51 protein-coding genes (1 of these 51 cut by a window edge) are annotated in these 57,671 nt (G+C 60.5%); 11 read left to right on the top strand and 40 right to left on the bottom strand.

Annotated elements, in window-relative coordinates:
* The 3 genes from DM813_RS25285 to DM813_RS25275 all read left to right on the top strand — a co-directional run.
* Positions 1 to 158, top strand: the final stretch of a protein-coding gene (locus DM813_RS25285; protein WP_128326130.1) for a deoxyguanosinetriphosphate triphosphohydrolase. Its footprint begins 1,174 nt before the window's first position; the window shows 158 of its 1,332 coding nt (coding positions 1,175–1,332); its start codon lies off the left edge, out of view; the stop codon is at positions 156 to 158.
* A gap of 303 nt (positions 159 to 461) precedes the next feature.
* Positions 462 to 1,088 (top strand): response regulator transcription factor, encoded by a 627-nt coding sequence (locus tag DM813_RS25280; protein ID WP_128326129.1) that lies wholly within the window; start codon positions 462 to 464, stop codon positions 1,086 to 1,088.
* Between the two features lie 8 nt (positions 1,089 to 1,096).
* A complete protein-coding gene (locus tag DM813_RS25275) occupies positions 1,097 to 4,756 on the top strand; it encodes a transporter substrate-binding domain-containing protein (RefSeq protein WP_128326128.1) in 3,660 nt (1,219 codons plus the stop codon).
* 40 nt (positions 4,757 to 4,796) lie between these two features.
* Here DM813_RS25275 and DM813_RS25270 read toward each other — a convergent pair whose 3' ends face one another.
* Complete coding sequence (locus DM813_RS25270) at positions 4,797 to 5,141, bottom strand: YggL family protein (protein ID WP_128326127.1); 345 nt, start codon at positions 5,139 to 5,141, stop codon at positions 4,797 to 4,799.
* A 204-nt stretch (positions 5,142 to 5,345) separates the two neighbouring features.
* On the opposite strand from DM813_RS25270, the gene dacB reads away from it, so the two are divergent.
* Complete coding sequence (gene dacB, locus DM813_RS25265) at positions 5,346 to 6,809, top strand: D-alanyl-D-alanine carboxypeptidase/D-alanyl-D-alanine endopeptidase (protein ID WP_128326126.1); 1,464 nt, start codon at positions 5,346 to 5,348, stop codon at positions 6,807 to 6,809.
* A gap of 4 nt (positions 6,810 to 6,813) precedes the next feature.
* On the opposite strand, the gene DM813_RS25260 is transcribed toward dacB, so the two are convergent.
* Positions 6,814 to 9,210 (bottom strand): sensor domain-containing diguanylate cyclase, encoded by a 2,397-nt coding sequence (locus DM813_RS25260; protein ID WP_128326125.1) that lies wholly within the window; start codon positions 9,208 to 9,210, stop codon positions 6,814 to 6,816.
* A gap of 102 nt (positions 9,211 to 9,312) precedes the next feature.
* On the bottom strand, positions 9,313 to 11,514 hold the full coding sequence (rlmKL, locus tag DM813_RS25255) for a bifunctional 23S rRNA (guanine(2069)-N(7))-methyltransferase RlmK/23S rRNA (guanine(2445)-N(2))-methyltransferase RlmL (RefSeq protein ID WP_128326124.1): 2,202 nt from the start codon (positions 11,512 to 11,514) through the stop codon (positions 9,313 to 9,315).
* 544 nt (positions 11,515 to 12,058) lie between these two features.
* Between rlmKL and rmf the strand changes: the two genes are divergently transcribed.
* Entirely contained in the window at positions 12,059 to 12,274 is a 216-nt protein-coding gene (gene rmf / locus DM813_RS25250) for a ribosome modulation factor (protein WP_128326123.1), read from the top strand.
* A gap of 82 nt (positions 12,275 to 12,356) precedes the next feature.
* Here the strand turns inward: rmf and DM813_RS25245 are convergent, their stop codons facing one another.
* The 27 genes from DM813_RS25245 to DM813_RS25115 form a co-directional block, all read right to left on the bottom strand.
* On the bottom strand, positions 12,357 to 13,391 hold the full coding sequence (locus DM813_RS25245) for a quinone-dependent dihydroorotate dehydrogenase (RefSeq protein ID WP_128326431.1): 1,035 nt from the start codon (positions 13,389 to 13,391) through the stop codon (positions 12,357 to 12,359).
* 44 nt (positions 13,392 to 13,435) lie between these two features.
* Positions 13,436 to 14,752, bottom strand: a complete 1,317-nt coding sequence (locus DM813_RS25240; RefSeq protein ID WP_128326122.1) for a hypothetical protein — start codon at positions 14,750 to 14,752, stop codon at positions 13,436 to 13,438.
* A 31-nt stretch (positions 14,753 to 14,783) separates the two neighbouring features.
* Positions 14,784 to 15,185 (bottom strand): hypothetical protein, encoded by a 402-nt coding sequence (locus tag DM813_RS25235; RefSeq protein ID WP_164897293.1) that lies wholly within the window; start codon positions 15,183 to 15,185, stop codon positions 14,784 to 14,786.
* On the bottom strand, positions 15,175 to 15,879 hold the full coding sequence (locus DM813_RS25230) for a hypothetical protein (RefSeq protein ID WP_128326120.1): 705 nt from the start codon (positions 15,877 to 15,879) through the stop codon (positions 15,175 to 15,177). Before DM813_RS25230 ends, DM813_RS25235 begins: the two co-directional genes overlap by 11 nt.
* Positions 15,857 to 16,420, bottom strand: a complete 564-nt coding sequence (locus DM813_RS25225; RefSeq protein WP_128326119.1) for a hypothetical protein — start codon at positions 16,418 to 16,420, stop codon at positions 15,857 to 15,859. The genes DM813_RS25230 and DM813_RS25225 overlap by 23 nt, the downstream gene beginning before the upstream one ends.
* The gene (locus DM813_RS25220; RefSeq protein ID WP_128326118.1) at positions 16,404 to 17,123 is read right to left on the bottom strand and encodes an EscJ/YscJ/HrcJ family type III secretion inner membrane ring protein; all 720 of its coding nucleotides are present in this window, start codon (positions 17,121 to 17,123) and stop codon (positions 16,404 to 16,406) included. The genes DM813_RS25225 and DM813_RS25220 overlap by 17 nt, the downstream gene beginning before the upstream one ends.
* Positions 17,120 to 17,425: a type III secretion system inner rod subunit SctI gene (gene sctI / locus DM813_RS25215; RefSeq protein ID WP_128326117.1), complete on the bottom strand. Its 306-nt coding sequence runs from the start codon at positions 17,423 to 17,425 to the stop codon at positions 17,120 to 17,122. The genes DM813_RS25220 and sctI overlap by 4 nt, the downstream gene beginning before the upstream one ends.
* Before the next feature lie 41 nt (positions 17,426 to 17,466).
* On the bottom strand, positions 17,467 to 17,727 hold the full coding sequence (gene sctF / locus DM813_RS25210) for a type III secretion system needle filament subunit SctF (RefSeq protein ID WP_128326116.1): 261 nt from the start codon (positions 17,725 to 17,727) through the stop codon (positions 17,467 to 17,469).
* A gap of 3 nt (positions 17,728 to 17,730) precedes the next feature.
* The gene (locus DM813_RS25205) at positions 17,731 to 18,873 is read right to left on the bottom strand and encodes a PrgH/EprH family type III secretion apparatus protein (RefSeq protein ID WP_128326115.1); all 1,143 of its coding nucleotides are present in this window, start codon (positions 18,871 to 18,873) and stop codon (positions 17,731 to 17,733) included.
* Between the two features lie 60 nt (positions 18,874 to 18,933).
* Entirely contained in the window at positions 18,934 to 19,617 is a 684-nt protein-coding gene (locus DM813_RS25200; protein ID WP_128326114.1) for a winged helix-turn-helix domain-containing protein, read from the bottom strand.
* A 220-nt stretch (positions 19,618 to 19,837) separates the two neighbouring features.
* Positions 19,838 to 20,092, bottom strand: a complete 255-nt coding sequence (locus tag DM813_RS25195; protein WP_128326113.1) for an acyl carrier protein — start codon at positions 20,090 to 20,092, stop codon at positions 19,838 to 19,840.
* Complete coding sequence (locus DM813_RS25190; RefSeq protein WP_128326112.1) at positions 20,089 to 20,919, bottom strand: IpaD/SipD/SspD family type III secretion system needle tip protein; 831 nt, start codon at positions 20,917 to 20,919, stop codon at positions 20,089 to 20,091. The genes DM813_RS25195 and DM813_RS25190 overlap by 4 nt, the downstream gene beginning before the upstream one ends.
* Entirely contained in the window at positions 20,920 to 21,972 is a 1,053-nt protein-coding gene (locus DM813_RS25185) for an IpaC/SipC family type III secretion system effector (RefSeq protein ID WP_128326111.1), read from the bottom strand.
* A 10-nt stretch (positions 21,973 to 21,982) separates the two neighbouring features.
* The gene (sctE, locus tag DM813_RS25180; protein WP_128326110.1) at positions 21,983 to 23,725 is read right to left on the bottom strand and encodes a type III secretion system translocon subunit SctE; all 1,743 of its coding nucleotides are present in this window, start codon (positions 23,723 to 23,725) and stop codon (positions 21,983 to 21,985) included.
* A 6-nt stretch (positions 23,726 to 23,731) separates the two neighbouring features.
* A complete protein-coding gene (locus tag DM813_RS25175) occupies positions 23,732 to 24,211 on the bottom strand; it encodes a SycD/LcrH family type III secretion system chaperone (RefSeq protein WP_128326109.1) in 480 nt (159 codons plus the stop codon).
* A gap of 79 nt (positions 24,212 to 24,290) precedes the next feature.
* On the bottom strand, positions 24,291 to 25,325 hold the full coding sequence (locus DM813_RS25170) for an EscU/YscU/HrcU family type III secretion system export apparatus switch protein (protein WP_128326108.1): 1,035 nt from the start codon (positions 25,323 to 25,325) through the stop codon (positions 24,291 to 24,293).
* Entirely contained in the window at positions 25,325 to 26,104 is a 780-nt protein-coding gene (gene sctT, locus DM813_RS25165; protein WP_128326107.1) for a type III secretion system export apparatus subunit SctT, read from the bottom strand. The genes DM813_RS25170 and sctT overlap by 1 nt, the downstream gene beginning before the upstream one ends.
* Positions 26,104 to 26,358, bottom strand: a complete 255-nt coding sequence (locus DM813_RS25160; RefSeq protein WP_128326106.1) for an EscS/YscS/HrcS family type III secretion system export apparatus protein — start codon at positions 26,356 to 26,358, stop codon at positions 26,104 to 26,106. The genes sctT and DM813_RS25160 overlap by 1 nt, the downstream gene beginning before the upstream one ends.
* The gene (locus tag DM813_RS25155; protein WP_128326105.1) at positions 26,351 to 27,022 is read right to left on the bottom strand and encodes an EscR/YscR/HrcR family type III secretion system export apparatus protein; all 672 of its coding nucleotides are present in this window, start codon (positions 27,020 to 27,022) and stop codon (positions 26,351 to 26,353) included. Before DM813_RS25155 ends, DM813_RS25160 begins: the two co-directional genes overlap by 8 nt.
* The gene (locus tag DM813_RS25150) at positions 27,015 to 27,902 is read right to left on the bottom strand and encodes a FliM/FliN family flagellar motor switch protein (RefSeq protein WP_128326104.1); all 888 of its coding nucleotides are present in this window, start codon (positions 27,900 to 27,902) and stop codon (positions 27,015 to 27,017) included. The genes DM813_RS25155 and DM813_RS25150 overlap by 8 nt, the downstream gene beginning before the upstream one ends.
* Complete coding sequence (locus DM813_RS25145) at positions 27,899 to 28,981, bottom strand: hypothetical protein (protein WP_164897292.1); 1,083 nt, start codon at positions 28,979 to 28,981, stop codon at positions 27,899 to 27,901. The genes DM813_RS25150 and DM813_RS25145 overlap by 4 nt, the downstream gene beginning before the upstream one ends.
* Positions 28,978 to 29,439: a hypothetical protein gene (locus DM813_RS25140; protein ID WP_164897291.1), complete on the bottom strand. Its 462-nt coding sequence runs from the start codon at positions 29,437 to 29,439 to the stop codon at positions 28,978 to 28,980. The genes DM813_RS25145 and DM813_RS25140 overlap by 4 nt, the downstream gene beginning before the upstream one ends.
* On the bottom strand, positions 29,423 to 30,712 hold the full coding sequence (gene sctN, locus DM813_RS25135) for a type III secretion system ATPase SctN (protein ID WP_128326101.1): 1,290 nt from the start codon (positions 30,710 to 30,712) through the stop codon (positions 29,423 to 29,425). The genes DM813_RS25140 and sctN overlap by 17 nt, the downstream gene beginning before the upstream one ends.
* A 40-nt stretch (positions 30,713 to 30,752) precedes the next feature.
* Positions 30,753 to 32,798, bottom strand: coding sequence for an EscV/YscV/HrcV family type III secretion system export apparatus protein (locus tag DM813_RS25130; RefSeq protein ID WP_128326100.1), 2,046 nt, complete (start codon positions 32,796 to 32,798; stop codon positions 30,753 to 30,755).
* A gap of 4 nt (positions 32,799 to 32,802) precedes the next feature.
* Positions 32,803 to 33,903, bottom strand: a complete 1,101-nt coding sequence (sctW, locus tag DM813_RS25125; RefSeq protein WP_128326099.1) for a type III secretion system gatekeeper subunit SctW — start codon at positions 33,901 to 33,903, stop codon at positions 32,803 to 32,805.
* On the bottom strand, positions 33,900 to 35,528 hold the full coding sequence (sctC, locus tag DM813_RS25120) for a type III secretion system outer membrane ring subunit SctC (RefSeq protein WP_128326098.1): 1,629 nt from the start codon (positions 35,526 to 35,528) through the stop codon (positions 33,900 to 33,902). The genes sctW and sctC overlap by 4 nt, the downstream gene beginning before the upstream one ends.
* Positions 35,525 to 36,250 carry a helix-turn-helix domain-containing protein gene (locus DM813_RS25115; RefSeq protein WP_241653241.1) on the bottom strand — a complete coding sequence of 242 codons (726 nt, stop codon included), beginning with the start codon at positions 36,248 to 36,250 and terminating at the stop codon, positions 35,525 to 35,527. The genes sctC and DM813_RS25115 overlap by 4 nt, the downstream gene beginning before the upstream one ends.
* A 141-nt stretch (positions 36,251 to 36,391) precedes the next feature.
* Here DM813_RS25115 and DM813_RS25110 point away from each other — a divergent pair, with 141 nt between their 5' ends.
* Together DM813_RS25110 and DM813_RS25105 are read left to right on the top strand one after the other, a co-directional pair.
* Positions 36,392 to 37,597, top strand: coding sequence for a CmpA/NrtA family ABC transporter substrate-binding protein (locus DM813_RS25110; RefSeq protein WP_128326097.1), 1,206 nt, complete (start codon positions 36,392 to 36,394; stop codon positions 37,595 to 37,597).
* A gap of 14 nt (positions 37,598 to 37,611) precedes the next feature.
* Positions 37,612 to 38,187 carry an ANTAR domain-containing response regulator gene (locus DM813_RS25105; RefSeq protein WP_128326096.1) on the top strand — a complete coding sequence of 192 codons (576 nt, stop codon included), beginning with the start codon at positions 37,612 to 37,614 and terminating at the stop codon, positions 38,185 to 38,187.
* Here DM813_RS25105 and DM813_RS25100 read toward each other — a convergent pair.
* Positions 38,159 to 39,583, bottom strand: a complete 1,425-nt coding sequence (locus DM813_RS25100) for a hypothetical protein (protein ID WP_128326095.1) — start codon at positions 39,581 to 39,583, stop codon at positions 38,159 to 38,161. The genes DM813_RS25105 and DM813_RS25100 overlap by 29 nt on opposite strands.
* Before the next feature lie 253 nt (positions 39,584 to 39,836).
* Here DM813_RS25100 and DM813_RS25095 point away from each other — a divergent pair, with 253 nt between their 5' ends.
* The 3 genes from DM813_RS25095 to cobA are packed head-to-tail and all read left to right on the top strand — an operon-like array spanning position 39,837 to position 43,491.
* A complete protein-coding gene (locus DM813_RS25095) occupies positions 39,837 to 41,048 on the top strand; it encodes a nitrate/nitrite transporter (protein ID WP_128326094.1) in 1,212 nt (403 codons plus the stop codon).
* 9 nt (positions 41,049 to 41,057) lie between these two features.
* Positions 41,058 to 42,728 (top strand): bifunctional protein-serine/threonine kinase/phosphatase, encoded by a 1,671-nt coding sequence (locus DM813_RS25090; RefSeq protein ID WP_128326093.1) that lies wholly within the window; start codon positions 41,058 to 41,060, stop codon positions 42,726 to 42,728.
* A gap of 25 nt (positions 42,729 to 42,753) precedes the next feature.
* A complete protein-coding gene (cobA, locus tag DM813_RS25085; RefSeq protein WP_128326092.1) occupies positions 42,754 to 43,491 on the top strand; it encodes a uroporphyrinogen-III C-methyltransferase in 738 nt (245 codons plus the stop codon).
* Positions 43,492 to 43,548: 57 nt separating this feature from the next.
* Here the strand turns inward: cobA and DM813_RS25080 are convergent, their stop codons facing one another.
* The 8 genes from DM813_RS25080 to ppsA all read right to left on the bottom strand — a co-directional run bounded on the left by DM813_RS25080 (position 43,549) and on the right by ppsA (position 51,749).
* Positions 43,549 to 44,583: an OmpA family protein gene (locus DM813_RS25080; protein ID WP_128326091.1), complete on the bottom strand. Its 1,035-nt coding sequence runs from the start codon at positions 44,581 to 44,583 to the stop codon at positions 43,549 to 43,551.
* A 110-nt stretch (positions 44,584 to 44,693) separates the two neighbouring features.
* On the bottom strand, positions 44,694 to 45,260 hold the full coding sequence (sigX, locus tag DM813_RS25075) for an RNA polymerase sigma factor SigX (protein ID WP_128326429.1): 567 nt from the start codon (positions 45,258 to 45,260) through the stop codon (positions 44,694 to 44,696).
* 113 nt (positions 45,261 to 45,373) lie between these two features.
* Complete coding sequence (locus DM813_RS25070; RefSeq protein ID WP_128326090.1) at positions 45,374 to 46,198, bottom strand: mechanosensitive ion channel family protein; 825 nt, start codon at positions 46,196 to 46,198, stop codon at positions 45,374 to 45,376.
* Positions 46,199 to 46,200: 2 nt separating this feature from the next.
* Positions 46,201 to 46,455 (bottom strand): CrfX protein, encoded by a 255-nt coding sequence (locus DM813_RS25065; RefSeq protein ID WP_371128640.1) that lies wholly within the window; start codon positions 46,453 to 46,455, stop codon positions 46,201 to 46,203.
* Between the two features lie 95 nt (positions 46,456 to 46,550).
* Complete coding sequence (locus tag DM813_RS25060) at positions 46,551 to 47,546, bottom strand: zinc transporter ZntB (protein ID WP_128326089.1); 996 nt, start codon at positions 47,544 to 47,546, stop codon at positions 46,551 to 46,553.
* A gap of 27 nt (positions 47,547 to 47,573) precedes the next feature.
* Positions 47,574 to 48,062, bottom strand: coding sequence for a ribonuclease E activity regulator RraA (gene rraA / locus DM813_RS25055; RefSeq protein ID WP_128326088.1), 489 nt, complete (start codon positions 48,060 to 48,062; stop codon positions 47,574 to 47,576).
* Positions 48,063 to 48,268: 206 nt separating this feature from the next.
* Positions 48,269 to 49,267, bottom strand: coding sequence for an alpha/beta fold hydrolase (locus tag DM813_RS25050; RefSeq protein WP_128326087.1), 999 nt, complete (start codon positions 49,265 to 49,267; stop codon positions 48,269 to 48,271).
* 106 nt (positions 49,268 to 49,373) lie between these two features.
* The gene (gene ppsA, locus DM813_RS25045) at positions 49,374 to 51,749 is read right to left on the bottom strand and encodes a phosphoenolpyruvate synthase (protein WP_128326086.1); all 2,376 of its coding nucleotides are present in this window, start codon (positions 51,747 to 51,749) and stop codon (positions 49,374 to 49,376) included.
* Positions 51,750 to 51,926: 177 nt separating this feature from the next.
* Between ppsA and ppsR the strand changes: the two genes are divergently transcribed.
* Entirely contained in the window at positions 51,927 to 52,745 is an 819-nt protein-coding gene (gene ppsR / locus DM813_RS25040) for a posphoenolpyruvate synthetase regulatory kinase/phosphorylase PpsR (protein ID WP_128326085.1), read from the top strand.
* Positions 52,746 to 52,805: 60 nt separating this feature from the next.
* Here the strand turns inward: ppsR and DM813_RS25035 are convergent, their stop codons facing one another.
* Positions 52,806 to 57,671 carry an NAD-glutamate dehydrogenase gene (locus DM813_RS25035; protein WP_128326084.1) on the bottom strand — a complete coding sequence of 1,622 codons (4,866 nt, stop codon included), beginning with the start codon at positions 57,669 to 57,671 and terminating at the stop codon, positions 52,806 to 52,808.

Below are 57,671 nucleotides of genomic sequence, written 5' to 3'. Positions count from 1 at the left end.
GCCGGCGCATCCTCGACCTGCTGGGCAACAACGCCCCTGCTCCCTCGGCGCCGTTGCACACGTCATTTATGCGCATGATCGATTTCATCGCCGGGATGACCGACAGTTATGCCAGCGAAATGGCGCGTGAAATGACCGGAAACACAAGCCCGGTGTAAAGCAGCCAACTGTCAGCCAGGCGTGCATGTCGTCGGCGCACCTGGCTGATTGCCCAGGTATCTTCCTGTGGGAACATACCTACGTACAATCAAAACAATTAAACAAATTCACCAAACAGAAACTAAAAGTTACTAACGACCGCATAAAAAGCAAGACTCACAAAAATCTCTTGTAGTCTTTCCCTGCACTTGTAGTGGGATATTTCCTATATGGCTATTACCTCCCATTAAGCGCGTGTGCGACCCGTTCCAACTAGGCTAAGGTGCCCGCTTAATCTCTGGCACCTTATCTGGAACGTTTACATGCACTCTGTATTCATCATCGACGATCACCCGGTCATCCGCCTGGCGGTACGCATGCTTCTTGAGAATGAAGGTTATTGTGTGGTCGGGGAAACAGACAACGGCGTGGACGCCATGCAAATGGTGCGCGAGTGCCTGCCCGACCTGATCATTCTCGACATCGCCATCCCCCGGCTGGACGGGCTGGAAGTCCTCTCGCGCTTCCACTCCATGGCCACGCCACTGAAAACCCTGGTGCTGACCGCGCAGTCGCCTGCGCTGTTTGCTGTTCGCTGCATGCATTCAGGTGCCGCTGGCTACGTCTGCAAACAGGAAGACCTTGGCGAGTTGCTTCGTGCAATCAAAGCGGTGTTATCGGGCTACAACTACTTCCCCAGCCAGGTCATAAACAATCAGCGCAACGCACAGAGTGAATCCGGCGAGCTGGAACTCTTCAAGAGTGTAAACGACCGCGAACTGATGGTACTGCAACTTTTTGCCCAGGTTAGAAGCAACAAGGAAATCGCCCAAGGCATGTTTCTCAGCAACAAAACAGTCAGTACCTACAAGAAGCGCCTGATGCAGAAGTTGAAAGCCCAATCTCTGGTCGAGCTCATTGAAATGGCCAAACGCAATGCACTGGTTTAAACCCGTTCATGCCTAGCCGCCCCTTGATTGCCTGCCTGTGCGGCATCCTGGCTGTCTTGGCCCTGGGGTCAACGGCGCGCGCCGAATCAATCCAGGCCAGGCACTACTCCCTGCTCAGTCGCTCGGAGCCAACGGACATCCAGCTATCGCTCAATACGGCGCAGCGACGCTGGGTCGAAGGTAAAAAAGAGTTGGTGCTGGGCACCTCGGCACCGGACTACCCGCCCTTCGACATCACTGCCAGCGGCCACGACTACGAAGGCGTGACCGCCGATGTCGCCGGCATACTCGGCAAGGTCCTTGATTTACCGGTACGGGTAGATCGCTTTGCCAGCCGCCAGGACGCTGTCAAGGCCCTGAGCCTGGGCCAGATCGACCTGCTGGGTAGTGCCAACGGGTTTGAAGCTGCTACGCCAGGGGTGGTGCTTTCCAGGCCTTACGCGGTTGACCAACCGGTACTGGTAACCCGCGAAAACGAAAGCCGCCCCCTCGACACCGGGCTTGATGGCCTACGCCTGAGCATGGTCTATCACTACCTGCCGCTTGCAGAAGTGAAGGCCAACTACCCCAACGCAACCATCAAGTCATACCCCTCCTACCAAAACGCCCTCAATGCGGTGGCATTCGATCAGGCCGACGTCTTTCTCGGCGACACCATTTCCACCCACTACCTGATCAACCAAGGTCATCTGCAGAACATCAAGATGGCCAACTTTGGCAAGCATGAGCCGGTCGGCTTCAGCTTCGCCGTACAGCAAAGCAACCGCACCTTGCTGCAACTGATCAACACCACCCTCGACAGCATTCCCAACAACACGCGAGAAGATATCTTCAAACGCTGGAGTGCAGGCAGCGATGTGTTGCTGACCGATCGCAAACTGCAACTTTCGCAACGCGAAGAACGCTGGTTGAGCCGGCACCCGGTGGTGCGCGTAGTGGTCAACGAAACCGCTGCGCCGCTGACATTCTTCGACAGCGCGGGAAATTTTCGCGGGATCGCCGCCGACCTGCTCGAGCTGATCCGACTACGCACTGGCCTGCGCTTTGAAGTGCAACGAGCCAATGGCATCAGCGAAATGATCGATCGCCTGAACCAGCGCCAGGCCGATGTGATTGCGGCCATTACCCCGAGCCAGCGCCGGGAAAGCACCCTGACGCTCAGCCGCCCTTACCTGGAGAATTCCTACGTACTGCTTACCCGAAACGGCGCGAACCAGCCCACCTCGCTGGAGCAGTTGCAGGGCCGGCGTGTAGCCGTCACCCGCGACAGCCCTTTGGCCGACAGCGTGCGTGAGCGCTTCCCCGCCATCCAGTTAGTAGAGACCGAAAGCACCTTTTACTCCACCTCAATGCTCATCAGTGGTCAGGTGGATGCCGTGATTACCACGTTGATCAATGCCAACTACAGCCTGCTGTCGCTACGCGGGCTGGCCATTCGAGGCTCGGTTGGCGTTGAATCCGCGAATTTTTCAATGGCGACCAGCAAAGGGGCTCAGGAGCTGGCATCGATTCTGGACAAAGCACTGCTGAGCATCGCCCCCGAAGAACTGGGCATCATCAACAGCCGCTGGCGAGGTTACAGCACCGAGTCCGACGCCTACTGGAGCAAGTACCACGGCCTGGTGCTGAAAATTGTCCTCGGCACCAGCCTGCTTCTGTTGTTGTCACTGGCCTGGAACGCCTGGATGCGTCGGCAGATCAAGCAACGCGAGGCGGCGGAAAAAGCCCTGGGCGACCAGCTCGAGTTCATGCGTACATTGCTCAACGGTACGCCTCATCCCATGTATGTGCGTGACCGCGAGGGGTTGCTGCAAAGTTGCAACGACAGCTACTTGCAGGCCGTGCAGCTGACCCTCGATGAAGTGCTGGGCCTGCGCATCCAGGAAGGCCCGCTGGGTGACAACTGTCATGCCAGCCAGATCCAGGCCGACTATCAGCAAGTGATGCGCGAGGGCGTACCGCTGATCGTCGATCGTCCGCTGCTGCTCAACAACAAACCCATGACCATCTATCACTGGATCCTGCCGTTTCGCGACTCGCTGGGTGAGGTGCAGGGCATTATTGGCGGCTGGATCGATATCAGTGAGCGCCGGCAACTGATCCAGGACCTGTACCAGGCCAAGCAGCAGGCTGATGACGCCAACCGGGCCAAGAGCACCTTCCTGGCCACCATCAGCCATGAAATCCGCACACCGATGAACGCCATTCTTGGCATGCTCGAGCTGGCGCTGGAAAAGGCCAACCAGGCGCAACTGGACCGACCGGCAATTGAGGTGGCCTACAACTCGGCCACAGACCTGCTCGCCCTGATCGGTGACATCCTGGACATTGCCCGGATTGAATCCGGGCACATGACGTTAGCGCCAGAACAGGTCAACCTGGCGGAGCTGGTGGAGTCTGTCGGTCGGGTTTTTGATGGCCTGGCACGCCAGAAAAACCTGAGCCTGATAATCCGCATCGCGCCGGCAGCCCATTGCGATGCCATGCTTGACCCGTTGCGCTTCAAACAGATCCTGTCGAACCTGGTCAGCAATGCCATCAAGTTCACTGAACACGGCCAGATCATCATCGACCTGCAACTGGAGTCAGGCTCCGAACCGGGCCTTGCCACACTCGCGTTGACCGTCAAGGACAGCGGAATCGGGATTCGTGAACAGGACCAGCAAAACCTGTTCCTGCCCTTCGCCCAAGCCAGCCCGGACGGCAAGCAGGCCCGCAGCAGCACCGGCCTGGGCCTGTCGATCAGCCGCGACCTGTGCCAGCTGATGGGCGGGCACCTGACGCTGGACAGCGTGTTTGGCCTGGGCACCAGCGTGCACATCAACATGCCTTTGACGGTTACGGCCAGCCAGGCCAGCACGCCTCTCCCCGGCCCACAGCCGTGTATCGCGGTTGCCGCGCTCAATGTACTGGTCGTCGATGACCATCCAGCCAATCTGTTACTGCTGGCCCAGCAACTGGACTACCTGGGCCTTCAGCACTGCAGCGCGAGCAACGGGGTCGAGGGCCTGGAGCAATGGCGCCAGCAGGCATTTGACGTACTGATCCTCGACTGCAACATGCCGGACATCAACGGCTACCAGCTTGCCCAGTGCGTGCGCGGCGAAGAAACCGCAAGGCAATGGCCACGCTGCACCATCCTCGGCTACACCGCCAATGCCCAGCCTGAAGTCCGCGCCCAGTGCAAACGCGCCGGGATGGATGACTGCCTGCTCAAACCGATCAGCCTCAAGGCGCTTGGGCAACGCCTGGGCGAGGTCCAACCGCTTCCCCTGCGGCAAGGTTTCGATCATTCACACCTGTTCGACCTGCAAGCGCTGGCGCCGGTGGTGGGCAACAACCCCGCTGACCTGCAGGCACTGCTAAAGCAACTCAAGCTCAGTTTTGGCCAGGACCGCCTGGCCCTGGAAAAACTGGATCCGGCGCGCCACACCGAAGCGCTGAAGGATGAGGCCCATCGCATTCTCGGCGCGGCGCGGATTATTCAGGCGAACACCCTGATCGATGCCTGTGAACAACTGGAGACTGGTTGTCAGGTCTGTGCGCCGACATCAACGCTTGCACATCGGCAGCAGCAGGTAACAGCGGCCATGGCCGCCGTAGAGCAAGCATTGGAACAACACCTGCAGAAGACTGGCTTACCCGGCGCGTCGGCGCAGGCGAGCTGAAAAAAAACGGCGGCCACTGGGGCCGCCGTTTCTTCAGGCATCAAGCAACCGGATTGATCGGTTTTTCCGGATACCAGGCGTCCAGCAATGGGCTGACTTCGATCTTGGTCAGCTCGTTGCGGCCTTTGAGCCAGCTTTCGACAGCAGCACGCTGCTCTTCGGTGACCGAGCCACGGTCTGCCTTGCAAACCAGACCGTAGTCGTCGCCGCCTACGTAGTCGAGACCGTTGGCATCCATCGCGTCGTCGAGGAATGCATCGAGGAAGGCATCAATGGCTTCGTCAGACAGGTCTTCTTTGAACTCCAGGTTCAGTTCAAAACCCAGCTCCTGGAATTCATCCACGCAGAGTTTTTTGCGCAGACGGCGGGAACGGTTAGTGGCCATGAAACAATCCTCTTGAGTAATAACGCGCGGCACTTTAACAGTTTCGCCACGAGGTTGCCGGAATAAAAGCCGATATGCCACCCTTTTGCACTGCCCCATCGTCCTGCGCCTTGGGGCATAATGCGCGCTATATTTTTCGCACCGGGGCCTTCACCTTTTCACGCCCCCTACTTTTCACCCCTCGCTCGCAGGGTTTTATTGCACATGATCAAATCTCTACGCCCTCTTTTACTTGCTGGCCTGCTTTTGCCTGTCGCGTTACCGTCCCAGGCCGAAGCAGTCAACACCACACTGCCCGCCAAGGTCCAGCAGGCGCTGAAAACCAATAAGCTGCAAGACTCGGCCCTGTCCCTGGTGATGCTGCCGCTCAACGGCCCAGGCACGCCTACCGTGTTCAATGCCGACGTCTCGGTCAACCCTGCCTCAACCATGAAGCTGGTGACCACCTACGCCGCCCTCGAGCTGCTCGGCCCCACCCACCAGTGGAAAACCGAATTCTACAGTGACGGCCCGCTGCGTAACGGCACCCTGCAAGGCAACCTCTACCTCAAGGGCGGCGGCGACCCCAAGCTGAACATGGAAAAACTCTGGCTGTTGATGCGTGACCTGCGCGCCAATGGCGTGCAAACCATCAGCGGCGACCTGGTGCTCGACCGCAGCCACTTCGTCCAGCCCTCGCTGCCGCAGTTCAACGATGATGGCGGTGACGAAAACAAACCCTTCCTGGTCAAGCCCGACTCGTTGCTGATCAACCTCAAGGCGTTGCGCTTTGTCGCACGCAACGATGGTGGCAAAGTGCTGATTTCGGTCGAGCCGCCAATCGCCAGCATCCGCATCGACAACCAGGTCAAGGCCGCCAACGGCAAGCAATGCACCGGAGACGTGCGCTACAACCCGGTGCCCCAGGCCGACGGCGTAACCGTCGTGGTCAGTGGCCAATTGGCCGAAGGCTGCAATTCCCAGACCTACCTCGCACTGCTTGACCATCCCACCTATGCCGCCGGCGCCGTACGGGCCATCTGGAACGAGCTGGGCGGCACCATCCAGGGCCGCGACCGGATCGACACAGTGCCGAAAAGCGCCCGCCTGCTGGCCCGCGCCTTCTCGCCAGATCTGGTCGAGATCATCCGCGACATCAACAAGTACAGTAACAACACCATGGCCCAGCAGCTGTTCCTGAGCCTGGGCGCACAGTTCCGCACCGACGCCGATGGTGACGACGCGCGGGCCGCGCAACGCGTGGTGCGCCAGTGGCTGGCGAAAAAAGGCATCACCGCACCGCATCTGATCATGGAGAACGGGTCCGGTCTGTCGCGTGCCGAGCGGGTCAGCACCCGGGAAATGGCCGCGCTGCTGCAGGCCGCCTGGAAAAGCCCGTATGCCGCCGAATTCATCAGTTCGATGCCACTGGTCGGGATGGACGGCACCATGCGCAAGCGCCTCAAACGCACCGCCATGACCGGGGAAGCGCACATCAAGACCGGCACCCTGAATACGGTCCGTGCCATCGCTGGCTACAGCCGCGACAGCAACGGCAATACCTGGGCAGTGGCGGCGATTCTCAACGACCCGAAGCCCTGGGGCGCCTCGGCGATTCTCGACCAGGTGCTGCTTGACCTGTACCGCCAGCCGAAGCTGGTCAACAGCACGGCCGCTGTTCAACCCTGAGGCCTCAGGGCAGCTCGGCTTCAACCCGATCGCGGCCAGCCTGCTTGGCCGCATAGACCCCAGCATCGGCACGCAGCAACAACGCGTCGGCGCCCTCCCCAGGGCGCCAACCGGCCACACCAAAGCTGGCAGTCACCTGCCCGACGCCATCAAGCGGCACACTACGCACCCCCTGCCACAGCTCCATGGCCAGCCTGAGCGCCTGCTCGGCGTTGCTGCCGGGGCAAAGCACCATGAATTCCTCGCCGCCGAGCCGACAAAACACATCGGTGCGCCGCAGGCGAGCATTGATGCGCTGGCACAGGCTACGCAGCACGTAGTCCCCTACCGCATGACCGAACTGATCGTTGATTCGCTTGAAATGGTCGATGTCCAGCATGATGACCGCCAGGTCCTGCTGGTCGCGCTGGGCACGCTCAAGCTCGGTTTTGAGCCGCTCCTGGAAATAGCGCCGGTTGTGGATGCCAGTCAACGCATCGGTCACCGACAGTGCGCGTAACTCTTCTTCTACCCGCTTGAGGTCGGAAATGTCTGTCAAATAGCCATGCCAGATGGTGCCCTCATTGTCCGCAGGCTCCGGCGTAGCTTCGCCTCGCACCCAACGTAACCCCGCAGTAGGCAGCACCACCCGATACTCTTCACGCCATGGCGTCAGTTGATCCGCCGAATGGCGAATCGAGGCGCGCACGCGCTCCAGATCATCCGGATGGATCCGCTCGAACACTGCAGTGGCGTCCTGGCGCAGCAGATTCGGGTCGATCTCGTAGACATCACGCAACCCCTCGCTGGCATAACTGAAACAGGAACTACCGTCCGCACGCAGGAGGAACTGGTAGATACCACCGGGCACCTCGGCGCTGAGCTTTTCCAGCAAGCGGTCCCGGGCAGCCAGCGCCTCATGTACACGCTTGCGTTCGGTGACGTCGATACAGATCGCCAGGTGACCAACCCACAGGCCATGCTCGTCAAGTACCGCCGTCACCAACATATTGGCCAGCAAGTGGCTGCCGTTCTTGCGCTGCAGCGTCCATTCCTGCGCTGCGCTGCCGTCCTCTTGCTGGGGTTGCGCGAAAATCGCCTGGGCGGTACTGACTTCCCGCCCATAACGCTGGCTCAAGGCGCTGGCCCGCTGGTGCAATTCCTGCGCAGAAACCAGGGCTTCAAGGGTGATACTGCCCACTGCCTCGGCACTGCTGTACCCCAGCATGCGTTCGGCACCGGCGTTGAAGGTGCTGATGACACCGCGCAAGTTAGTCGCAACGATTGCCACCTGGGTGGCGGCATCCAGCACGCTACGCAGCTGATTGTGGGTGGCGCGCAATGACTGCTCGCTGACAAGCAATTCGCCTGTGCGCTGCTCAACCAGCTTCAAGGCCCGTTGGCGCTGACTGAACAGGCTGAACAGCAAGGCACTGAGCAAGATGCTGAGCAAGCTGCCAAGGAAGACCACTGCCGTTACCGCCGACGACTGATTGGCCTGCATAAACGCCTGACTCGGGCGGATATCAAGCTGATAGTCATGGTCCGCCAGGTGCAACAGATGGCTGGCCACCAGCGGTGAGCGGGCGCTCTTGTTGTCCGACTGAAACAACACCTCGTGCTGAATATCTGGCCCGGTCAGGTCACGAATACGCACCACCAGATTGTCTTGGGCCGAGCTGGGCAGTCCATCGGCCATCAGCTGGCGCAAACTGATCACCGCCATGACATAGCCGCGCAACTCGGGGGCTGAACCCTCAGGTGCAAATACCGGGGCGACCATAATGACACCACGGGCATAGGCAGGCTCGACGTCCATCAGGTTCAACGGCGCCGACACCGCCATGCTGCCCGGTGTCGAGGCGCGCTGCAGGGTATCCTGGCGCAACACCTGTGAACGCATGTCCAACCCGAACGGCTGGCGTGTGGCGCTCTGCGCCTGACTGAACAGCACCGGAAAGTACACCGGTTGCTGCGCCGAGACGTGTAATTCACCCGTTTCCGTCAGTTGCTTTATCTCATAGGGACGCCCGTAGACCTGGCTGGCCTGGCGCTCAAATTCCCGGCGCGCACTGGCCACTACCCGTGGCGCCCACGAGTACGCCTGGGTACGGTGCAACAACGGCCGTGCATAGCCATCGAACTCTTCGAGGGTGATCTCGTTGGAAAAAACGAAAAACCGGCGCAGGCCATCCAGCCGCTGCACCTGATCCTGAAACCGCTCTTCGATACGGCTGTAACGCTCACCGGCCAGCAGATCGAATCGCTGGCGCAATTGCTGCTGATACAGCGCGTGGGCCGCCAGTGCCAGAAGCGCGGTCAATAGCCCTCCGACCAGCAGCGCGACAAAAGCCACTAGCCAGGCAGACGCCTCTTCGCTGACAAAGCCGAGCATTTTTGGACGAACGCCATGCGTCGACATAGAGTGCACTCACAACGCCGGCATGCATTAATTCCCGGGCCCTGCTTCAGTTATAGCCATTAGCCATCAACGAAGCAATGCCAGCCCGGGAACACACGCCACTTACCGCGCCTGGATACGCCAGGCCCGGTGGATTTTGCTGTTGCGGGCAAAGTCCGGATCCAGGGTCTGGGCGCTGATCTCCTCCACCGCATACCGTTCTGCCAGACTTTCGTCGAGCTGGAATTTGCGGAAGTTGTTGGAGAAGTACAGCACACCACCCGGCGCCAGGCGGGCGATCGCCAGGTCGAGCAACTCGACATGGTCACGCTGGACATCAAACACACCTTCCATACGCTTTGAGTTGGAGAAGGTCGGTGGGTCGATGAAGATCAGGTCGAACTCGTCGCGGCACGCTTGCAGCCAGGCCATGACATCACCTTGCTCCAGGCGGTTCTTGTCGGAAAAACCGTTGAGCGACAGGTTGCGCCGTGCCCAGTCCAGGTAGGTGCGCGACAGGTCAACGCTGGTAGTGCTGCGTGCGCCGCCCTTGGCCGCATGCACACTGGCGGTGGCGGTGTAGCAGAACAGGTTGAGGAAACGCTTGCCGGCAGCCTCACGCTGGATGCGCATGCGCATCGGCCGATGGTCAAGGAACAGGCCGGTGTCGAGGTAATCGGTCAGGTTGACCAGCAACTTGACGCCGCCTTCGCTGACTTCCAGGAACTGCCCCTGCGTGCTCTGGCGCTCATACTGGCGAGTGCCGCTTTGGCGCTCACGGCGCTTGACCACCACACGGCTCTGGTCGATACCCAAGGCTTGCGGAATGGCCGCCAGAGCATCGAACAGACGCGCCTGCGCCTTCTCCGGGTCGATCGAACGCGGCGCAGCATATTCCTGCACGTGCACCCAGTCCTGATACAGGTCGATGGCCAGCGCGTATTCCGGCATGTCGGCGTCATACAGACGGTAGCAACTGATCTGTTCGCGCTTGGCCCACTTGCCCAGCTGCTTGAGGTTTTTCTGCAGGCGGTTGGCAAACATCTGCCCGCCTTCACTCAGGCGCGCCGGTTCGCTCGCGACTGCTGCGGGCGAGCGCTGGTCTTCGCCGCCATTGTTCTCGCGCTCAGGCTGACGACGCTCGCCGGTGACGAACTGGTCAGGCTGAACCTTGATCAGCAGCAGTTTGCACGGCAGCGCGCCGTTCCAGAACGCGTATTGCTTGTGACTGCGGATACCCATGCGCTTGCCCAGGTCCGGGGCACCGGTAAACACCGCCGCCTCCCAATTCAGGCATGCCTGGCGCAGGCGCTCGCCAAGGTTCTGGTAGAGGTACAGCAGGCTGGCCTCATCACCCAGGCGCTCGCCATACGGCGGGTTACAGATCACCAGGCCTTTCTGGTTCTGGTCCGGACGCGGCTCGAAGGTGCCGACTTCGCCCTGGTAGATTTTTACCCAGTCGCTCAGGCCGGCACGCTCGACGTTATTACGCCCTGGCTGAATCAAGCGTGGATCAGCCTCGTAACCGCGTATCCACAAAGGTGGCTTGGCAAGACCGGCCTGGGCCCGGGCCAGGGCCTCGTCATGCAGTTTGCGCCACAGCGCCGGCACGTGACCCAGCCAGGCACTGAAGCCCCAACGCTCACGCTTGAGGTTCGGCGCGATATCGGCGGCGATCATCGCTGCTTCCACCAGGAAGGTACCGACACCGCACATCGGGTCGGCCAGGGCCCCGCCTTCAGCGGCAATGCGCGGCCATCCGGCACGGATCAGCACGGCAGCGGCGAGGTTTTCCTTGAGTGGTGCCGCGCCCTGCTGCAGGCGGTAGCCACGCTGGTGCAAGCTGTGGCCGGACAGGTCCAGCGACAGGATTGCCTCGCCACGCTCCAGGCGCAGGTGCACGCGCAGGTCCGGATTGAGTTTGTCCACCGACGGGCGTTCGCCATCGCGGGTCCGCAATTTGTCGACGATGGCATCCTTGACCTTCAGGGCACCGAAGTGGGTGTTGTCGATACCCGAACCGTGGCCACTGAATTCCACCGCCAGCGAGCCACTGGGCTCCAGGTGATCCTGCCACTCGACCTCGTGCACGCCGTCGTACAGGTCATCGGCGTTCTTCATGTTGAAGCGCTTCAGTACCAGCAGCACGCGGTTGCCCAGGCGTGACCACAGGCACAGACGGTAGGCGGTTACCATGTCGGCCGAGCCGCGAATCGCCGAGGTGTGTTCACGCACCTCTTCAAGGCCAAGGCCTCGGGCTTCTTCGGCAAGCAGGCCTTCAAGGCCTTTGGGGCAGGTTAGGTAGAGTTCGAAACGGTCCGACATGAGGTATCCAGTGCTCTGAGCAATAAGTGGAAAGGCAAGCGCATTGCCCTTCCGATGTTTAATCGAACGCCTTTCCAGCGAGCGTTCGAATGGCACTGCGTTGAGTGCCGGGCCACCCGGGCAACCCGCGCTTTCGCCAGGGGCAGAAAGCACTTTGATCGCCGGGCAGAATGAAAATTTCACGACTGGCGCAGGGAAAACTAACCCTTCGTCGTATTGACAGCCTTGTTACAAAATATCACCAAGCAATGGCCAAGTGATTTCAACTCTAGTCAAACCCTGATCATAGCGGGCTTTGCATCGGATCCAGGCCAGACGCATTTGTTTACTTATCCTGTGACCCTCAGAAAGGTTACGCCCTTATGACAAAACGATCATTCACACTGTGTCGTGCATTGGTTAGAAATCATCTCAGGTTGTCACCGCAACGGGACAACACTTTTGCTCGCCACGCCGGCAGCGAGCGCACACCGGCAGAACGATTCTGCCCGGCCTCAGACGAGGCCGACGGGACATTACAGTCAACAAGTGAGGGCAACACCCTATGAGAAGACTTAAGCGTGATCCGTTGGAAAAAGCATTTACACGAGGCTACCACTATGGGGTTGCCGGCAAATCCCGCGAGCTTTGCCCTTTTACTCTACCGTCGGTACGCCAAGCCTGGATTAACGGCTGGCGCGAAGGACGTGGCGACAACTGGGACGGTATGACCGGCACTGCGGGCATTCATAGACTCAACGAACTTCACGCCGTTGGCTGAGCGAGGAACTGAATTCATTCACCATGCGCGCCCCATCCGGGCGGCGGGCTAAGGCCCAGGGGCCCCTTCAAGGGGCCCTTTTTTATGCCCGTTTCAAACGCGGCAGGGCCGCAATGGCATCCACTGCCTCGCGGATCAACGCGGGCCCCTTGTAGATGAACCCCGAATAAATCTGTACCAGGCTGGCACCCGCAGCGATTTTCTGCGCGGCGTGCTTGCCTTCGGTGATGCCGCCCGCAGCAATGATCGGCAACTTGCCGCCCAGCTCGGCGGCGAGCACCTTGACGATATGCGTGCTTTTTTCCAGCACCGGCGCACCGGACAGACCACCGGCTTCGTCGCCAAACGGCAGGCCTTCAACGCCCTCACGACCCAGCGTGGTGTTGGTCGCGATCACCGCATCCATCCCCGACTCGATCAGTGCCGCCGCCACCAGGGCGGTTTCTTCGTCGCTCATGTCCGGGGCGATCTTGATCGCCAGCGGTACATGCTTGCCATACTGGGCAGCCAGTTGGCCACGGCGCTCAGCCAGGGCGTCGAGCAACTGCTTGAGCGAGTCACCAAACTGCAGGCTGCGCAAGCCCGGGGTGTTGGGCGAACTGACGTTGACGGTGATGTAGCTGGCCTGGTCATAGACCTTGTCGAGGCAGATCAGGTAGTCATCCACTGCACGCTCGACGGGGGTGTCGAAGTTCTTGCCGATGTTGATACCCAGGATGCCGCGGTACTTTGCCGCCCGCACCCGGTTCAGCAGGTTGTCGACGCCCAGGTTGTTGAAGCCCATGCGGTTGATGATCGCCTCGGCTTCCGGCAGACGGAACAGGCGCGGCTTGGGGTTACCCGGCTGCGGGCGCGGGGTGACCGTGCCGATCTCGACAAAACCGAAGCCCAGCTGGGCGAAACCGTCGATGGCCGCACCGTTTTTATCCAGGCCTGCCGCCAACCCTACCGGGTTGGCAAACTCCAGGCCCATCACCGTGACCGGCAACGCGGCTGGCGCCTTGGTCAGCAGCCCGTTCAGGCCCAGGCGGCCACCGGCACCGATCAGGTCCAGGGACAGGTCATGGGAGGTCTCCGGGGAGAGCTTGAACAGCAGCTGGCGGGCCAGGGTATACATGGGCGGCATGAACTCGGGTGGCGGCGATGGGGCGGCGATTATAGCTAAACAACCACCACTTCGGCGAGTTGGTTGGGTGTAGTAGATGCAGTAGTTGCAGTGGGTGCAACTGATTGCAGGGCATGGCTTTGATAGAACGGGGTCAGAATATACGTCGCCATCAATGCTCCCACCCCGTTGGCCAGCCAGTATTGGTTGCTGTCACTCAGCCCCGTCATCGAGCCAATGGTGGTGGCGGTAGCCACGCCAGCGGAAAGCATCGAGAACGCCGTCATGCGTGGAATGCCGGTGTTCTCCAATCTTTCAACCAGACGCTGCCAACCCGGTAGCGAAACATTGAACCCCAGACGAAACGCCTGATCGTCATCCGGTTGCTGCTGGGCTTCAGGGCGTTCAGACATCCATTGGGAGAACGCTTCGTTCAGGGCCGGCTCCACCGTTTCGATCACTGCATTGAGTGCGGAACTGACGACCATGCTGGCCAGTCCTGCCTCCATCCCCACCACCGCCGCCCCGGCAGAAAACTGCATGGCTCCGTAACTCAGTGCGTCAATCAGGTTGGCTGGAAGACTGAGCGCCGTATCACTGCCCAGCCCATGAAATGATGCATACACGTCACGGGAAAGGCAGTACAACGCGACTGCTGGCGCAGCCCCGGAGAGCCCGCCGAAGATCGCAACAGGATCGCTCAGCATGGCCGCTGTGAGAATCGCCCCCGACCCCGCCAGAAATGCCAGCTGTGATGCCCGATAAGCGGGTGTCGCGCTAGCGTTGTATTCATGGTGGACGACTGCGGCTGCCGTGAGGATCAAAGGCAACGCGGTGACGGCTGCCCCCAGCGCTACCGCTGCAGTGCCGGAGACGCTTGCAGAGAGGGCACTGGCGAGAAATCCACGGGCTAAGGTCAGGGCGAAAACCGATGGCATGTTGATGAGTGCGGATGTGCGCAGGTTACTCAGAAAATCCGTATTCCAAACATCCCTGAAAAAATCCACCACGACCTGAACGCGGTCTTCGACCGTCTGGGTTGAACGACCAGCGCTGTAACTTTCCAGCGCTGTGCCGAAATCACTGGCACATTCTACGCGTCTATCACTGAGGAAATTTCGCAAGCCGTCTACATCGATGCGCACATGATCAGGCAAATCAGTACGCACCTCTTGCCATATGCCTTCAACGTCTGCGTCTATCCCAATCACGATATCGGCAGGAAGCGCCGCTATGCTGGCAGCGTCTGCCAGGAGCCCCTCTGGCATCTCGATGACTACATGGCCGGGTACATTCGAGGCTTTGGATGTAACGCCAGCTGGTGTCAAGGCAGCAACATTGAGGACCGAGTTACCGGTGATTGTATTTAACATCTGACTACTTCCTCTAAAAGTCAAAAACCAACTACCACTCAACCGCTTCGCGACTGTCCTCATCCCACTGTGGATTCATTGCCTGTTGCAAAAACGCCTTCATCTGCAACTCGAGCCCGAACACCCGACTATTCACACCGAGCATCTTCTGGTAGAGCGGATCATCTTCAAGGCCGTCAGCCTTGAGTTGTTGCAAGACCTGCAAAACCACCGCCATCTGCGCGGCCACGGTACGGTAGGCAGACCCGCCGCCCTGCCCGTCTGGCCACTCGCGGATGCACTGGTACAACGCCGCTGCGCCCTGCCCGTCCATGCTGCGCAACTGCCTATACAAGTCGTCAAACGCCTCGGACGCCGGCCCCATTCGGGACGCCAGAGGCTGCACCACCTCCGCAGCTTGCAGTACCCCCTGCACAACACCTTCAATCCGCATCTTTGCCTGCCTCTTCACTTGGCTCGGGGGTTGCCAGCCAGCGATCGAGGCAATCTGTCAGGGTCGCCCGTGCGCCTTGATCCAGTTGTGCGTCGACCCGTTCCAGGCCGTCACACCCCGTCAATACCTGTTCCGCCAACTGTGCCTGGACCACCGCTGGATGAAACTCCAGGGCCAGTTCGCCCAGGTGCAAGCGGTAGTGGCTCTGAGCCTGGTACTGGACCTCGATCTGGCCCGCCCATTGACGGCGCAGCGCAGCCACCAGGCGCGTGTGGTCGCGTTTATGTCGTAGAGGCGCGATCAACTGCAGCGGTTCGCAAGCTTCGTTGCTGGCTGCCGGCCACTGATCGACAAGCGCCTCGGTCCACTGCACCTCACCGAGGACCTCGTCGAGGACGCCACGTACCGTCTCCATCAGTTCCCGACGCACTTGCCCTGCCAGACGCTGGCTGTGAAGCAAGGCTTCGGCCAGGTCCTGCGCAGCGTGCAATACACCCTCGCCATAGCCCTGTTGCCTGGCCAGCTCATGCATCGCCTGCACCTGCCGCTGTGCCTCGGCGATATGTTGTTGCGCCACCTGCCTGGCGTGTCGTTCAAGGGCCTGGCAACGTCGCGCAACGCTGCGCTCGGCAGCGCAGACATGCACCGGATCCAGGCCCGGCAGTTCGGCTTCACGCCGCAATGAATCGAGCATGTTGCACGGCCATCAGCAAAAGTCCCTTGTCCGGTTGCACTGCCGGCAATTGCGCCTGGCAGGCGACCACTTCGGTGGAAAACTGCAGTTCCAGACGCGCCAGCAAGGCCGCTGGCACGTGCGCCTGCCAGGCCAGCAGGGCGTTGAGACCGACGGCTTCGATGCGCGGTTTGAGCGCCAGGGTCGGCAGCGCGTCGAACCCACTCCGCGGCCCCAATGCACAACAGGCAAAGGCACGCTGTGCCGGTGTCAGCTCACGGGTTGCAACGTCCCGAACCAATGCCGGCCATAGCTGATAAGCACCGAGCAAGCGCGCAACCTCAGGCAACAACATCCAGTGCTGGAGCCACAGCAAGGTCATCTCGTCGTCCGGCCAGCACTGCGGCAAGGGGGGTAATTCAAGCCCCTGGCACAGGATTTCATCCAGCACCCGCAACACCGCAGGGTTGCGACAGTCGCCCGGTATGTCGAGACGCTCGGCATTGAGGTAGCACGATGGGTAGCGGGTAATGCGCTCTATCCACTCAACTGGCGACGACATCGCGCGCCCCCCGTCGCTGGTACCCCAACCACCCTGCGCCCGCGGCAAGGCCGGTTACGAGCAACAGCACCATCCACGGCAAAAGCCCTCGGGCAACACTGACTTGCATTTCCTGGGGTGCACGGTGCTGGATGGCTGCACGCGGGGTCAGGACGACTGAGATGTGCTCATAGTCAACATCACTGAAACTGTTCCTGAGAAAGCGCTTGAGGTCGTCGATCATGATGTCAGTTTCACTGTCAGGCTCATGCACCACCAGTGCCGACAGGTGCACCGGCGCGCTGCTGCGTCTACCCTCACCGGCGGCCAGGTCGTAGCTGACATGTACCCGTGCCGAGACCACCCCGGTCATGGCCGTTACCGATTGCTCCAGGCGTTGTTCGATGGCCGAGTACAACCGTGCCTTCTCCGCACGGGGCGAGGCGACCAGGGCATCGGCGGGAAACATTTCGGCCACCTGCATTCTTGCTCTTGAAGGCAGGCCGTACTGGGTCAGCAGATCCACGGCAGCCGGGAAATCCATTTGTGCCACCAGAACGTTGTACCCGCTCTTGCCGGTGTCGACTTTTTGCACAGCAATGTTGTTGCGTTGCAGCAAGGCCAGCACCTCATTGGCCTGTTGCTGATCCAGTCCCTGTAACAGCAAGGGCTGGCGACAACCGAGCAGGCACAGGCACAGCAATAGCCCGATCCACCCTTTCATGACTGACGCAACAAGGTTTCGGCGGTGCCGACAACCTTGCGTACCAACGTGTTGAACAGGTTGATATCGACGTTGTACTGCCCGATCTGCTCCTGCAACTGCGCCAGCCCCTGCGGGCTGGTGATGTCCGCACGTTGCAGCAGCTGCTCGATGCCGGTGACGCGCTGATCGCTGGACTGGGCCGCTTCGGCGAAGGTTTGCAACAGCCGGTCCTGCAAGGACACCGGTGCGCTGGGAATACCTTCGTGAAGCACCTGGACCGGGCCCTGCGTGGCTAAACCGGCAATGGAATCGATAGCCATTGATGTCATTCTCCTGTGCAAGGGACAACCCCTTGGGGCAATCAACGAGCCGCCTGGATGATTGCCATGTCGATATCCTTGAAACCCTTGACGGTGTTGGTCTGAGCATTGCGGAACACGGTGTAGGACGAGAACGCCGCCTGATACGCCGCCAGCAGCGCCGGGTCCGAGGCATCGCCCTGCAGGTCTTCCAGGGCCGTGTCCAGGGCCTCCTTCAAACCTTTCGCCCCCTTTTCGAAGGCAGCCGCCTGGCGTCCGAGAAAATCATCATGAAACTGCAATGGATCTACGAGGCCGCTCATGGCTCAAGTACCTGTATGGGTGGATTGAAATTGCCAGGAGGTCGACGAAGGCTTGCTATAGCCCTGCTCACCAACCTGATACGAAAGGCCCTTGAGCCGGTCGTCCTGAAGTACGATGGAAAAGTGCACGAAACGCGTGCCCCACTGCTGTTCGAAGCCGCGGATGAAGCGCCGTACGGCCTCCAACTGGCTGTCCTGCAGGTTGCCTTCGATGCGCAGGGCAACACTGCCTGGCGGGTCTTCGCGCCGGAACGGCACACCCATCTGACGCAGGCCGGCAACGGCCTGCTCGACACTGACTTGGTCGTCCTGCAGGCGAAACTCCAGGTGTTTGGCGTAAGGCGCAATCAGCAGAAAATGTTGCTCGAGACGCTCCTTGAGCCCTTGCTCCGGCGGCTCGCCGGCAAGTACCAGCACGGGATGTTGCGGCACGCTCAGGTCAAGCAGCCGAATTGCCAACCCGGGCTCGAGCGCCAGGAGCTTGCGCTCCAGCCGTTGTTGCTCCTGGGCCGTGACAATCAGCGCAACCCCTTCCAGTTGATGACGCATCAGCACCTGGCGAGTCCAGGTTGCCTCACGCTGCGAGTTGACCAGCACATAGATCAACTGATCACGCCCTTGCAGCACAGGCGCATGAGCATCGACCAATGCCGAAACGCTGCGCTGCTGTACAGAGCTCGTGCGATCGGGCACCGACCAGACAGCGACCGACGTCAACAAGACGCACAGCGCAAACACGCCAGCGACCCAGTGCAACGAGCCGTACCCGTTGTTCCTGCGAAGGGAAGTTGCTGGCGCCTGCTGCAGGCACCAGGTTTGTGAGTTCAAGCGAAAGGCAATCTGCAATCCACCGACCTGCTGCTGTTGCTGCATCGGCCACTGCTGCCATGACGCAGGCGAGGTTTGCAACAACCGGCCCCTTATCACGCCCGGTGCCTCAACCAAGACCTCGAAACTGCACGCCTGCTGGTCCAGCGCAATGAACAACACTTGCGACGATTCCACACCCTGCCCGGTGACCGATGCCACTTCGGCAGCCGGCCCGACCATGACCTGGGTCGAGCCTGCCGCCAGGACAAACTCGCACCCTGCCATCGGGCCATTGAACACGCGCATGACGCAGGAATCTGTCGAGGCTTCTTGCATACCGGCACCCTTGAAAGACGTGAACGAGCACGAACAATGCAAAGTCTGCGGTAGCCAGCGTCAGCGATCCTGATGAGATTCTGATGGCTCCCTGATAGCCACTGGTAACGAGGGGAAGCAGGCGTCGAGAAAGCGGAGCAACTGATCCAGCACCTGTTGCTGGCAACCCGCGAACAGACGGCAATCCACTATTAGATGGTCGTGTCCGCTGACCAGCTCGACCGCCAATTGATAACGCCCCGCGGATTCGATGCAATAGCCATACAAGTATTGACCGGGCGCCAGGCATTCGATCAGATCGATGGCTTCCAGCGGTGTTGCACACAAGCTGGCCACCGAAAAGGACAACAATTCGACTCGTTGACTCAAGGTCTTGCGCACCAGGCACTTGAGGGTTTCGTTGAACATCAACATCTCGCGCGGCAACTGCCCGCGAAACGGCAAGATGGCCAAGGTAGGCAACCTCGGGGGACTGTCGGGCAAGTCTGCCAGGCGCTGCACCTGGCCATTGAACCGGTACCCCCGGCCGTAGACCGTGACGATCAGGTGTCGATGGTCCTTGAACAGCTTGCGCAGCACGCAGATGCAGCGGGTCAGTGATTCTTCGGCGGTGTCCATCCCAGGCCAGACAGCATCCAGCAAACGGTCCTTGGACACCAGCCGACCGGCATTGGCCAGCAGCAAGCGCAGCACCTGCCGCTCCTTGGGCGGCAGGTGCTGGCCGCGGCCAGCTTGCCATAACATACCGTCAGGGCACAGACGCCAACCCTCGAAGGTATAGGCGACTGTATCGGGGGGACCATACAAGGCTGTCATTGGGCTAGTGCCTGCCATCGCTCATCACATTCAGTGCAAGCGCACCTGGGACGGCTTGCAGGCAGACAACTATAGGAACTTGTTCCCTGTAAAAATGTAGGTTTCAGCCTACGGACGCACCACAGCAAATCCACAGGAGCGCGTAGGACTATTCGACCAAGCAGCGCCCCAGTGCCTGCTCAACGGTTCGCACCACATCACTGACAAGCCGCCAGTGCCTGATAGCCCCCGGGTCCAGCTGCTGGTCGAAGCGCTCATTGAGCGCCTCGACCATCTCGACGATGTTCAGCGAATCACAGCCCAGGTCATGCACCAGGTCGGCGCCAGGCGCGATGTGCTGACCAGCGCTGCCCAGGCAGGCAGCCAGCACGTCAATCACCTGTTGTTCAAGATTGCTACTCATAACGTGGTCATGTGCTTGAGCAAATCGGCGAACTCCTTCATGTGTGCCGACAGGGTCCTGTTGAAGTTGTCGTGGTAGCTGTTGGCGTTGGAGAACTTCTGGGTGAAGGCCTGCAGTTGATTCTTCATGGCCTCTTCCTGAGCGTTGAAGCCGTGCTGCCAGGCCTGGAACTTGGCAGTGTCCCAGACCTGATAGTTGCTCGGGGTGCCCGCCTTCATTGACCTGATCGGAGCCAGGTCAATGACCACCCCATAGCCGCCCGTTGGCAGCTGCTTTACCGAGCTGGCCGGTAGCCCCAGAGCAGCCTGCCACTTCTGCGCGTCCTCCAGGGTCGCTTCAGGATGGCCCGGTTCAGGAAACAGCACGGCAGCAGCATTAGGCAAGGAAAAATCGCGTATCAACTTATCGAATTCTCGATGAAATGTATCGCCTCTGATCGTGACTTTTTTGCCCTCATCGGCACTGCCGATCCACCACTGCATATCGGCGGTGATCCTGCTGGTGAAGGCCGCGAAGAACTTCTGATAGCTTTCGAGGATATGGGTGTATTGGCTCAGGTACTTTTCCTTGATCAAGCCGATCAGCTCGGTCAATTTTTCAAAGAACCCGTCGACCGACTGCACGACCGGCGGCAAGCCCGACAGGCTGTGCTCAGGGCGGGGTTGGCTGGTGAGTTCAAATTGCTCCTGAGCCAGTGCCGCCAGTGTGGCCATGGCCGTGGCCTTCGCCGCTGCGTTTGGCAGCCATGTATCGTTCACTCTCACCGACGGCAACAGCATCGTTGGGGGTGATACCGTTGCATCCAAATAGCCCATAAAACCTCCCAATCAACGAATAGCTGATGCCGCAGCACGCGACTGCATTATCTGCAAGACCATCTCCATCAACTTGTTCAACAGGTTGCTATCAGCGGCGTCTTTCTGCCCCACCTCATCGGCCAGCCCCTTTGTTATCGTATGCGCACTCTGCTGCTGCAGTTCGCGCTCACGGGCAGCGTATTCATCGAGGCGTACCATGCTCGATACGGCATTGCTGCCGGTCGTCGCCAACGAGCTGAGCAACTGTCCATAGAGCTGTGGCTTCATATAGCCCTTCTCGTTCATCAGGCTCTGCCATTCCGATTGCCGGGCCTGCTTCTGCGCCTTGAGGATTTCGCTGTCAAACCAGGCCTGCTCCTCCGGGCTGGCAGTACGCCCCTTGGGGGTGAAGTCGGTAGTACCCGGCTTGCCGGCATCATCCAGGGTCCGCACCCGGGTCGGCACACCTGGCTCGAAATCACTGCGCGCACGCTGAACCTGCAGATCGCCGGCAATATTGCCGGCCTCCATGGCATTGCGCTTGTGCAGGCCGATATCCGCATGCTTGCCTGCCAGCCCCTTGAGGTTGAGGGCGGCGCCACCACCCGCCATTACCCCGGTCAGCACCGCACCGCTGATGGCACTGTTCAGTTGCGCGGTACCCGCCTCGCGTATGGCTTCGCCCTGAGCCTTGGCCGCTTCGGCACTGACAAGGGTGTAGTGACCACGTAGCTGGGCGTTGGCCAGGCGCGCAATGTTCACTGCAATGACCGCTGCGAGCAGAACGTCCACATGGCTTTCCCAGGCGCCCGGATCAAAGCCCGGACTGTCGCGCTCAAGCCTTTCCAGGGTGCGTTTGTACAACTCGAGGGCCAGTTCCTTCTCACGCAAGGTCCAGTCCTCGGTACTCATCAATTGCTGCATGTGAGGGAGGGCCCAGGGCAAGGCTGACGCGCTCAGAACCTGGTCTTCTCCCACTTGTACCGGATCCGGCGCTTTCATGATGCCGCGTGAATCAGTGACAGGCCTGATGAAGTCGGTCAGCAGCCTGGTTGAAGGTGAAATTCCGTTGAGTGTGCTCATGAGTGCTCCTTCAATTATTCCTGGCCATTTGCTGCTTGATCGACGAGCTAAGCTGCAAGTCCTGCAGCAACTTCTCCACCTCCTGCAGAAGCACCTGCATGGCCTTCCCGTAGCGCTCGAGGATCTCGCTCATGTACTGAATCATCGCCTCGCTGAAGATGCGGGACACCTCCGTTTCGGCCAGGCTGTCGGCGGCCTTTTCCTGATGCGCCGCCCCCTTTACCTGATAGGCCGACTGCGCAGCCACACTGCCGAATTCGGCAACGCCGAGCAGCATTTCGGCGCGCGTGGCGTAGAGCGAAACCGTGGTTTTGTTCAGACTCAGGCCCAGCGCATTGCTCAGCTTGGCCATGGCCTGGGTCAGGCTGCGGCCTGCGGTGCTGGCCGCCTGTTGCAGGGCCTGCACCAGGGTTGGCAGCATCTTGCTGATGATCTCGCCGATCTTCGCCGCGACCTTGGCAATGACCGGCCCCAACACCGCGCCGGCGCCCACCACTGCCAGTGCCACGGCAGCAATGGTGGCGACGATGCCGGCAATCATCCCGCCGATCTGGGCAATCTGTTGCGCCGTCTTCTCGCTAAAGACCCCCAGTTCTTTGAGCACCTCGGCGTAGATCTGGGTGAACAGCTTGATCGCCTCTTGCACGACCTTCATCAGCGGTTTGCTCACCTCGCCCATGAACGATACCCCCGAGGTATGCTCGACCAGCTTGTCGGTGGCCATCAGGGCCACGCCTACCAGCGCGACGGCGAGACCGGTCAGGACACCGGCCGAAGCCGCGGTCACCACCGCACCCACCACGGTTGCCACAACGGCGATCAGCGGACCAAGGATTTTGCTCAAGCAATTGCCGGTTTTTTGCGCGGCTTCTGCCTTGCGCAACTCCTCGAGGTATTTTTCAGATTCCAGCTTCATGTGCTCCTGGATCTGCTTCTGCAACTGCTGGAACAGCTCTTGGCTGAACCGCTCCATTTCCTCGGCGGACTCACCCAGCAACTCAATGATCTGCAAGCGCATGAGCAGCGCCTGGCCAGACGTATTGAGCAGGCGCTGGGCATCGGCTTTGACGGTTTCTCCGGAGATCCCGGCCTGCTGCACCTGAACGATTTTCTCCTGAGCTTTGATGGCAGCCTGGTCAGCGACCGCCACCTGTTGGCGATGCTGCGCGAGCGTGCTCTGCAAGTGTCCCTCACCCTCTTGGAGCTGGCCCTGCAGCGACTGCATCAGTGCCCGCTCGGCCTCATGCTCAGGTGTTCCCGGCTGCAGGCTGGCCAGCCGTTCTTCACTGGCCTGCACCTGCTGTCGCAGGTGGTCAACGCGCTCATGCGCCTGGGTCAACTGGTGCTGGCTGACCTGGACATCAGCTTCAGCCGCTACCAGTGCTTCAACCGCTGCCGCAAAGTCGGCGGAAAGTTGCGCATGCCCTTGCGCTGCGGCGCTGTACTTGCTCATTTGCAACTCCAGCCGCTGTTTGAGCTTGTAATTCTCGACATCGCCCAGTAACTCGCTGATCGCCGCCAGCAGTTCGATGTAGCTTGCCTGGCTACCGGTCTGCTGGACTGTAGGCGGCGTCAACGGCGGGCGACCAGCGATCGACCGGCCGCTACCGGCATAACTGACCGAAGCCAAGGCCTGTGCTGCGATATGCGCAAATTCAAGCGTACGCGCTGCCGCGCTGGCAGCGCTGGCATAGGCGGATGAGGTATCGGCGGCTGGCTGCGCTGCGGCGCGGCCCAGGGAATCTATGCTCACCTGTTCTTACTCCTTTTCATTGGCACGCAGGGCATCCAGCGCTTCGAGCCCGGCTTGCGCCTGTGTCTTCAACTGAGGGTCGCCGCTGTCCTTGAGCACATACTCGAAGCACAACCGGGCTTTGCCCGGCTTGCCCAGCGCCAGCTGGCACTGGCCACTGTGAAACAAAGGGCGGTAGTCCTTGCGACCCTGAGCAAAGGCAACGGCATACAGATCAACGGCCTTGGCGTAATCGCGTTTGAGTTGGTGCACCGCTGCAAGGCCCATCCAGTATTGCGGGTTGTAAAAGTCATAGATGCACAGAAAATGGAAAAGCCTCTGCGCATCGTCGAGACGGCCCTGTTCGTAAAACTGGTAGGCAAAGGCGTAGAGGCTGTCCATCTGCGCATCGTCCAGTCCACGCAGGTCTTTAAGACTGGCACCAGCAATCACCGCCTCCACCACCCCGACAGCAGTGGCCTCATCCAGTGTGTTATCGCCTTTCATCGAAACCTCCTAGAACCTGACGCTTGCATTGGGCCAGAGCGTTGCAAGGGTCGCTGCCAGATAACGCTCATTTCACGCGTCAAGCCTGCTCGACCTGCTCGAGCCAGACCAATAGACGCAGCACCTGCTCGACCTCCTGAATTTGCAGGAAGCTGTAACGCCGATGGGTCTTGAAAATGCGCCGGGCCAGATTGATGTCGGTGATCACCGGCACTCCGACTTCTTCAGCGTAAGTCCGCACCGCCAGGGCCCGCTGGTTGGTCTCGATCAGTGAAATGAACGGCAGCAGGCTGACCTCTGGGCGAAAGTAAATGCCGATGGCGATATGGGTCGGATTGGCGAGGATCATCCGTGAATTACGGATGTCGGAACGAACCTGCTCGTTGAGCAGCTCCTGGTGCAGCTGACGACGCTTGCCCTTGATGTGTGGATCGCCGTCCTGCTCTTTGTGTTCGCGCTTGACTGAATGCAGGTCCATCTTCATCTCGCGCATGAACAGCCAGTACTCGACCAGGGCATCGAGGGCCACGACCAGCAAGGCACAACCCAGGATGGTCATGAACAGGGCGAATAGCAGTTCGCCCCAGATCGCCAGCAACACCAGCGGCGTGGCATGCAACTGGGCGAACAACAAGGCCCGGTATTGCCACCAGACAATGCACAGGGCAAGGGCAAAGCAGCCCAGGTAAAGCAGTGCTTTGAGCGTGTCCTTGACGGTTCGCACACTGAACAGCTTCTTGAAGCCGTTGATCGGGTTCAAGGCGCCCAGGTTGAGTTTCAGTGCTTCGCTGGCCAGGCGAAAACCGCTTTGCAGCAGGGCCGGTAAGGCACTGCCAAGGATGCAAATCACGACCATGGGCAGAATCAGCTCCAGGGCCAGGCGCAGCAGGCTGGCCGAGTAGCGCGCCAGATCATCCTGAAGCCCCCCGGCCAGGATACGCCGATACACCTCCATGATTTCCAGCAGTCTGGTGTCATTGAGCATGGCCGCCAGCCCCAGCAACATCATGCACGTGGTCAGCAGGTCACGGGCCTTGAAGGTCTGGCCTTTACGTGCGGCATCGCGCAGGCGCTTTGCGGTGGGCTTCTCGGTTTTAGACGCGCTGGACGACATCAGCGCAACGCCTGTATCTGTAGATACTGCGGCAGGTGCCGGGGAGCATCTGCCATGCCCATGACCTCCTCGGGCAAGTGTGAGCCAAAGTACAGAAGCAGTACCACCAGCGCGACCAGGCTCTTGATGGTCAGCGAAACAGAGAACGCATTCATCTGCTGGGCATAACGCGACAGCAGTCCGAGTAGGGCCTCGCTGAGCAGCATCGCTGCGACCACCGGCGCGCTGATCGCCAGGGTCTTGGCGACGATGGCATCCAGCAGCGCCGCCATCGCCGACAAGGAAAATCCGCAGGCCCTGCCGGGATCGCAGAGTTGGTAACTCAGGGAGATAGCGTCGAGCATCAGCAACAGCCCGCCCCCTTCAAGGTAGAGGACGGCGGCAAACAACTGAAGAAAGGTTGCCAGCTCCGAGTTGTCGACACCGTTGGCCGGATCCAGGACGTTGCTGAACATGGCCCCGCGCTGGTTGTCGATCAGGTTGCCCATGGCATGCAGGACCCAGAACGGCCAGCACAGCAGGCAGCCCAGCAGCGTACCGATACCTGCTTCGCGTAACAGCAGGCCAAGAAACGCCAGGCTGTCGAGCGCGGGCAATTGCTCACCGATCAGCGGTGTCAACGCCAGGGCCAGGAGAAACATCACGGCCTGGCGAGGTGCCCCGGTCAATACGCCACTATTGAGAAACGGCAGCATGAAGAACAGCGGTGCCAGCCGTGCCACACCCAGTAGCGCCGTCGCCATCAGGCCATACAGTTCAAAAAACAGCCCGGCGCCCATCAGCGCAACGCCAGCTGCAATACTTCGCGACTGAAGCCCAGCAATACCTCACCGTACCAGCCGGACAGCAAGAACAGGCAGATCGAAACCGCCAGCAGCTTGAAGCCGAACGGCAACGTCTGCTCCTGCAGCTGGGTAACAGTCTGGAACAGGCCCACCAGCAGCCCCACGACCGTGGCCACCACCACCGGCCAGGCCACCAGTAACAGGATCAGGTACAGGGCCTTGTTGCCCGCGTACACCAGCTCATCCATGCTCTACCTGCCGCCCCACGGCCAGGTACTGTTCGACCAGCCCGGTGGAAAGCAGGGACCAGCCATCAAGGGCGACGAACAGCACCAGCTTGATCGGTACCGAAATGATCACCGGGCTCATCATCATCATGCCCAACGCCAGCAACAGACTGGAGATCACCAGATCGACTATCACAAACGGCAGGTACAGGTAAAAGCCGATCTTGAATGCGCTCTTGATTTCACTCAGGGCATACGCGGGCAGCAGGGCGAACAGCGACGGTTCTGATTGCTCGTCGTACCCTTCGTCTGCACCTTGCTGGTCACTGTGCTGGGCTCGTTCGAAAAACTGCGCAAGCTCAGGATCCGTGTATTGACGCAGGTAACGCTTGTAGCTGCCCAGGCCGTTCTCGGCAAAATCCACCACCGCCTCGATGTCGTCGAACGCGACCTGATGCTCCTTGTAATAGCTGTAACCCTGCTGCACCACCGGGGTCATGACGAAGATCGCCAGCATCAGCGCGATGGCGTTGAGGCTCATGTTCGACGGCACCTGCTGCAGGCCCAGAGCGTTGCGCACGATGACGAAGACAATGGAGAACTTCAGGTAACAGGTTCCGGCAGCCACTACAAACGGCAACAACGAAGCGAAGGCCAGCAGGGCGATCAGCGAGACATCATTCATCGCCGGGCATTTCCCTTACCTGATGCAGCTCAAGCGCCAGTTGCTCGCCCGCGCGCACCAGTTCGCCACAGCCCAGCCACTGTCCGTTGGCGCGCACCTGGACCTGCTGCAGTGCCTGCGCATCAAGGTTCAACAAACCAGCTTCCAGGCTGGCGGCAAGCTCGGCAAAGCTCAGGTCGACAGTGGGCAGCGAGAACTCCAGGGTCACGGGCAATGCAGCCAGCTTCGTGGGTTCGGGTGCCTGTTCAGGCGACATGGACGGGACGGAAGTCATGTGTATTCCTTGCTCGATAAAACTGAATGCGCCAGCAAAGCGGCCGTTCAAGCGCCAATGCGGGCTAAAGTCGAGAATGCGCAGCAGATCGCCCGTAGCAGGCGGTAGCCGGGGCCGCCACTGACTAAAGCCGAGCATCAGCTCAAGGCCCGCAGGAAGACCTGAACAACGCCCGAGTTTCGGCGCCGGCAATTGCAGTGCGGTCGGCAGCTCGGTCAGCCAGAGGGGCCCGGTGCCAGTGTCGACCATGAGCAACGGCCAAGGTGGAATTGCCCTGCCCGTCACCCGCTCGACTGCTTCCAGTTGGTCGTACGCCAGCACCGGTAGCGGTGCAGGTACTGGCCGCGGCATGACCTCGAACAGTTGCCGGATATGTTCAGCACAAGGTGGCCGCACCAACAGGCCGGATAGCTGCGGCAGACGACCGCCCAGCCACGCATGGGCAGCAACCAGGCCCGACCACGCCCCCAAAGACGAACGGGCACGAAACGCCAGGTACTCGACATCCACTGACGGCGTGCTCATTTGCAGTTGCGCCTCATGGCGCAACAGTCGTCGCTGCAACGCCGCTTGCGGATGTAGCTGACGCAGGGTGAGCGGGCTCAACGCGACTGCTCCGGCTCGTCTTCAGGCTCGTCGGCATGCGCTCGCCTATGCCCATGGTCGCGATCATCGGCACGTTCGGACAAGCGCCAGGCGGGTTGATCCAGACGCGAAAACGGCTCGCGCAGTTGCTCCAGCAGCACGTTCTTGTCGGGAGTAACCAGCATGCCCTGAGTGCTTTCGTTGCCGGTGATCAGCAGGGTGCCGCTGATGCGTCCGTTATCGAATGGCACCCGCAAGCCCTCACCAGGCTGGTTGGCTGGCGCTGAATCGATTGGCTTCTGCAGCGACGCCGGCAAGGATGGCATGCGAATCGGCGGAAGTTCGGCAGCAACCAGTGTCGGTCGGGCAGTCGCCGCACGCACCATGACGAGACTGGCCTGTACCGGGAAGTGTTCACACTCGGCTTCGGTCACGCCAGTTGACAGTTGAGTCAGGGGCGGCGTTTCAGGCGGGCCGGCTGGCAACAGTGTCGCCCCTTCCGTTTGAGGCAGGATTGGTAGCATACGCTGCGAATCGCCAGCGACCTTCTCCTCTACCGAGTGCCCACTGGCAGCTGGCACTTGCGCCAGGTCGGCAGCGGCTGCCGCCAACCTGGCTGGCGCTGAATCGATCGGCATCCGCGGCGTCGCAGGCAAGGAAGGCGTGCGCATCGGCGAAAGCTCGGCAGCAACCAATGTCGGCCGGGCAGACGCCGCATGCACCATGACGAGACTGGCCTCTGTCGGGAAGTGTGCACACTCGGCTTCGGTCACGCCAGTCGACAGTTGAGTCACAGGCGGCCGGGCTGGCAACCGTATCGTCCCCGCCATTTCAGGCAGCCCTGGCAGCATACGCCGCTGATCGCCAGCGATCCTCTCCCGGACCGAGTGCGCAGTGGCGGTTGGCACTTGCGCCAGGTCGAACGCAGGCACTGCCGGCAACCTTTTGATGCTCAAATGCGGCTGCGGGACCCATGGTGCCAGTGCCTGCAAAACGCCCTGGGGCAACTCCACGCTTTCAAGTGGCGGCAACAGCTCATCCAGCGCCGGAGCAGGCTGATCCAGGGGGGTAACGCTGCCATGCCCGACCGATACTGTCATTCGTTCCATAATCCAGCCTTGAACCTCTGCTCATCCAGTTCGTCGTCTTCACGGCGTTGGCACTGCCGCTGCCTTTGCCGGCTCATCTGCTGCAGATGCCGTTGATGTTTGTCATGGCGACGCTGCAAGGCGCTCAATTGTTGCTGTTGGTTGACTTGGTCCTGCTGCAGTTGCCGCTGTTGGAGGCTGATCTGCTCCAGCTCCAGGGTCCACACCTGGGACTGGCGGCGAAACATGGCTTGGCGACGCAACAGGTCGAGCAGCTGGCTATGGCTGAGTCGCTGCCCGTTCTCCTCTTGCCGTAACGCGTGCAGCGCTGCCTGTCGCTCCTGCAGCTCGCCAGCCTGTTCCTTGAGTACCCGAGCCTGCTGCACGGTGCACGCCAGGTTCTGCTGCACCGCCTGCAAGCGCCCTTCACCCAGCTGCAGCCACGCCTGCCACTCAGACGAGCAACGCATGCAGTGCCTGCTCGGCAGCTTCGGCCGTGACTGCCTGTTCGGTACCCTGGCGCAGCCATTGATGCAAAGCATCGCGGCACGCCAGGGCCTGATCGTTGAGCGGATCGATACCGCTCTGGTATTCACCCAGCTCCAGCAGCAGGCGCATGCCCTGAAGCCTGGCCAGACGCTCACGGGCCTGGTTGGCCAGAGCAATGCTCGCCGTACTGCACACCTGGTGAGCAACCCGACTTGTACTGCGCAACACATCGATGGCGGGGAAATGGCCTTTGGCTGCCAGTTCGCGGCTCAGGTAGATATGCCCATCGAGGATCGAGCGAATCTCTTCAGCCAACGGGTCAGGCTCGTCGTCAGACTCCAGCAGCACCGTGTAGAACGCCGAGATACTGCCGGTGACCGTTACCCCCGGACGCTCCAGCAGGCGCGGCAAGGCCTCGAACAGCGAAGCCGGATAACCGCGTCGCGCCGGCGCTTCACCCGCTGCCAGGGCCAGGTCCCGGCGAGCCCGGGCATAACGGCTCAAGGAGTCGATCAGCAACACCACGTGCTGGCTGCGATCGCGAAAGTACTCAGCCACGCTGGTCGCGACCAAGGCTGCGTTGCAACGGTCCACCGCCGGGCTGTCGGAACTGGCCTGCACCACCACCGTGCGGGCACTGCGCGGCGAACCACGCAGACGCTCGATGAACTCGGCCACTTCGCGACCACGCTCGCCGATCAGGCCGACAACGAACACATCCGCTTCGGTGTGCTCCACCAGCATGTCGAGCAATGAGGTTTTACCGGTACCGGCGGCAGCAAAGATACCGACCCGCTGGCCAACGCCGCAGGTCAGCAGGGTATCGATCGCACGGATGCAGGTGCTCAACCGCCGCCTGACCGGTCGACGCTGGCTGTAGTGTGGCGGCGGATTGTCCAGACCATAGGGGACGCTCGGCCGGCCATGGGCCGGTGCCAAACGCTCGACCACCTGACCACGGGCATCGAGCACCGCACCGAGCAGGTCATCGCTGCAGTGCAGGCGCAGGGGTGCTCCGGTGGCCACCACCAGCGACTGACGCGACAGGCCCTGCGGCTCACCCAACAGGCTAAGCAGTGCCACCTCGGCGTTGAAGCCAACGACCTGCGCCCAGGCTTGCGGCCTGGGATCGCGCCAGTGCTGAAAGACCTCGCACAGTTCACCGATGGCAACGCCAGCCAGCGGCACTTCCAGCAGGGGCCCGAGCGAACGGCGCGGGTGCGCGCCCTGACGTGTCAATTGCATCAGGTTCATTGCCGCACCGGAGTATGTTCAGCAGCTGCCATTGCCGTTCCTAGAGTGTCTTGATCACGTTGACTGAAATGTTTTCGGCGACCTCGGCGAAGGACATCACGTCCAGTTCCCTGAAGCGGCCATCGATCAACTTTTTCATGTAGCGCCTGACGTCCACCGAGCACAGCAGCACCAGGTCCTTGTGCGGGATGTACAAATCGCCAAGGCCAGCGCCGACGCGATCGAGCAGGGCTTCGACCTGGGCTGCGTCGAGGTTGACGAAGTTACCTGCGGAGGTCTGGCGCACGGCCGAACGCACCACCTCCTCGAACTCGGTACCGAGCAACAGCACGTTGAGCGTGTCCTGCCGGGCGAACTTGTTGCTGATGTAACGCGCCAGTGCACCGCGTACATGCTCGACCAAGGCCAGGGTGTCCTTCTCCCGGGACGCCCAGTGCGCCAGGGTTTCCATCACCAGTTTCATGTTGCGTACCGAAATGCGCTCACTGATCAGCCGTTGCAGCACTTCGCTGATCTTCTGCACGGTGACATAGCGATAGACTTCCTTGAGCAGGTCGGGATACTGCCTTTCCAGCTCATCGAGCAGCGTCTTGGTTTCCTGCACGCCGAAAAACTCCTGGATGTTGCGCGCCAGCACCACCGCCAGGCTGTGGTAGAGCTCCTGCTGGGCCGCCCGTAGCGGATAGCCGAGCGTGGCGATAGCCTGGCTGTGACTGTCGCTGATCCACAGGCTCTCGACTTTGTTGCTGTCGCGCCCACGCCTGATCTCGACCCCTGAGTCTTGCAATTGCTCACCGAAATCGAGCAGGCGATGGTGCTCGAAGAACAGGTCGAACTGATCGGCTCGCACCTCGTTGATCAGGATCGTGACCTGGTGTTCGGGCAATGTCTTGGCCGCACGCAGATGCGGCTGGGCAATGCGCAAGCCGTAATCCATGAAAAACTGGCTGCGCAGGCGTTCAGCAAAGCGTGCCTGCTGTAATTCGCCCAGCCGGTTCGGCGGCACCAACAGCAACAGGGGCAGGGTTTCGGTGCTCAGGCTGTCGATATCGACCAAGGTTTCTGCCGGCCCTGGCTCACGACCCGCCTCAAGGCTTGCACCCTCGCCCGCCTCGGCCTGCACAGGCCGCCGTCGGCGCCAGAGCACCGCCGCCATGACGCTGCTGATGAACACGAAGACCAGCAGCGGAAAGCCCGGCAGCAAGCCCACACCCAACGCCAGCAATGCGCACACCCCGAGCACGAATGGATTGCCCAGCACCTGGCTGAGCATGTTGCGCCCCAGGTTCTGCTCGTCGCCATTGACCCGGGTGACGATGAAGCCTGCGCCAATGGCGATCAACAGCGCGGGAATCTGCGCGACCAGACCGTCACCGATCGTCAACAGGGTAAAGGTCGACAGCGCAGTGGACATATCCATGCCCAACTGACCGACACCGACGGCCAAGCCACCAATAAAATTGACGAAGATGATCACAATGCCGGCAATGGCATCGCCTTTGATGAACTTCATGGCACCATCGAATGAACCGTACAGCTGGCTCTCACGCTCAAGCTCACTGCGCCTGGCCCGGGCCTGGGCCGCATCGATGGCACCGGCCTTGAGGTCGCCATCGATGCTCATTTGCTTCCCGGGCATGCCGTCCAGGGAAAACCGTGCGGCGACTTCCGCCACCCGCTCCGAGCCCTTGGTGATGACAATGAACTGAACAATGGTGACGATCGAGAAAATCACGAACCCCACTACCAGGTTCTCGCCAATCACGAACTCACCGAAAGAGGCAATGATCTCGCCGGCATCGGCCTGGGTCAGAATCAGCCGGCTGGTACTGATCGACAGCGCCAGGCGAAACAGTGTGGTCAACAGCAACAACGCCGGAAAAGTCGAGTAACTGAGGATTCGCTCGATATAGAACGAGCCCATGAAAATCAACAACGACAGGACGATGTTCAGGCCGATCAGGAAATCCACCAGCATTGTCGGCAAGGGGATGATCAACATGGCGATAATCATCACCATCAACGCCAGAATGAGCAGTTCCGGGCGCGCAGCGAACCGGGCCAGCCAGAGATTCAGCAACGCCATGGCATCATCCTTGTTGCGCCTTGTGCAGTCCGTACCGGTGACGCTGCATCAAGACCTCAATGGCAAAACTGCTGTCGGCCAACTGGGTGAAGCGCTCCGCCAGGTACAACAGGGCATGATCCTCGGCGAACAGTTGTTCCGGCAGCGCCAGGCATGCCCGGCGCACGCACTGCAGCAGGCTGGCACGCCCCTGTACGTCGACCTGCAGCAGGATCGGGCCGACCGCCTGCTGCAATAGATCATCCAGCGCGTGGGGATAACGCAGTATCCCGAGCAATAGCGCCAAGCAGTCCAGTTCGCTGACATCGAAATGCCCGACCAAGGTGCCGACGAACAAGCGGTCAGCCGAGCGCAGCCTTTTCAACTGACCAAGCAGGACCAGCAACGGACCAAACTCATGCAGACTGCAACTGGGATCCTGACCCTGGATATCGGTGAGCAGGCTCTCTTCCAGAAAACCCAGAACACTGTGACGGTGCTCGGGACCGTACAGCGCGATCCATTGTTCGTAGTGGTCGGCAGCGTTGCCCTCGGATTCGAGGAAATCGCGGTAGTTCTCCCGCAGCACACTGGCGCGCACAGCCATGCGCTGACCATACAGCCTGGCCTTGAGCGCACTGTTGATGCCTGCTTGCAGGCGCTTGGGATTGGCACGCTCGCGCAGTGACTGCTCAAGCTGAAGCAGGCGTTTGCGGGTTTCACTGTGTATATCGCGCTGACGTAACAACAACGTCAGGATCAACGCCAGGTCGCTGTCATCGGCAAACAACTGCGACACCTGTTGCAACAGCATCGTCAGCGGTAGTCGCCGGTCCGCCGTCAGCGCCAGGAGCTGCCGGGCCTTGGGCGGGGCGTCGTCTTCGAGGACCCGCTCGAACAAATCGCTAGCCGACTCGCTTTTGAGCTCGAACTGACGACGGCGAAACTGCGCCATCACCTGGGCCAGGTCGTCGCTGCTCTGTACCGCGTGCTGCAACAGGTTACTGCCCGGCTCCCGGCTGTCTTCCTGGTTGTCAATCGCCGGTGCCTGACGTTCGGCCGCCAGCTCACGGCTCAGCCGTGCCTGAGCGGCGCGCCCACCCAGGCTGGCCATCCCGGGGATCATAGTGACACCGCGCGCATGAAGGCGTTACGCAGGCGCTGGTGCTGTTGCTCTTCGAAGAGTTCTGGTTTTAGCGTCTGCGGATCGAAGGCCAGAGCATCGCCAATTTCCCGCGGCTGGATGAGAAACACCCGCACTGTGTTGGAGGAGCGCTGCAGTCGGTAGCTGAACAAGCGGCCGATCCAGGGCAAGGCGCCGAGCCCCGGGATCCTGCCGATCTGCTCGGCGTTCTCATCCCGGCTGAAGCCACCGACCAGCAAGCTCTTACCCTGCGGGACCCGGGCGACCGTGCTGATGCGCGTGCGGCCGACCGTCGGCAATATCGAGGGATGCTCGTCACTGCGTGGTTCGAGCTCGTTGCCATCCTCGATGTTCAGCGACATCTCGATCTCGTCGCCCAAGGCAAAGCGCGGCAAGACGCTGACCAGGGTGCCATAGGTGACGTGCTGCAGATCGACGCTGCGCTCACCCACCAAGGGGGCATAGAAGGTACGGTTGTTGTCGAAGATCGCCGGAACGTTTTCCTGAGTGAGGATTACCGGTCGCGCCACCACATTGGCCAGATCGCTGCGGGCCAGCGCCGACACCCGAGCGATGAACGACAGGCCATCGAGGGTGGTGGCCGAGCCGCCGTTGAGTGCAAGGGAGAATTGCCTGCCGATGTTGACCTGACCCTGCCAGTCGATGCCCAGGTGCTCCAGCGCCTCTTTCTGCAGGTCAATGATCCACAGCGACAGTTCGACATGGCGCTTGGGCGTGTCCAGGGCCGCAACCAGATTCTCGATAAAGCGCACTTGCTCGGGCAGGCCCTTGACCAGCAAGCTGTTGGTGTCCGGATAGGCGACCACACGAATATTTGCCGCTGCCGCCTGCTCCGGCGCCAGACGGGCGCCCTCCCAGGCCTCTTCGATCATGTTGTCACCCAGCGTCGACACCACGTCGCCCTGCCCCGGCTCGCTGCGCACGTCCACCCGGGCCTTTTCGCCTTGCAGCAGACCTTCGATAACGCTGGCGATACCAGGGATGTTGACCGTCTGCTCGCGCAGCTCATAGCGTCGGTCTCCGACGAAGGTATTGAGCAGGCGAAGGACCCCCACCTGCTGGCGGCCTAATGTGAGCTGTGAAGGTTCCTGATCGACCATCGTCGCCAGGCGCTGTACCAGGTCGACATACATCGGCGGCCCGGAAACATAGAAGGTGCGCCGGCCATCGCCTCGTAGCGGATAGCGTGGATCAAACAGGCCGGAGCGACGCAGGAACGCACGCAGGCCTTCGACGCTGGTGTTCTGCAGCGAGACCGTCACGTTCTTGAGCTCGGCACTGTCGTAGAGATAGATCGCCTGGCCGTCGCTGTACCAGATAAGGCCCATTTGTCGCACGACCCGATCGAACACCTGTTGCGCCGAAGTCATGGCAAAGTCACCGGAAATACGCTTGCCCGCGGCCATCTTGCTGACAATGATCGGCTTACCCAGGGGCTCGGACAAGGCAACGAAAAACCCGCGCAGGCTCTCTTCCTTCGCCCGGTAGCTGTCGGCGACCGACAGGATGCTATGCGACAGGCTGAGCAACAACGTGCACCCGCAGATCAGCCTGCGCACTACACTGCGCTTTCCCAGGCCAATCATGAACACATGACGCCGGCAATATTACCCAGCTGGCTTGGCGCCACGCCCAGTAACTCGCGCACATCCCGCGAGAGGTGCGAGGAAGAACAATACCCCTGGTTTTGCGCGACCTCGGTCAACGAGCGCCCTTCCCGAATAACCTCCAGTAGCGCCCGCGCCACCCGCCAATTGCGCAGTGCCGGCTTGGTCGCACCGCCCAGTGCCTGACGGCAGAGCCTGCGAAAATGCGAGACCGACACCCCGTAGCGTCGCGCCAGCATTTGCAGGCTGTCCTGCCTGCCGCCCTGCTCAAGCAGATAATGGACCAGCCAGTATTCCTCACTGCTGCGCAAGGCAACGGCGAACCGCTCGTATTCGGCATTTGCGCCCAGCGCCTGGTGGATATACCAGGGCTCCAGCAGTTGCGCATCGCGGGCCGTGGCCAGTGGTACCGACAAGCTCGCCATGGGCAGTGCGGCATCCTGCGCCCTGGGCACGTCGCAGCCCTGGTCAATGAACACCTGCAACCTGACCAGCGTCGGGCAGCGAATCGCACGAAGATTTGTTGGCATGCGGTTCAATTGACGACGGTCGGTGATCGCCAGCAATCCTTCCCAGCCCGCCGGCAGGCTTAGCGCAGCTGCAAACGGCTGCCCGTGCTCCGGGCGACTGCCGACCGTCACATGCCAGACGCCGTCGGCTGGGTAGGCGGTCGATAAAGTGTCGGGGAGCAGGTGAGACACCAGGGCCTCCTTGGGCGTCGGCGAATGAGAAGGAGGTCAGCGTGCATCAGCCCTGCCCGGCAATCCTGATGGAAAACTGATGAGCACTGGCACAAGCCTTGCTCCAGTAGCCGAGAACACGCCCACAGGAGAACCTCACAGATGCCGAGCGCCGATCCGCTGGCCTGGGTCCAAGGCAGCGACGCACCGGAAAAACCGCTGCTGGAGCTGGGCTTCATGGCCCTTACCGATTGCGCACCACTGGTGGTCGCCGCCACCCAGGGATTTGCCCAACCCTACGGCCTGAGCCTGAACCTGCGGCGTCAAAGCTCCTGGGCGGGCCTGCGCGACAAACTGTTGAGTGGCGAACTGGACGCCGCCCATAGCCTGTACGGCCTGATCTATGCGCTGCAACTGGGCATCGGCGGAGCCGGTACGACTGACATGGCGGTGCTGATGGGCCTGAACCAGAACGGCCAGGGCATCAACCTGTCATCGGCGTTGCAGCGCAAAGGCGTGACCAGTTCCGAAGCACTGGAGCGCTTTGTGCACCAAAGCGGGACGAAACTGACTTTTGCCCAGACCTTTCCCACGGGTACCCATGCCATGTGGCTGTATTACTGGCTGGCCAGCCAAGGCATCCATCCCTTGCATGACGTGCACAGTGTGGTGGTACCGCCTGCGCAGATGATCGCGCACCTGCAGGCCGGGCGCATCGACGGTTTTTGTGTTGGCGAGCCCTGGTCAGCGCGCGCCCTCGAACAGGGCCAGGGTTTTACCCTGGCCACCAGCCAGTCGATCTGGCCGGACCACCCGGAAAAGGTCCTGGGTTGCACCCGGTTCTTTGTCGAACACTACCCGAACACCGCCCGAGCCCTGGTAATGGCCGTGCTGGCGGCCAGTCGATTCATTGAGCAGAGCAGCGAGAACCGCCGCAGCACCGCACAACTGCTCAGCGGCAAGGCCTATCTGGATGCGCCGTTGGCGAGCATCGAGCCGCGCCTGCTCGGCCAGTACCAGGACGGACTGGGTAACCTGTGGCAGGACCCCCACGCCTTGCGCCTGCACGACGACGGCCGGGCCAACCTGCCGTATCTGTCCGATGGCATGTGGTTCATGACCCAGTTCCGCCGCTGGGGCCTGTTGCGCGAAGACCCCGACTACCTCGCGGTAGCCCGCCAGGTTCAGCAACTGGCACTCTACCGCGATGCGGCCACGGCGCTTGGCGTACCCTGCGCCGGGCCTGACCTGCGCAGCAGCCGGTTAATCGATGGCGCCTGCTGGGACGGCAGCGATCCGCACGGGTACGCCCGCAGTTTTCGTTTGCACGCGCTGGTCGAACCGCCAGCCGCCCTCGTCCGTCGCTGAAAGGAGACGCCAATATGCTGCGAATCCTGTTGATCGACGACACCGCGAAAAAAGTCGGCCGCCTCAAAGCCGCCCTGGTGCAGGCCGGGTTTGAAGTGATCGAAGAGTCAGGCCTGACCATCGACCTGCCAGCGCGCGTCGAAACGGTGCGCCCGGACGTCGTACTGATCGATACCGAGTCACCGGGCCGGGACGTCATGGAACAGGTGGTGCTGGTCAGCCGCGACCGGCCACGGCCGATTGTCATGTTCACCGACGAGCATGACCCTGCGGTTATGCGTCAGGCCATCCAGGCCGGCGTCAGCGCCTACATCGTCGAAGGCATCCATGCTGCGCGCCTGCAGCCGATCCTCGATGTGGCCATGGCCCGCTTCGAGAGCGACCAGGCGCTCAAGGCCCAATTGCATGCCCGCGACCAGCAATTGGCCGAACGCAAGCGCATCGAACTGGCCAAGGGCCTGCTGATGAAGATGAAGGACTGCAACGAAGAGCAGGCCTACACCCTGATGCGCCGCCAGGCCATGAGCAAGCAGCAGAAGCTGATCCAGGTAGCCGAACAGATCATCGCCATGAGCGATCTGCTGGGCTGATACTGCCCTGCGGTGTTGATGCCTCACTCAATTGCTGCGCCAGTCGAACAATCTCATGATTGACACGGATTTTATTGCACACTACTTCATTAAATTCCCAGGCTTTTTCAAATGCTAAAGCGAGCGGGCTGCCTCGGCTCGTATCGCCAAATACGGACTGCATGTTAATGTCCGCAAGCGCCGGCATAAACTTCTGCAGTTCTTCGACGTGATACCCGGCCATCATTTCTTCGAGATTATGGCCGCCCGTGAGAAAAACCAGCCCCGAGCTCAAGACGCCAAATAGTTTATTTTCCTCTACACCTGAATCCCCCAGCTCCAACAGCAACCGCAATTGTGAGAATGCGCCACCAGAGGTCGAATTGACGAAAGATTGAACCTCTGAAGCCGCAACCGCTGCCGGCCAGCCACCTGACAATCTTGCTAAATAGCGATCTGTCGTTTTCAACAAGGATTTGGAAAACATTAAATCACCATAAGGTGCTATCTTGTTAATGGTCCCCGGATAAAGCGATTCGGACCATTCATTAAGCAACTTCTGGCGCCCACGAAATTCAGCTGAAAATGTTGTGGTTTCCCAGTACAGGTGTTGAAATGCCATTCGGTCCACTGCGTGGAAAGCACTGAAGACAATGTCGCTCACGTCCCGCAAAAAGCTCTGAACCCGATCATCATCCAGCGTTTCCTGTTGCCCCAGCGCAACCCTGTAACCGCCGGCCTCAAGGTGTCGAATAACCGCAGCGTGCTCGACCAACGAGCCACGCATTGCTTTGTGACGCTCACCCCGGGCTGCCATTTCAATCAGTTTTTCCGTCTGTTCATATTGAAGCAACAGTTCCTCGCTGGCACCACCGAAGCTACGCATCTTACTAATTAATTCCACGGCACCCTGTAATGCCTCGATACGCTCTGAAATTAACTCAACCTGACATTCAGAAGCCGAGTCACTGCCAGTTGCCGCTTCCCGTGCAGCAATCAAAACTTTCAATTTAGTCTCAAGATGCTCCTTGGAAATATACAAGTCACTCACGTATTCCCTGGTCGCCTGAGCCAAATCAGCGATCTGGGAGTTTAACCCATCATTGTGTGCGGCCTGTCGAAGATACTCAGCCGACAAAATTGTTTCAAAAAAACGTCTTACCGGATCTTTGTATTGACTACGCCGGTAATCATCGAGCGTTGAACTATCTACGCCTTGAGCACGAATATAATCACTCACGGTACACGCCGGGCTACTTCCCAACAAATATAAACTCATGACCTCCGTCCAGTTTTCCTTCCCCGGCGCTGTCAACGTTAGCAGCGCCTGTCCTTTCGTCAGCCCTTCAACCCGACAGGTATTTTCGGTGCTGGCACTACGTGCTGCGTGGCCGCAAAGAGATGGAACAATATGCATCTTCTTCACCCTTACTCTGATTCATGGTGCTGCCTGATGCAGCTGATCTGTCACCCTGCATCTCCCATCGCCAACAATCATGATGAAAACCTGATGATGGCGTGAGCATTCTGGTCCGGCATTTGCAGGAAAATATTCAACGGTAGCCAACGGCGGTTGCCCCTCCACGACAAAGACGTCGCCCCCTCACTCGCACACGCGGGTCGGGAGGCGACGTCTTTTTCGTTTCAGCCCCTGTTCAACGAGGTGTTCGATGAATACGAGTTTCTGGAAGTCCGGGCATGTCCCCACGCTGTTCGCCGCCTTTCTGTATTTCGACCTGAGCTTCATGGTCTGGTACCTGCTCGGCCCGATGGCGGTGCAAATTGCCACCGACTTGCAACTGACCACCCAACAGCGCGGCCTGATGGTCGCCACACCGATCCTGGCAGGCGCAATCCTGCGTTTTGTCATGGGCATCCTGGTGGATCGCCTGTCGCCGAAAACCGCCGGCCTGATCGGCCAGGTGATTGTCATCGCCGCCCTGTTCTGCGCCTGGAACCTGGGTATTCACAGCTATGAGCAGGTGTTGCTGCTGGGGGTATTTCTTGGTGTCGCCGGCGCCTCCTTTGCCGTCTCGCTGCCGCTGGCCTCGCAGTGGTACCCCGCCCAGCATCAGGGCAAGGCCATGGGCATTGCCGGCGCCGGCAACTCCGGTACGGTGTTTGCCGCGTTGCTCGCGCCGGTACTGGCAGCAAGTTTTGGCTGGAACAACGTGTTCGGTTTTGCCGTGATACCGCTGACCCTGACCCTGGTGCTGTTCGCCCTGCTGGCGCGCAACGCCCCTGAACGCCCCAAGCCCAAGGCCATGGCCGACTACCTCAAAGCCCTGGGCGACCGTGACAGCTGGTGGTTCATGTTTTTCTACAGCGTCACCTTCGGCGGTTTCATAGGCCTTGCCAGCGCCCTGCCCGGCTACTTCAACGACCAGTACGGCCTGAGCCCGGTCACTGCCGGCTACTACACCGCCGCCTGTGTGTTCGGCGGCAGCCTGATGCGCCCGCTGGGCGGCGCCCTGGCCGATCGCTTTGGTGGCATTCGCACCTTGCTGGCCATGTACACCGTGGCCGCGATCTGCATTGCCGCCGTGGGCTTCAACCTGCCCAGCTCTTTCGCCGCCCTGGCCTTGTTCGTCAGTGCCATGCTGGGTCTGGGCGCAGGTAATGGCGCGGTGTTCCAGCTGGTGCCACAACGCTTTCGCCAGGAAATCGGGGTAATGACCGGCCTGATCGGCATGGCCGGCGGTATCGGCGGGTTTCTGCTCGCAGCCGGCCTTGGCGCAATCAAACAGCACAGCGGCGACTATCAGCTGGGCCTGTGGCTGTTCGCCAGCCTCGGTGTGCTCGCCTGGTTCGGCCTGCACGGCGTGAAGCAACGCTGGCGCACCACCTGGGGCTCTGCGGCCGTGACCGCAGCACGGGTCTGAGGCGATAGCATGAGCCTGCAACTGAGCTACGCCCAGGCCAGTGCCACCGGCCCCCGAGAAGAGAACCAGGACGCACTGCGCCTGGTCACCCCAAACCCGGAACTGGCTGCCAGCAAAGGCTACCTGTTCGCCCTTGCCGACGGTGTCAGCCAGTGTGCCGACGGCGGCCTGGCGGCGCGCACCAGCCTGCAGGCATTGGCCCTGGACTACTACGCCACGCCACCCACCTGGGGCGTGGCGCAAGCCCTGGACCGCCTGCTGCTCGCCCAGAATCGCTGGTTGCGCGCCAATGGCGGCGGCCAGCCATTGCTGACCACCCTGAGCGCCCTGGTATTACGCGGGCGGCGCTTTACCCTGGCCCATGTCGGTGATTGCCGGATCTACCGCTGGGGTGCAGGACAACTGCAGCGCATCAGCGAGGACCACGTCTGGGACCAACCCGGCATGCAGCATGTACTGAAACGCGCCCTGGGCCTGGACCAACACTTGCAAGTTGACTACCTGGAAGGCGAGCTGCACCCCGGCGAGTGTTTTTTGCTGCTCAGTGACGGTGTCTGGGCCAGCCTCAGCGAGTCACAGATCAGGGCGGTTCTGCGCGAGCAGATCGACTTGCAGGACGCGGCCCAGACTCTGGTCAGCTCGGCGCATTACAGCGGTAGCCAGGACAACGCCAGCGCCCTGCTGGTGCGCGTCGATCAGTTGGGTGAAAGCAACCTCGGCGACTCGCTGGCGCAACTTCAGCAATGGCCGCTGCCTGCTCCGCTGCGCAATGCCCAGGCAATCGATGGCTTTACCGTGGACCAGTTGCTCGGCCAAAGCCGACAGTCCCTGTTGTACCGTGTTCACGACCCCGAACAGCAGGCCTGGTTGCTCAAGACCTTGCCACAAACACGCAAGGACGAAGCAGGCGCGTTGCAGAGCCTGCTGCTTGAAGAATGGTTCCTGCGTCGCGTAGCCGGTCGCCACTTTCCCGAAGTGCATCCGGCGGGCCAACGCCAGCACTTGTACTACCTGATGCGTGAATACCCCGGCCAGACCCTGGCCCAACTGTTCACCCGCGACGGCCCGCTCGCCCTGGCGCAATGGCAAGCGCTTGCCCGCCAGTTGCTGCATGCCGTCGGCCTATTGCACCGGCGCAACATCCTGCATCGCGACATCAAGCCGGAAAACCTGCACCTAGGCGACGATGGCCAGTTGCGTGTACTGGATTTCGGCCTGGCGTTTTGCCCGGGCCTCTCCGAGGACCGCGCCCATGAGCTGCCAGGCACGCCGTCCTTCATCGCCCCGGAAGCCTTCGACGGCGAGCCACCCAGCCCTCAACAGGACCTCTACAGCGTTGGCGTAACTCTGTTCTACCTGCTGACCGGGCACTACCCCTACGGCGAAGTCGAGGCCTTTCAGCGCCCCCGCTTTACCCAGCCCACCAGTGCCGCGCGCTATCGCCCGGACCTGCCCGAATGGCTGGAGCACAACCTCAATCAGGCGCTGGCTGCCAACCCGCAACAGCGCTTTGAAACCGCCGAACAATGGCTGCTGCTGCTTGAGCAAGGCGAACGCCAGCACCTGAGCGTGCGGCCGCGGCCGTTGCTTGAACGTGAACCGCTGAAAGTCTGGCGCGGCCTTGCACTACTGTCCTTGCTACTCAACCTGACCCTGCTGATCTGCCTGCTAAACGGCTGACAGCCCTGCCGATGAGGAATACCCGATGAATGCGAAAGTCTGGCTGATTGGTGCAGGACCTGGCGACCCTGAACTGTTGACCCTCAAGGCCGTACGCGCCCTTCGTGAAGCCGATGTGGTACTGATTGATGACCTGGTCAACCCCGAGGTCCTTGAGCACTGCCCTGCAGCGCGCGTGATTGGCGTCGGCAAACGAGGTGGTTGCCGCTCTACCCCACAGGCCTTCATCCAGCGTCTGATGCTGCGCTATGCCCGCCAGGGACGTTGCGTGGCGCGTCTGAAGGGCGGTGATCCCTGCATCTTCGGTCGCGGTGGCGAAGAAGCCGCCTGGCTGCAGGCGCACGGCATAGAAGCTGAGCTGGTCAACGGCATTACCGCCGGGCTCGCCGGGGCTACCCAATGCGGTATTTCCCTGACCTTGCGCGGGGTCAGCCGTGGCGTAACGCTAGTCACGGCGCACACACAGGATGACAGCCCGCTGAACTGGCAGGCGCTGGCACAGAGCGGCACCACCCTGGTGGTGTACATGGGGGTCAGTAAACTGGTGGAGATTCAGCAAGGCTTGCTGGAAGGTGGCTTACCGGCACAGACACCGATTGCCATGATTGAAAACGCGTCCCTGCCAAAGCAGCGCGAACAGCGTTGTACCCTGGCGCAACTGACCGATGCGGCCAATCGTTTCAGACTGAACAGCCCGGCGATTTTGGTAATCGGTGAGGTGGCGGCGCACGACGCCGCAGCCCTGATTCAGCTAAGCGCCTGAATCGCAGGCAAAGAAAAGCCCGGCCTAAGCCGGGCTTTTCAGTAGTGCCTGGACCAATTACTTGGCTTGGGCTTCTACTTGCGCTTCTACGCGACGGTTAACAGCGCGACCAGCGTCGGTGGCGTTGTCAGCAACCGGACGGGTTTCACCGTAGCCAACCGACTCAACACGGCTCGATTCTACGCCGTACTGGTTGGTCAGAACCTGCTTAACGGCGTTTGCACGACGCTCAGACAGCTTCTGGTTGTAAGCGTCAGGACCGACGGAGTCAGTGTGACCTTCAACAGTGGTGGTGGTCTGTGGGTACTGCTTCATGAAGTCAGCCAGGTTCTTGATGTCGCCGTAGCTGTTTGGCTTGACGACCGACTTGTCGAAGTCGAACTTGACGTCCAGCTCAACACGTACGACTTCGGCAACAGCCGGGCAGCCGTCAGCGTCAACGGTAACGTTGGCTGGGGTGTCAGGGCACTTGTCGACGTTGTCGCAAACGCCGTCGTTGTCGCTGTCGGAGCAGACTTCAGCAACTGGAGCAGGAGCAGCAACTTTGCCGCCGCTACCACCGAAGTTCAGACCCAGACCCAGGGATGGGCCCCACTCGGTGTTGCCGTTGTCGATGTTGTACATGGCTTCAACGCCAGCACGGGCGAAGAACATGTCGGTGATGTACCACTTGGCGCCAGCGCCAACGTTGGCGAAGGTGGAGTGGTCACGGCCGTTGTTGAAGCTCTGGCCCAGGCTCTCGTGAGCGAAACCTGCGGAAACGTAAGGACGTACTGCGTCGCCTACGGTGCCCAGGTGGTAGGTAGCGTCGAGTTTAGCTTTCGAGCCTTTGATGTCCTTGTTGAAGACATCGCCACGAACGTTGTGAGTTTCGTTGTAGCCCAGGTCCAGGGACAGGTCGTCGGTCAGGAAGTAACCGAGGCGAACACCAGGGTTGGTGCCGTCGTTTTGAAAATTGCGCTCGCTATCGTAGTACTGCTTGGTAACGTTGCCTTCAATCTCGACCGCGCCTTGGCCTTGTGCCAGAGCGCCGAAGGAAGTTGCGGCTACAAGAGAACCAATGGCCAAGCCCAAGGTGTTTTTCAATTTCATCCGTTAAATCCCCATCTGGTGATAGTTAAGCAGTCCCACCAACATCCGGGGGACAACTCGACGGCAAGTTTAGCAGAACTTGCCGGTACGTTAGAGATATTTACGCGCCACTAAGTTTCAGCAAGGCCCGCAAATTTCTCACGTAGCTTGTCTAGCGCACGTTTGTACCGCATTTTCGTTGCGCTAAGGCCCATATGCATGATATCGGCGATCTCCTGAAATTCCAGTTCTGCGACAAATCGTAGCACCAGAATTTCACGGTCAATCGGATTTACATGCACTAGCCATTTGTCCAGCCCGCCTTTCTCTTCCGCTTTCGGGGCCTTTTCTTCAGAGGCTTCCTCAAGTGGATCCAAACTCAACGCGTCCATTAGACGGCGTTTACGTCGTTCCTTGCGGTACTGGGTGATGCATTCGTTATAGGTGATGCTGTAAAGCCAAGTCTTGAATTTCGACTTGCCCTCGAAATTCTTCAGGCCGTAGAGCACCTTGAGCATCACCTCCTGACAGACATCGTCAGCGTCCCGATCGTTCCCCAGATAACGTGCGCAGACATTAAAAAGAGTTCGCTGGTAGCGGCGCATGAGCTCCTCATACGCGCGAGTAACATGAAACAGCTCCTCATGCGAACGCGCCACCAACTCCTCATCAGTGAGCTCGCGGGGGTCGTAACGCATGGGCAGCGAGTGAACTTTATTCAAAACGAATCTGGCCGACAGTCAGGTCAATGTCGCCGCTTACCCCTGCCTGGGGTAATTTTGCGGCGGCATACATTAGCAGGAATACCCGGTTAGCGGCTATTGACTCGCTGCTCCAGGAGAATCCGGTTGGACAACGAAACCAGCTCTCCGTCATCGGTCAGCAGGGTCGTCTTGACCGTGCCGATCTCCTCGATTTGACCTTCGACCTCTCCAACCTGCACCTGTTGGCCCACTTGATAGAGCTCTCGCACGTAGATTCCAGCCAGAATCTGACCGGCAATTTCGCGGCTACCCAGCCCCATCGCCAAGGCAACGGCCAGACCAACGGTAATCAATCCGATGACGATTACGTGGTTCAGCAGGTCGGTTTTGACCTCAAGCTGGCTGATTGCCACTGAAATGCTGATGATGATGACCAGGCCCTGGGCAATGCGCCCGACACCGGCGGCATACTCCAGGCCGATGCCTTCGGCTGCACCACGCACCAGGCCATTGACCAGCTGCGCCAGCAACACACCGGCCAGCAACACCAGCGCCGCACCGAAGACCTTGGGCAGGTACAGGGCCAGCATGTCGAGGGTTGCCGACACGCGCTCAAGCCCGAGGGACTCGGCCGCCGAGACCAGAAAGATCAGCAGCACGAACCAGTAGACGATCTTGCCGATCAGGGTCGAAATGGGTACCTGGATGCCGACCCGGTCAAGCATCTTGGTCAGGCCGGTGCCGCCCATCAAGCGGTCCAGCCCAAGCTTGGCCAGCAACTTGGACAACAAGGTGTCGAGCAACTTGGCCACGACAAAACCGAGCAGCACCACAACCAGCGCGCCGAACAGGTTGGGGATAAAGTTCGCCACTTTGGTCCACAACGCAGTCATCGCGGTGAGCAAGCTCTGCGTCCAGAGATTAAGTTCCATAGTCAATCGGCCTTATCAGCTTTACGAGCGGTAGCGTTACGCCGGACCGGCGCAACATGCGCCGAACCATTATTGACAGCGATCATCAACGCCTGGCTCCAGCGGCCAAGCAGGCTGAACAGATCGCCCGCACCAACCTGGCGGTTGGCGGTTTTCAACACACGCCCAAGGCAGGCATCGTCATCACGGTCCTGGCCGGAAGGCGACGCCTTGAGCAGGTCTCGCAGGGATTCTTCAAACGGATCGTGCATAGGCACCTCGCGCAATATCAGTCAAAGACGAGGTCGTCTCGGCGCGGGTCACATGAACCGGGCGGACAGTTAGTGACTGAATGTTCACTGTGTGCACCGCATCACACCCAGCGCAGGCGGCGAAACAGCCACCACTGCCCCAGCGCCAGGCCCAGCACCAGCAGGCTGGCGAACAGGAAACCATAGGGGCTGTCCGAACCCGGAATCCCCCCGACATTGATGCCCAGCAGGCCGGTAACGAAGCTCATCGGCAGGAAAATGCAGGTGATGATGCCAAACCGATACATGGTCCGGTTCATCCGCTCGGCACGCCGGCGGTCTTCACTTTCCAGTACCAGCGCGGCGCGCTCGCGGGTCAGCTCCAGCTCTTCCAGGTAGCGGATCAGGCTGTTGTTCAGTTCGTTCCAGTAGTCGGCATCGTCTGCCGCGAACCAGCTCCATCTGTTGCGCGCCAACTGTGCATAGAGTTCGCGCTGCGGGGCGAGAAAGCGGCGCAGGCCTGCGGCACGCCGACGAATCTGCTGCAGTGAACCCTGCTCAGGCGCGTACCGTTTATCGGCTTCGAGCTTTTCTTCTTCCAGATCGACTACTTCCGAGAGGTCGCTGACCAGCGCCTGGACCTTCTCGGTCAACAGCTGCGCCATGCTCAGCAACAGCTCGGAGGCCGTTTTCGGTCCGCGGCCCTCAGCCAGTTGCTGCAGCAGCTCATCACTGGCGCGCAACGGCCGCAAACGCAAGGAAATCACTTGTTGTGCGCGGGCAAAAATGCGGACCGACACCATATCTTCGGGCTCGGCACCCGGGTTGAGGTTAACCCCGCGCAAGAACAGCAACATCTGCTCCTCAGGCAAGGCCAACAGCCGTGGGCGGGTGTTTTCCTCCAGGAGCAGGTCGCAGGCAAACTCGCTCAGGCCACTGTCCTGACGCAACCAGGTACGGGTTTGCGGATGACTGCGATCCCAGTGCAACCAGAGGCTCTGCTCCGGTTGCAGCTGCAGGTCGTCCAGTTCGGTTCGAGCGATCGAGCGTGCACCGCCTTTGCCATCGAGCACCAGGGCATGCACCAGCCCCCACTGCGCGTTTTCTTCCTCGAACATTCCTGCTCCACTTAGCGGTTTCAGTGCTTATTCCGGCATTTTCAGCGGGCTTGGCGAAACAATCACACCGTTGTTGTCAGCGTAGATGTATTCACCCGGGCGGAATGTCACCCCGGCAAAGGTCACCACTACATTGAGGTCACCGATACCACGCTTGTCGGTCTTCATCGGGTGACTGGCCAGGGCCTGAACGCCAACATCGGTTTGCGCCAGGACATCGACGTCACGTACGCAACCGTAGATCACCAGGCCTTCCCAGCCGTTCTTGGCGGCCTTCTCGGCCAGCATGTCACCCAGCAGCGCGCGGCGCAGCGAACCACCACCGTCAACCACCAGCACTTTGCCCTTGCCGTCCAGATCAACCTGCTCCTTGACCAGCGAGTTGTCCTCGAAGCACTTGATGGTGACGATTTGCCCACCAAAGGAATCGCGGCCACCAAAGTTGCTGAACATTGGCTCCACCACCTGCACCAGGTCCGGGTAGGCGTCGCACAAATCGGGCGTGAGATAATGCATGGGTAACTCCTGTCGATTGCCAAGACATTGGATGTGAAGTCGCAGTGCCATTGAAGATACGAGGTGCAGCGATGCGGCTTTACCCCCAAGGCTACACCGTCGACACCGACCCGGTCACCCGCTGTCGCGCCGATTACATCTCAGTCAGCGGGCGATACGTCAGCTAAAGCATCTTAAATGACCGTAACCGCAACAATCGTCATATTTTAGCGATAACTGGGTGCTGGCGAAACGTCCGCGACCGACTCTTCGCGCAGAGACGCCAACGGGTTTAGCAACCAGCGCTCGACCAGCGGCCACACCTGCACTTGCGCAGGTTTACTGACGAGCATGTCGACGTGCCCGAAGTTGTCGAAACCCTCCTCGCGCCCCAGCCGGATAAACTGCTTGTGCTCGCCGCCCAATTGCTCGAACAACTTGCGGCACGCCCATACCGGATCCTGATGATCCCCCGCAGCTGCTACAGCCAGCACCGGCACATCCAGCTCGGCAAGCCCCGCCCACCAGTCGCGATCCTTGTCGCCAAAGCGGCCGAACAGGCCAAACCAGCGCATGCTTTCCAGGGCAAGGCCTATCGGTTCGTCCTCGGGACCGCGCTTGAGCCGGGTACCGGACAATTGCGCAAAGCGCTTGAGCAGCAAGCGCCCGCCCCACTCCACCGGCGGAATTTTCAATGGCCAGTAGGTGCGGCTGACCTGCGTGCCGAAAAACGCCGCACTGGCCACCAGATCGGTCGCCAGGTACTGGCCGCCCAATGCCGCCGCCAGTGTTGTGCCGCCCAGCGAATGGCCGACCCAGTGCGCGGCGCGACCGCATTTTTCACTGACAAAGGCGCCAATTACAGGCAGGTCGTAGCGGGCATAATCGGCGACCCGATTGCTGCGATAGTCGCGGTTGCGCGGCGACAGTCCGTGTCCGCGCATTTCCGGAATCCACACATCGAAACCGGCGCGCGCCAGATAAGCGCCCAGGCCAATGCCACGGGGCGAATACCAGAAGCGCCGATTGGAAAAGCTGCCATGCAGCAGAATGACCGGGGTGCCGCGCACCTCGGCCTGATCAGCCATGCCCAGGCGGGTAACCGCCAGTTCAACCGTGCGATCCGGGCTGTTACCGGCTTTGATCCGGTACACATCCTCGCTCAGATCACCCCGGCGCTCAGCACTGAGCAAGGCCACGGGAAATAGAGTACTGCTGCTTTGCATAGGGTTCTTGCACGAAAAAGGGCGGGAACCATCACTGGAACACGCCCTGGAAAACGGTCGGAACCTTCACCGCGCCCGCAGCGGGTGAAGGTTCCGGTTCAGCGTATCAGTTCGCAGCTTCGCCTTCGGCCAGGAAGAACCAGGTCTCGAGTACCGAGTCCGGGTTCAGCGAAACACTTTCGATACCCTGTTCCATCAGCCACTTGGCCAGGTCCGGATGGTCGGATGGCCCCTGACCGCAAATGCCGATGTACTTGCCCGCCTTGTTGCAGGCCTGGATGGCATTGGCCAGCAGTTTCTTGACCGCAGGGTTACGCTCGTCGAACAGGTGAGCGATGATCCCCGAGTCACGGTCCAGGCCCAGGGTCAGCTGGGTCAGGTCGTTGGAGCCGATGGAGAAACCATCGAAGTACTCGAGGAACTCTTCGGCAAGAATGGCGTTGGACGGCAGTTCGCACATCATGATCACGCGCAGGCCGTTGTCTCCGCGCGCCAGGCCGTTTTCGGCCAGCAGGTCGACCACTTGGCTGGCTTCGCCCAGGGTACGCACGAACGGCACCATGATCTCGACGTTGGTCAGGCCCATCTCGTTACGCACGCGCTTGAGTGCACGGCACTCGAGCTCGAAGCAGTCACGGAAGGTTTCGCTGATGTAACGCGAAGCACCACGGAAACCCAGCATCGGGTTTTCTTCTTCCGGCTCGTAGAGCTTGCCGCCGATCAGGTTGGCGTATTCGTTGGACTTGAAGTCCGACAGACGCACGATGACCTTTTTCGGCCAGAACGCTGCGGCCAGGGTGCTGATACCCTCGACCAGCTTCTCGACATAGAAGCCCACCGGGTCGTTGTAACCGGCGATGCGCTTGTCGACGCTCTCCTTGAGCTCCTGCGGCAGGCCCGCGTAGTTCAGCAGTGCCTTGGGGTGCACGCCGATCATGCGGTTGATGATGAACTCCAGGCGCGCCAGGCCGACACCGGCGTTGGGCAACTGGGCGAAGTCAAAGGCACGGTCCGGGTTACCGACGTTCATCATGATCTTGAACGGCAGATCCGGCATGGCGTCTACCGAGTTCTGCTTGACGTCGAAGCCCAGTTCGCCCTCGAAGATGAAGCCGGTATCGCCTTCAGCACAGGATACGGTCACGCCCTGGCCATCCTTGAGCAGCTGGGTGGCGTTGCCGCAACCGACCACTGCCGGGATACCCAGCTCACGGGCGATGATCGCCGCGTGGCAGGTACGCCCGCCGCGGTTGGTTACAATGGCGCTGGCGCGCTTCATCACCGGTTCCCAATCCGGATCGGTCATGTCCGACACCAGCACGTCACCGGCCTGGACCTTGTCCATTTCCGACACGTCCTTGATGATCCGCACCTTGCCGGCGCCGATGCGCTGGCCAATGGCACGGCCTTCAACCAGAACAGTACCGGTTTCCTTGAGCAGGTAGCGCTCCATGACATTGGCCTGGGCACGGCTCTTCACGGTTTCAGGACGGGCCTGAACGATGTACAACTTGCCGTCGTCGCCGTCTTTGGCCCATTCGATGTCCATCGGACACTTGTAGTGCTTCTCGATGATCATGGCCTGCTTGGCCAGCTCGCTGACTTCGGCATCGCTCAGGCAGAAACGCGCACGGTCGGCCTTGTCGACATCAACGGTCTTGACCGAACGACCGGCCTTGGCTTCTTCGCCATAGATCATCTTGATCGCTTTGCTGCCCAGGTTACGGCGCAGGATGGCCGGACGACCCGCCTCCAGCGTGCCCTTGTGGACATAGAACTCGTCCGGGTTGACCGCGCCTTGTACGACGGTTTCACCCAGGCCGTAGGCACCGGTGATGAAAACGACGTCACGGAAGCCCGACTCGGTGTCGAGGGTGAACATCACGCCGGCTGTTCCGGTTTCCGAACGCACCATGCGCTGCACACCGGCAGACAAGGCCACCAGCTTGTGGTCGAAGCCCTGGTGTACGCGGTAGGAAATGGCGCGGTCGTTGAACAGCGAGGCAAACACTTCCTTGGCGGCACGGATGACGTTGTCGACACCGCGAATGTTCAGGAAGGTTTCCTGCTGGCCGGCAAACGAGGCGTCCGGCAGGTCTTCGGCGGTGGCCGAAGAACGTACGGCAACGGCCATGTTCGGGTTGCCTTGGGACATCTCAGCAAACGCGGTACGGATTTCGCTGTTCAGCCGCTCAGGGAACTCGGCTTCCATGATCCATTGACGGATCTGCGCACCGGTACGGGCCAGGGCGTTGACGTCATCGACATCCAGTGCGTCGAGCGCAGCATGAATCTGCGCGTTCAGGCCACTCTGTTCGAGGAAGTCACGGTACGCCTGAGCCGTAGTGGCAAAGCCGCCGGGGACCGATACTCCGGCACCTGCGAGGTTACTGATCATCTCGCCCAGGGATGCGTTCTTGCCCCCCACATGCTCCACATCATGGACGCCGAGCTTATCGAGGGAAACTACGTACTCTACCAAGGTGATCTCTCCACTAACTGTGTTGGAAAAGCTCAGGTCGCCCGCCTGCCTGCTCTGGCTTGACCGGGCGCTTGTGGCCTGGACCTGGAAAATAAGTGAGAATGCCGACAACCAGCGTTCGGCAAACCGAACCTATCATAAACAAGATTTGTCACCAGCTTAAGGCCCAAGGCGCAAATGAAACGATCTGCTTTCTTTATCTCCGATGGCACGGGCATCACCGCCGAGACGCTGGGACAGAGTCTGCTGGCCCAATTCGATAGCATTCCGTTCAATAAATTCACGCGTCCGTACATCGACAGCGTGGAAAAAGCGCGGGCCATGGTACAACAGATCAATAGCGCAGCTGAACGCGACGGCATGCGTCCGATCATCTTCGACACCATCGTCAACCAGGATATCCGCGAGGTGCTGGCCACCTCAAACGGCTTCATGATCGACATTTTCTCGACCTTCCTGGCACCGCTGGAGCAGGAGCTGACGGCCCACTCGTCGTATTCAGTGGGTAAATCCCATTCCATTGGTGGCAACTCCAACTACATGGAGCGTATCGAAGCCGTCAACTTCGCGCTGGACAACGACGATGGCGCCCGCACCCACTACTACGACAAAGCCGACTTGATCCTGGTCGGCGTGTCGCGCTGCGGCAAAACCCCGACCTGCCTGTACATGGCCATGCAATTCGGCATTCGCGCGGCCAACTACCCGCTGACCGAAGACGACATGGAACGCCTGCAGCTGCCCGCGGTGCTGAAAAAGCACCACAACAAACTGTTCGGCCTGACGATTGACCCGGACCGCCTGACGGCCATCCGCCATGAGCGCAAGCCCAACAGCCGCTATTCGAGTTTTGCCCAGTGCGAGTTCGAGGTGCGCGAGGTGGAGAACCTGTTCCGCCGGGAAAACATCCCGAACATCAACTCCACGCATTTCTCGGTGGAAGAGATTTCGGCGAAGATTCTTGTCGAGAAGGGTGTTGAACGCAGGTTCAAGTAACCCCCTGCAGGGTAAAAAAAAGCCCCGGCAATTGCCAGGGCTTTTCATTTCAGCTCAGACTCAGGACGGCACCACCGCCGTCTGACCACTCAAGGCCAGATCCACCAGCTCACGGTTCGCCACCGCATACATGGCGTAATCGTTACCGGTCGCGGCACGCAGCTCGTCGAGCATGGCACGCCAGCGCTCGACCATCACGCGGTGCTGTTCCAGCCACAACGCCACCCGGGCATCCATATCGTCAGGAGCATTGGCCATCTGCAGTACCGAGATGGTGATCGCCCGCTGCTGCAGGTCGATGTCATCGCGGAAGGCCTCGCGCGCCAGCGCCTGCCAGTTGCTTTCCACCGACAAGTTGCTGATTTCCTGCAGGTACCAGGTCAGGTCCAGCGCACTGCCGACCGCGAAGAAGGCTTTGGCCACTTCCGCCGGATCCCGGCCAGTGACATCGGACGCTTCAATGATCGGCAACAGGGTGTACAGGTGCGTGGTACCGGCAACCATGCGCGCCAGCAACTCCGGCACACCGGCCTCGACGAAGCTCTGGTAACGGGTCATCCAGCGCTCACGGGTTGGCCCTTCCAGCAGTTCGTCCAGCTTGAGCCCCAACTGGGCGATTTTCGGCCCGAAATGCGCCACATCACGCCCGGCATCCTGCTCATTGCGACGGCTGCGCAGGAACCAGCGCGTAGCCCGACGCCCCAGACGCATCAACTCATCCATCAGGGTCAGCTGGATATCCGCCGGCACCTGATAATCCAGGGCTTCGATCTGACGGAACCAGTGCGGCAGGTGGAAGATGTCACGCACGATCACGTAGGCACCGGCGACATTCGCCGGGCTCATGCCGGTGGACTCCTTCAGGCGCTGAACGAACGTGATGCCCATATTGTTGACCAGATCGTTGGCGATCTGGGTACTGACGATCTCGCGCTTCAGGCGATGGCGGCGCATGGCGTCGGCAAACTTGCTCACCAGCGACGGCGGGAATGCGGTTTCCATGTCGCGGGTCAGGTAGTCGTCATCCGGCACCAGCGATTTGAGCAACTGCTCCTTGAGATCAATCTTGCTGTAGGAGATCAGTACCGACAGCTCCGCGCGGGTCAACCCCTGGTTGGCGGCCAGACGCTCCACCAGCTGTTCTTCCGTCGGCAGGAACTCGATGGCCCGATCCAGTTTGCCACGGCTTTCGAGGTCCGCCATCAGGCGTTTGTACTCGGCAATGCGCTCACGGGCACGACGCGCAGCCAGCGAGAGCGCCTGGGTCTGCTTGTAGTTGTTGCCCAGCACCAGCCCGGCGACCTCGTCGGTCATGCTGCCCAGCAACTGGTTACGCTGTTTTTCGGTCATGTCGCCAGCCTGCACCACTTCGTTGAGCAGGATTTTGATATTGACCTCGTGGTCGGAGCAGTCCACGCCACCGGCGTTGTCGATGAAGTCGGTATTGGTGGCACCCCCATTGAGGCCGAATTCGACGCGCCCCAACTGCGTCATGCCCAGGTTGCCGCCCTCGCCCACCACTTTGCAGCGCAGTTCGTTGCCGTCTACGCGCAGCGCATCGTTGGCCTTGTCGCCGACATCGGCGTGGCTTTCCTCGCTGGACTTGACATAGGTGCCGATACCACCGTTCCACAGCAGGTCAACCGGCGCCTTGAGCAGCGCATTGAGCAGCTCGGTCGGGGTCAGCTTGTCAGCATCGATGGCGAAGCGTTCTTTCATCTGCGGCGTAATCGCGATGCTTTTCGCGCTGCGCGGGAAAATCCCGCCACCTTCAGACATGATGCTGGTGTCGTAGTCGCTCCAGGCCGAACGCGGCAGGTCGAACAGGCGCTTGCGCTCGGCGAAGCTGCTGGCGGGTTCCGGGTTCGGGTCGATGAAAATGTGCAGGTGGTTGAACGCGGCCACCAGTTGCAGTTTCTCGGACATCAGCAAGCCGTTGCCGAACACGTCGCCGGCCATGTCGCCGACGCCGACCACGGTGATCGGGTCTTCCTGGACATTGATGCCGCGCTCACGGAAGTGGCGCTGCACGCCAACCCAGGCTCCACGGGCAGTGATGCCCATCTTCTTGTGGTCGTAACCGGCCGAACCACCGGAGGCAAAGGCATCTCCCAGCCAGAAGCCGTAGTCGATGGCAATGCCGTTGGCGATGTCGGAGAAGGTCGCGGTGCCTTTGTCGGCCGCGACGACCAGGTACGGGTCGTCATCGTCGTGACGCACGACATTGGCCGGCGGCACCAGGGCGCCGTCCTTGAGGTTGTCGGTGATGTCCAGCAGACCGGAAATGAAGATCCGGTAGCAGGCAATGCCTTCAGCCTGAATATCATCACGGCTGCCGCCCAGCGGCAGGCGACGCGGCAGGAAGCCGCCCTTGGCGCCTACCGGCACAATGACCGAGTTCTTCACCTGCTGGGCTTTTACCAGGCCCAGCACTTCGGTACGGAAGTCTTCTTCACGGTCCGACCAGCGCAAGCCGCCACGGGCCACATTGCCGAATCGCAGGTGCACACCTTCAACACGCGGTGAGTACACGAAGATCTCGAACTTGGGCACCGGCTTGGGCAGTTCAGGAATCAGCTTGGGATTGAACTTGAAGCTGAAGTACGACTTGATCTGGCCCTGGGCGTCGGTTTGGTAGTAGTTGGTCCGCAGGGTCGCCTTGATCAGGTCCAGATAGCGACGCAGGATGCGGTCTTCGTTGAGCACCTGTACATCATCGAGCGCGGTGAGGATGGCCTGTTCCAGGCGCAGTTGCTTGTCATCCAGGTCTTCACTGGAAAGCTTGCGCGCCAGGTAGAAGCGGGTCTTGAACAACCGCGTCAACTCGCGGGCGATATCGGTGTGGTTGTTCAGGGTGCTGGCAATGTAACCCAGGTCGAAGCCCAGGCGGATCTGCTTGAGGTAGCGCGCATAGGCCCGCAGCAACGCCACGTCGCGCCATGGCAGGCCAGCGGTCAGCACCAGGCGGTTGAATGCGTCGTTTTCCGCATCGCCCTTGACGATGTGGACAAAGGCATCCTGCAAGGTGTCGTTGAGCTGCTGGATGTCCAGGTTCAAGCCTTCGCTGTAGGTGAAGGCAAAGTCATGGATCCAGAACTCGCGGCCATTGGCGTGGCGCAGACGGTACGGGAACTCACCGAGCACCCGCAGGCCGAGGTTTTCCAGGATCGGCAAAACGTCCGACAGCGCCAGCGGCGTGTCGGCGTGGTAGAGCTTGCAGTGCAACTGCTGTTTGCCGGCCTGGGTCAGCGGCTGGTAGAAGCTCATCACCAGCGGCTTGCGATCGGACAGGGTCAGCACATGCTGCATGTCGACCACCGCCGAGTGCGCAGCAAAGCGCTCGCGGTAGCCGGCGGGGAAGCCCTTCGGAAAGTCAGCAAGGATATTGGTGCCCTGGGCTTCGCCGAAGCTTTCGACAGTCAGGGTGGCGTAATCGTCCTGCCACGAACGGCAGGCCTGGATGACTTCGTTTTCCAGCTGCAGCGGGTCGATATCGATGCGGTTCTTCGGGTCGACGCGCAAAATCAGCTGCACACGCGCCAGCACCGACTCGGAGAAGAAGGTCCAGAACTCGCAATCGCTGGCTTTCAGGCGATCCATCAGCACCTGCTGGATCTTCTGCCGCACTTCGGTGGAGTAGATGTCACGCGGCACGTAGGCCAGGCAATAGCAGAAACGGCCGTACGGGTCCTTGCGCAGGAACACACGGATCTTGTTGCGCTCCTGGATCTGTACGATAGACATCACGGTGGTGAACATCTCATCCACTGGCGTCTGGAACAGATCATCGCGCGGCAGGACTTCAAGGACTTGCGCCAGCTCTTTGCCCAAGTGGGCTTTCGGATCGAAACCGGAACGGCGCTCGACTTCAGCCACCTTGCCACGAATGTAAGGGATGTTGCGCACGCTCTCGCCGTACACCGACGAGGTGTACAGGCCCATGAAGCGGCATTCCTTGATGACCTTGCCGTCGGCGTCCAGCTGGCGGATCGAGACATAGTCCGGGTAGGCCGGACGGTGCACGCGGCTCGGGTAAGCGGCCTTGGCAAAGGACAGCAGCAGTGGTTCGTTGAGGTAGTTGACCGCGTAGTCTTCGATGCGCAGGTCTTCGGCGGTCAGGCCGGCGCGCAGCAAGCGGGTCAGGCCCAGGAACGACTGCTCGTCGTAGACCAACTGGCCGCCCTCGGCATCCGCCTGGACCACAAACTCTTCATAACCGAGGAAGGTGAAGTGGTTGCCCACCAACCATTGCAGGAAGTCCTTGACCTCGGCTTTTTCCGCCTGGGCCGGGGCGTAGGCAGTTTGCTCGACCAGTGTCAGCAGCTCGCGCAGCTTGGCTTTCATCGGCTCGAAATCGGCAACCGCCACACGCACTTCGGCGAGCACCTGCTCCAGCTCGCGGGTCAGCACATTGAGTTCGGCTGCGTTGGCGCAGCGGTCAATTTCCAGGTACATCAGCGATTCTTGCGAAACGCCCTCGCCCTGAGTGCCCTTGGGCAGAATTTCCAGCAGCTCGCCCTTGGCCCCGCGACGCACGCTCAGTACGGTGGTTTGCAGGGTATGAATGCTGTAGCCGCGGCGGTTGAGTTCGGTGCGTACCGAATCGACCAGAAAAGGCAGGTCATGGTGCAGGACTTCCACCGCAGTGTGCGTCGACTGCCAGCCATGACGTTCGTAATCGGGGTTGTAGACATGAACCTGAGGATGAGCAGGATCGAAACGCTCGATAATCCGCCAGGCAGACAGGGTGCAACCGGCCAGGTCGGAAAGGCGGCGCTGGGTCAATTCGTCAAGAGAGATGATGCCGAAGAACTGTTCGGCGAACAGCGCCACTTGTGGCAGTGCCTGTTCGCTGATGTGCTGCGCCAGGGCCGCTTGCAGTTGATGCTGGAAGTCGGCTTTGCTGGCTGCGGTGAAAAACGCCAT

It is taken from the genome of Pseudomonas alkylphenolica (assembly GCF_004025535.1).
GTDB classification, from domain to species: Bacteria; Pseudomonadota; Gammaproteobacteria; order Pseudomonadales; family Pseudomonadaceae; genus Aquipseudomonas; species Aquipseudomonas alkylphenolica_A.
The sequence above is the reverse complement of the archived record's forward strand: the minus strand, read 5'-3'. Positions and strand labels throughout refer to the sequence as shown.

Bases quoted from the DNA above. Each gene is read 5' to 3' on its own strand.
- DM813_RS25280 (WP_128326129.1), top strand. From the start codon at position 462: ATGCACTCTGTATTCATCATCGACGATCACCCGGTCATCCGCCTGGCG.
- DM813_RS25275 (WP_128326128.1), top strand. From the start codon at position 1,097: ATGCCTAGCCGCCCCTTGATTGCCTGCCTGTGCGGCATCCTGGCTGTC.
- DM813_RS25270 (WP_128326127.1), bottom strand. From the start codon at position 5,141: ATGGCCACTAACCGTTCCCGCCGTCTGCGCAAAAAACTCTGCGTGGAT.
- dacB (WP_128326126.1), top strand. From the start codon at position 5,346: ATGATCAAATCTCTACGCCCTCTTTTACTTGCTGGCCTGCTTTTGCCT.
- DM813_RS25260 (WP_128326125.1), bottom strand. From the start codon at position 9,210: ATGTCGACGCATGGCGTTCGTCCAAAAATGCTCGGCTTTGTCAGCGAA.
- rlmKL (WP_128326124.1), bottom strand. From the start codon at position 11,514: ATGTCGGACCGTTTCGAACTCTACCTAACCTGCCCCAAAGGCCTTGAA.
- rmf (WP_128326123.1), top strand. From the start codon at position 12,059: ATGAGAAGACTTAAGCGTGATCCGTTGGAAAAAGCATTTACACGAGGC.
- DM813_RS25245 (WP_128326431.1), bottom strand. From the start codon at position 13,391: ATGTATACCCTGGCCCGCCAGCTGCTGTTCAAGCTCTCCCCGGAGACC.
- DM813_RS25240 (WP_128326122.1), bottom strand. From the start codon at position 14,752: ATGTTAAATACAATCACCGGTAACTCGGTCCTCAATGTTGCTGCCTTG.
- DM813_RS25235 (WP_164897293.1), bottom strand. From the start codon at position 15,185: ATGCGGATTGAAGGTGTTGTGCAGGGGGTACTGCAAGCTGCGGAGGTG.
- DM813_RS25230 (WP_128326120.1), bottom strand. From the start codon at position 15,879: ATGCTCGATTCATTGCGGCGTGAAGCCGAACTGCCGGGCCTGGATCCG.
- DM813_RS25225 (WP_128326119.1), bottom strand. From the start codon at position 16,420: ATGTCGTCGCCAGTTGAGTGGATAGAGCGCATTACCCGCTACCCATCG.
- DM813_RS25220 (WP_128326118.1), bottom strand. From the start codon at position 17,123: ATGAAAGGGTGGATCGGGCTATTGCTGTGCCTGTGCCTGCTCGGTTGT.
- sctI (WP_128326117.1), bottom strand. From the start codon at position 17,425: ATGGCTATCGATTCCATTGCCGGTTTAGCCACGCAGGGCCCGGTCCAG.
- sctF (WP_128326116.1), bottom strand. From the start codon at position 17,727: ATGAGCGGCCTCGTAGATCCATTGCAGTTTCATGATGATTTTCTCGGA.
- DM813_RS25205 (WP_128326115.1), bottom strand. From the start codon at position 18,873: ATGCAAGAAGCCTCGACAGATTCCTGCGTCATGCGCGTGTTCAATGGC.
- DM813_RS25200 (WP_128326114.1), bottom strand. From the start codon at position 19,617: ATGTTATGGCAAGCTGGCCGCGGCCAGCACCTGCCGCCCAAGGAGCGG.
- DM813_RS25195 (WP_128326113.1), bottom strand. From the start codon at position 20,092: ATGAGTAGCAATCTTGAACAACAGGTGATTGACGTGCTGGCTGCCTGC.
- DM813_RS25185 (WP_128326111.1), bottom strand. From the start codon at position 21,972: ATGAGCACACTCAACGGAATTTCACCTTCAACCAGGCTGCTGACCGAC.
- DM813_RS25175 (WP_128326109.1), bottom strand. From the start codon at position 24,211: ATGAAAGGCGATAACACACTGGATGAGGCCACTGCTGTCGGGGTGGTG.
- DM813_RS25170 (WP_128326108.1), bottom strand. From the start codon at position 25,325: ATGTCGTCCAGCGCGTCTAAAACCGAGAAGCCCACCGCAAAGCGCCTG.
- sctT (WP_128326107.1), bottom strand. From the start codon at position 26,104: ATGGGCGCCGGGCTGTTTTTTGAACTGTATGGCCTGATGGCGACGGCG.
- DM813_RS25160 (WP_128326106.1), bottom strand. From the start codon at position 26,358: ATGGATGAGCTGGTGTACGCGGGCAACAAGGCCCTGTACCTGATCCTG.
- DM813_RS25155 (WP_128326105.1), bottom strand. From the start codon at position 27,022: ATGAATGATGTCTCGCTGATCGCCCTGCTGGCCTTCGCTTCGTTGTTG.
- DM813_RS25145 (WP_164897292.1), bottom strand. From the start codon at position 28,981: ATGACAGTATCGGTCGGGCATGGCAGCGTTACCCCCCTGGATCAGCCT.
- DM813_RS25140 (WP_164897291.1), bottom strand. From the start codon at position 29,439: ATGCGTTGCTCGTCTGAGTGGCAGGCGTGGCTGCAGCTGGGTGAAGGG.
- sctN (WP_128326101.1), bottom strand. From the start codon at position 30,712: ATGAACCTGATGCAATTGACACGTCAGGGCGCGCACCCGCGCCGTTCG.
- DM813_RS25130 (WP_128326100.1), bottom strand. From the start codon at position 32,798: ATGGCGTTGCTGAATCTCTGGCTGGCCCGGTTCGCTGCGCGCCCGGAA.
- sctW (WP_128326099.1), bottom strand. From the start codon at position 33,903: ATGATCCCCGGGATGGCCAGCCTGGGTGGGCGCGCCGCTCAGGCACGG.
- sctC (WP_128326098.1), bottom strand. From the start codon at position 35,528: ATGATTGGCCTGGGAAAGCGCAGTGTAGTGCGCAGGCTGATCTGCGGG.
- DM813_RS25110 (WP_128326097.1), top strand. From the start codon at position 36,392: ATGCCGAGCGCCGATCCGCTGGCCTGGGTCCAAGGCAGCGACGCACCG.
- DM813_RS25105 (WP_128326096.1), top strand. From the start codon at position 37,612: ATGCTGCGAATCCTGTTGATCGACGACACCGCGAAAAAAGTCGGCCGC.
- DM813_RS25100 (WP_128326095.1), bottom strand. From the start codon at position 39,583: ATGCATATTGTTCCATCTCTTTGCGGCCACGCAGCACGTAGTGCCAGC.
- DM813_RS25095 (WP_128326094.1), top strand. From the start codon at position 39,837: ATGAATACGAGTTTCTGGAAGTCCGGGCATGTCCCCACGCTGTTCGCC.
- DM813_RS25090 (WP_128326093.1), top strand. From the start codon at position 41,058: ATGAGCCTGCAACTGAGCTACGCCCAGGCCAGTGCCACCGGCCCCCGA.
- cobA (WP_128326092.1), top strand. From the start codon at position 42,754: ATGAATGCGAAAGTCTGGCTGATTGGTGCAGGACCTGGCGACCCTGAA.
- DM813_RS25080 (WP_128326091.1), bottom strand. From the start codon at position 44,583: ATGAAATTGAAAAACACCTTGGGCTTGGCCATTGGTTCTCTTGTAGCC.
- sigX (WP_128326429.1), bottom strand. From the start codon at position 45,260: ATGCGTTACGACCCCCGCGAGCTCACTGATGAGGAGTTGGTGGCGCGT.
- DM813_RS25070 (WP_128326090.1), bottom strand. From the start codon at position 46,198: ATGGAACTTAATCTCTGGACGCAGAGCTTGCTCACCGCGATGACTGCG.
- DM813_RS25060 (WP_128326089.1), bottom strand. From the start codon at position 47,546: ATGTTCGAGGAAGAAAACGCGCAGTGGGGGCTGGTGCATGCCCTGGTG.
- rraA (WP_128326088.1), bottom strand. From the start codon at position 48,062: ATGCATTATCTCACGCCCGATTTGTGCGACGCCTACCCGGACCTGGTG.
- DM813_RS25050 (WP_128326087.1), bottom strand. From the start codon at position 49,267: ATGCAAAGCAGCAGTACTCTATTTCCCGTGGCCTTGCTCAGTGCTGAG.
- ppsR (WP_128326085.1), top strand. From the start codon at position 51,927: ATGAAACGATCTGCTTTCTTTATCTCCGATGGCACGGGCATCACCGCC.
- DM813_RS25035 (WP_128326084.1), bottom strand. From the start codon at position 57,671: ATGGCGTTTTTCACCGCAGCCAGCAAAGCCGACTTCCAGCATCAACTG.